Below are 57671 nucleotides of genomic sequence, written 5' to 3'. Positions count from 1 at the left end.
AAAGCCTGCGTCCCGATCAGCATGAAAAACAGCACTGCCAGTGTGTGGAAATTCAATCGAACCCCTACTAACGAGCGTTTGGATAACATATTATAGCTAATTAAATAGTTTATGCGGTTTATTATAACCCCTGCAAAGGTACTACCCGAAGCCAATTTTTCAAACTTGTCTTGATGGACGGCACTTGATAGACGTAGCCTCTGTTTGATTTTATACCAACCTGTATTACAGCTGATTAAGAAGGAATAAAGCTTCAAAAATCAATTTAGAATCTTTATAAATAGAATGTATTTTGCAACCTTTTAAAACCTACGTTGAATTCCCACGGCGCAAGGCACAGAATTCTTAAATTTAAATTAACGCAGCTGCCATTTTGCTGATAAAGATTTAAATTAATTAGGTGCTTTATTGCAGGGAAAAAGATAATAACTACATTTGCATTCCAATTCTGATTGGTCGAGTGGCCGAGTGGCTAGGCAGAGGTCTGCAAAACCTTCTACAGCGGTTCGAATCCGCTCTCGACCTCATTTAAATTAATAAAAGCATCCGCCTTGGTGGATGCTTTTTTAGTTTTTGAAATAAATTCCACTGCAAAACCTTTACAGGGTTAGAACCTACCTTTGTCGGTAGGCAGATCCGCTCTCGACCTCACCAATGCATCCGCCACGGCGAATGCTTTTTTTTGCCCACCCCATTCTTCTCTTCCTGTCCAAAACCTTCTGCAAAGGCTAAAACCTGCCTTTGACTAGACAACAAAGAAAATAGGAGATCGGCTCCATTTCGGAGAACCGGATAACTTTTTATCCGTTTGCTTTTTGCAAGCAAAACAACCTGGACCACTTAATTCTTCCTTTCCTTCATTGCAATTCAGGCAGACATTCCTTAGTTTAAAATCCAAACCACTGATTATCATGCCTCAAAGTATCACATTAAAAGTAAATGGAAAGTCCAAAACTATTTCCGCAGACCCAAATGAACCTCTCCTTTACGTTTTAAGGAATGATTTCGATTTGAAAGGAGCAAAATATGGCTGTGGCCTCCAGCAATGTGGCGCATGTATGGTATTAGCTGACTCCAAAGCAGAGCCTACATGCCTAAGACCGTGTGTGAGTTTTGAAAATATGGAAATCACCACCCTCGAAGGATTGCAACAGAACGGCAAGCTACATGCTGTACAACAGGCTTTCATAGATGTGCAGGCGGCTCAATGTGGCTATTGTGTCAATGGCATGATCATATCCGCAGTGGCCCTATTAGAAAACACCCCCAATCCTAGCGACCAAGAAATCCGTACAGCACTGAATCCTGTAATCTGTCGCTGTGGCACTCATTCCAGATTTATCCAAGCTGTAAAACTGGCTTCTGAAACCTCAAATGCCTAATCCATGGAAGATATGCAGAGTCTCAATTCCAGCCGCCGTTCATTTCTCAAAACTACCGGGCATCTTCTAGTCGGATTTAATCTCTTACCACTCACTTTTTGCCAAACTAAGGGAGCCCCGAATGAGATCCTACCCTATGAAGGAGTCCCTTTCCGCCCAATTACCGATAGTAAGTTAATTGATTCATGGATTAAACTTGATGCAGAAGGATACTTGACTGTACTCTCGGGAAAGCAGGAACTTGGACAGGGAATAAAAACCGCCTTGATACAAATCGCAGCGGAAGAGTTGGATATACATCCGGATCGCTGTCACATTATTAATTCAGATACGGGTCAAACAGCTAATGAGGGGTTTACCGCCGGGAGTAATTCAGTGGAAGGAAGCGGAAGCTCCATACGTCAGGCAGCTGCGGAAGCCAGACAATATTTATTGAAGCTGGCGGGACAAAAATGGAATGTAAGCCCTAGCTCACTTCAAGTGGAAAATGGAAACATCAAGTCCCCTTCCGGAGAAGAAATAAGCTACTGGAAACTATTGGAAGGAAAATTCATTGAGAAAAAAATCACAGGAGAAGTTAGTCCAAAAAACCCAAAAGATTACAAGTACGTGGGGCAACCCTTGAAGCGGGATGATATCCGGAAAATGGTAAATGGCGAGTCTTACTTTGTGCATGACCTACAAATGCCCGGAATGCTTCATGCCCGGGTGCTTCACCCTCCTTCTTACCTGAGTCAGTTACAGTCCGTGGATTTGACTGAAGTAGAATCTATGCCGGGTGTGCTGAAAGTGATTAGAAATGGGAGTTTTTTGGCAGTAGTAGCTACCAGGGAATATCAAGCTATAAAAGCATGGGAGAAATTAAAATCATTAGCTGATTGGGAGACGGTTCCCATTGAAATCCTGCCAGGTCAACTTCTAGCTTCATTGAAAAGTACATCTGGAAAGCCCGAGGAAGTAGAAGTGTCTCCCGGCATAGCGGACACCATCTCAAATGCCTCCATTAATCATCAGGCGGAGTACTTCCGTCCCTACCACATGCATGCATCGATGGGGCCTTCCTGTGCGCTGGCGATTTGGGAAGAGGAGAAGCTGACAGTTTGGACTGCAACTCAGGGTGTTTACCCTTTACGCAGCACCTTATCCGATCTTTTTGCTATAGATGAGGATAAAATCCGCTGCATCGGCGTGCCAGGCTCCGGTTGCTATGGACACAACGGTGCAGATGATGTATCCGGGGAGGCAGCTTTGATCGCAAAAGAAATACCCGGAAAGCATGTTCGCCTACAATGGATGCGGGAAGACGAACACAAATGGGAACCTTACGGAACCGCAATGGCATTTCAGCTTTCTGCAGGAATTGATTCCAAAGGCAAACTTCTTGCATGGGACAGTATTCTCTGGTCGGACTCACATAGCACACGCCCAAATGGACGGGCGGCGAGTTTCATCTCCGCTAGAAAGCTGGATCCTCCTTTCGAATTTAGAAAAGGAGGCTTTTCCGCCGGTTCCTACAGAAATGGAATCCCGGAATATAGCTTACAAGCCAAGCAGCTCCATCTCTACACTTTTGACGGTCCACTCAGAACATCCTCGCTTAGAGGATTGGGAGCATATGCAAATACTTTTGCAATGGAATCATTTCTGGATGAATTGATTCACAAATCAGGGAATGATCCAATTGATTTCCGCATTAAAAATCTAGAAGATCCACGAGCTAAGGCTGTTTTGGAAGAACTAGCCGAGAAGACCAATTGGAAATCAAAAAGCAAAGGTGCGAATACAGGATTGGGAGTTGCCTATGCTAGATACAAGAATTCCACATCCTATTTTGCAGTATTGGCAGAAGTGGAGATCGACAAAGAAAACAAGGATTACAAACTCAAAAAACTCACTGGTGTGATTGATTCCGGGCTAACCATCAATCCGGATGGGCTAAAAAATCAAACGGAAGGAGGCATGATCCAATCGGCCAGCTGGACCATGATGGAGGAAGTCAATTATGATAAAAATGGAATAACCGGTACGGATTGGGCATCCTATCCTATTATGAGGATGATGGATGTTCCGGAATTGGAAGTTCACATTATCAATAGACCGGAGACAAAACCTATGGGCGCTGGTGAAGCTGCCATGGGACCGGTTGCCGCAGCTATAGCCAATGCAGTATTTGATGCCACAGGTAGCCGGATCAGGAATTTGCCGATTAAACCGGAAAAGATAGATTGGGAAAAGGTCTAGTCTTCCAAGTTCTTCATATTATCGATTTCGGATCAAAAACTACTCAATTCTTTTAAAAATAAAAGCACACCCTTCTATGCACACGGAAGGCGTACGTGGAGAAAAAACCAAATCTCCGTTTTCTCTCTTCATAAAATATGTCCGCTCAGGCACCTCTTCTTCACAGTCAAAAAGCACTGCAATAACATGGTCTGTTATTTCGTACTCACCTTCATTACACTCGAAAAACTTAACTGAACGAAGATTTCCATTAGGGAGAAAAGTAATAGTCTTGCCTGTAGGCTCATAAGCTGTTCTGTAATCTTCAGCCCCCGTGCTCCCTTGATACTGATAGAGCTCCCACTTGCCTACCAATCCTTCGGAAGTTAGCTCAAAAGGCACATCCTCTTCTTTATCACAAGAAGTGAAAAAAAGTACTGCAATCATTCCAATCCAAAAATGTCTCATAGTTGATCAGTTTATACAACCACATGACGAAAACAGATTTAAGAATGATACAATCTTCAATTTCCCAATAAAGACGATACGTCAATCCTTATCAATCCGGTACTTCCCTGCGCGCCCTGGACATTCACATACAAGTTGTTGTCATCCCAACTTAATCCGGCAATTCCACTATTGATCCGCTCACTTTCTTTCAAATCGGTTACTTGGACCAACTGCCCAGAAGTAAGATTCTTGATCCAAACTTGGGCTACTCCTGAACGATCAGACACAAACGCTAAAAGATCCGAGTCTTCTCTGGAGAAAGATGGGTTGCTATCGTTCCACTCGGACACCTCTAAGTTTCTCAAAGCAGAGGGGCTTCCCGGGTCAATACCCACTAAATCGTAAGAAAACCCGGGTATTGTTTCCTTTGGAAAAGTCAGGCTATACGCTAAGGTGTTTTCCTCTGCCGAATAGTTCATTCCCAACAGTGGGATTTGGACATTTTCCATGATTTCTTCTTGCCTTATCAATCTCAAGGTATCTTTTCTCAATTCAAACTGAACAATCCCGGAATCGCCTTCCCCCAAACTATCCAAAAAATAAAGCATTGTAGTGTCTGCTGCTCCAAACACAGGGAAATAACTCTGAAATGAATTGCTTACATATTCTTTCACATTACCGGAAGCGACATTATATTCTTTAGTACTGGATGAATTTTCACTTCCGCTTACAAAAAGCAAAGCCTCCCCGCTTGCCGACCAAGATGGGTATTTGCCGTTTTCCGCAATCAAACTATGGGCCTTACTTTTTAGATCATATAGGAAAACTTGTTGGGGTTTCGCTGTTGATCCTGCTTCTGAGACTGAATAGGCTATGGTCTGCCCATTGGGTGAAACTTGCGGATTTGTAATGTATTCAAACTGTTGTTTCCCAAAAATCACCTCATGTGCAGGAAGTTCATTGGGGACGACCATCACCCGATTTGTTTTATTGCTGACATTGGCCCTTTTGGCAATCACATGGAACTCTTGCTTCACGCCGGGCTCCAGTCCTTCCACCAAGAATGACATCTCCCCAGCCTGAGTTTCGGCTAATTTATAGTTGGTAGTGGTTGTCAATGACTTCGTCCAGATTTCATAATAAGTCGCCGGAACAAAAGAAGGACAAGATCCCGTGCAAATCTGCTCTGAAGTCCAAGTTAGGAGCACCTTATCCGCTCCCATTAATTTAGATGTAAGTATAGGCGTCTCCAGCGTGCTTCCCCCGGGAATAGGATCATCGAAATTGTTGCAGGATGAAAAAATCAGAATTGACAACAAGAGTAAGGCAATATTCTTCATAAGATCGAAATTAATGATAAAAATAGTTTAGCCAAGACGAAAGCAACCGCTTATTTGCTACAAAGCAGCAAGACTTCACAAATCAACCTGTATTATCAGAAAATCCAGCTTCTGGAGAAGCAGGATAACAAATAGCGGCTGCGTCCTCTGCGAGACCCTGGTGATCTCTGCAATAAAAAATCTTCCAAACGTTCCTACGGAACGAAACCAACTATCGCTAATCTTTGACTACCAACCAGTCGTTCCACTGGAACGAAAATGTATCAAAAACCAGTCAATCAGGGATAAAGTACAAATCCAGCTTCTGGAGAAGCAGGATAACAAATAGCAGCTGCGTCCTCTGCGAGACCTTCGTGTCCTCAGTGGTTAAAAAATAAAAAACGCCGACTTCTCAGCCGGCGTTTTCAATATCAAATTTCAAATTTCTAATCTGAAATTATTTCTTTCCTTCCATTTGCTCTTTCAGTTGAGTCAAAGCGTCCAAGTCACCAAGGGTTGACTTCTCAGCTGGAGCAGAAGTAGTAGAAGCAGAACCCGATTCAGTTTTCTTCTTCACTTCTTTCTTCGCAGGCTTGGCTTCTTCTCTGAACATTGCAGTGTGAGAAAGAACAATTCTCTTATCATCTTTAGAGAATTCGGTTACTTTGAAGTCCAAAGACTCGCCAACCTCTACTTGAGATCCGTCTTCTTTCTCTAAGTTTTTCACAGTAGCAAACCCTTCAAGACCGTATGGCAATTCAAGAACTGCACCTTTGTCATTTTTAGAGTTTACAGTACACTTGTGAACTGATCCGATAGGGAATACAGATTCGAATGTATCCCAAGGATTCTCTTCCAATTGCTTGTGACCAAGAGCCAATCTTCTGTTGTCCACATCAAGTTCCAACACAGCTACTTCCAGCTCGTCACCAACTTTCACAAACTCAGATGGATGCTTGATTTTCTTAGTCCAAGAAAGGTCAGAAACGTGAACCAAACCGTCAATACCTTCTTCCAGTTCAAGGAATAGGCCAAAGTTAGTCAAGTTTCTTACCACACCTTTGTGCTTAGAACCTACAGCGTACTTCGTACCCATGTCGTTCTTAGTCCAAGGATCTTCAGTCAATTGCTTGATACCAAGAGACATTTTTCTGTCATCCTTGTCAAGAGTCAATACTACAGCTTCGATTTCGTCACCTACTTTCACGAAGTCAGCAGGGTTTCTCAAATGCTGAGACCAGCTCATTTCAGACACGTGGATCAAACCTTCTACACCCGGAGCAAGCTCAAGGAACGCACCGTAGTCTGCTACGTTTACGATCTTACCTTTCACTCTAGATCCGATTTCAAGGCTAGACGCCAAAGAATCCCAAGGATGGGCAGTAAGCTGCTTCATACCCAAAGAAATTCTCTTCTTATCATCATCAAAGTCAAGAACCACAATCTGAACTTTCTGATCAAGTTGCAATACTTCTTCCGGATGATTGATACGTCCCCAAGAGATATCTGTAATGTGAAGAAGACCATCTACACCACCTAGATCGATGAATACACCGAAGTTGGTCATGTTCTTGATCACACCTTCCAATACCTGGCCTTTCTCAAGGTTGTTTAGAATCTCAGCTTTTTGCTTCTCAAGATCTTTCTCGATCAACACTTTGTGAGATACTACTACGTTATCATTTGCGTGGTTGATTTTCACCACTTTTACTTCCATTTTCTTACCTACATAGATATCGAAATCTCTGATAGGCTTCACGTCGATCTGAGAACCCGGCAAGAATGCTTCTACACCGTAGATATCTACGATCAAACCACCTTTAGTTCTTCTTTTCACCAAACCTTCGATCACGTTGTCATGCTCAAGGGCATCTTCGATGTCCTGCCATGCACGTACGATCTTAGCTTTTTTACGGGAAAGGATCAACTGACCAAGTGCGTTCTCTTGCTCCTCGATGAATACTTCTACCGTATCGCCTGGCTTGATAGACTCAAGATCTCTGAATTCAGAAAGAGGAACCAATCCATCAGATTTGAAGCCGATGTTGATGATTACGTCCTTGTCATTCACACCTACTACAGTGCCTTTGATTACTTCTTTCTCAGTGATCTCGCCTAATGTACCTTCGTACATAGCAGCCATCTGCTCACGCTGTTCTTTGGAATAACCTTCTCCAAAACCTTTGGTCTCGAAGCTGTCCCAGTTAAAATCTTCTTTGTTAGACATAATAGTACAAACCCTGATTAGCAATAGTCTTCGGGTCAGCAGACTATCGTTTTTAGTTGTAAATCAGCGCATTAAGCAAGCAAAATACACCCCATTCACCCGAACGGACTGCAAAGGTAGGAAATTATTGACAAATGGGGAATTTTAGGAAAATATTTGGATGGGAACATGGAAGTATCGCGACATAGACTGGACTCCCGGAGAGAATAAAGTCCCTCCACAAGGCTCCTAACTTTTCATGCCGACTTCAAGCACATCACAAGATTCATCGACACTGCTCAGATCATCCGATAGCCAACTGTCAAAAATGAGCCACGCTTAATCCGACCTGAGGTTCTTCACAGGATTGGCCATGGCTGCCTTAATGGACTGATAACTCACCGTGACAAGAGTGATTATCAGCAAAGCAAGGGTAGTGACAGCAAATATTGTCCATGAAACTTCAATGCGGTAATCATACTGCTGCAACCATTGATTCGTATAATAGTAGGCAATAGGGCATGCTATGATCGAGGATAGTACCACTAAGGACACAAAATCATTCGACAGCATCTTCCATACACTGAACTCAGATGCGCCTAGCACTTTTCGGATTCCAATCTCTTTTGTACGCTGGCTCGCAGCAAAAGAAGCCAAACCAAATATGCCAATGCAACTGATAAAAATTGCCAATCCGGAAAATACACCCGCAAGCTTGCCAATGCGTTCTTCTGAATCAAACAACTTGGCATAATCTTCATCCTGAAACTTATAGTCAAAAGATGTGTCTGGATCATATTTTTCAAAAACCCGTTCAATGCTCGCCAGTGCATCCTTCACCCTTACGCCGGGTTTCATTCGGATTGTATAAAAACCATATCCTCCGTAATCAATAAAATAGAGGTGAGGGGATTGCTTTGCAAATGGAGCCCATCTGATCTGGTCTTTAATCACCCCGATAATTTCTCTATTGTACCGGTTTTCACCCTCGCCCCAAGTAAGCTTCATTCCAACAACATCCGCAATATCAGCGTTTGGGGAGAATAGTTTTGCGGCCATTTCATTGACAATCACAGAAGAAGAATCCGTGACGTGATCACGGGAAAAATCCCTACCCGCAACAAACTGAAACCCATTAGTACTTGAAAAATCATGGCTACCACGATTCAAGGCTACTATCTGTTGGGTGGTCGGGTCCTTTCCCGGCCATGTCAGCGAGGCATCAGCACTCATATTACCTGTAATCGGAAAGTCCGACTTGCCCATATTTACCACAACTCCCGTGGCCAATAAATCCTGACGGAGTGAATTGTAATCGGCCTTTGCCAACTCTTCTGTTTTAACGGGTAATTGTATAATCCCCTCCAAATCAAACCCTACAGGCCTTTCCTTAGCGTATTGAATTTGTTGAAAGACAACCCACGTGCCGATGATTAACGCCGTAGAAATGGTAAATTGGAATATGACCAACGCCCTGCGGGGAATGGCCGCATACCGACCCATTTTAAATGTCCCTTTTAAAACCTTCACCGGGTTGAACGAAGATAAATAAAGAGCAGGATAACTTCCTGCCATCAGACCCGTGAGCACAATAAATCCCAGTGAGATGCCAATGAAGTAAAAGTTAGACCAGGGGATTTGAAGCTTTGTATCACTTAATAAATTAAATCCGGGCAGAAATAAAACAACCAACCCTATAGCAAATACATAAGCGATAAATACAATCATCAAAGACTCGCTCATAAACTGACCGATCAATTGATTTCGGACCGAACCCATTACTTTACGGATCCCTACTTCCTTACTTCTCTTTTCACTTCGTGCTGTGCTTAGGTTCATGAAGTTGATACAGGCTAAAGCAAGTATGAAAGCCCCAACTATACCCAACATCCAGACGTATTTAATTTTGCCCCCAATATTTTTTCCATCCTTAAAATCACCATACAGATTCCATTTCTCCATCGGATGTAAAATGGCTTCCGGCTTAAGAGACTTAATTACCTCCGGAGCTTTTTCAAACACTATATTCTTCACTTTCTTTTCTGCCTCTGCCCAAGTCGTATTATTGTTCAGTAGCACAAAGCACCCGGACTCCAAGAACTCCCAACTGGTTCTTTGATCACGCGTTTCCCCATTCAATCCAAAATAGTAATCAATAGAAACCACCATTTCTATTTCCCCAAACTTTGAAAATTCAGGAAAATCTTCGAACACACCGGTCACCGTTAACATGTCCCTATTGTCAAACTTTACCGATTTACCCAGAGCATTGCCATCAAATAATGTAGACGCCAAAGATCTAGAAAGCATGATTGAAGTAGGATCTTTCAAACCATCCGTTGAACCCTGCACCATGGAAAGGGAAAACAAATCAGGAAATGATGCGTCAGCAAAATAAGAAGACCTTGAAAATGTATTTTCATCAACAGCCACTCTGTTTTCATTGGGGCCAATGACCATAACAATTTCATCAAATTCAGAAAAGTTGTTTTTCAATTCCTCGCCAAGAACATAAGGTGCACCCTCGTATGAAATAATTTCACCACCAAAATCAAGATTGTGATAGAGCATTGCAATCCTCGAATAATTTGCAAAAGTCTTGTTGTAGCTTAATTCATTGAATGCCCAAATCCCAATTAGCACCGCTGCTGCCATCCCCATTGCCAATCCACCTACATTGATTAGCGAAAAAGCTTTATCACGTAGCAGATTCCTCCACCCTATTTTGAAATAACTCTTGTACATACTGTAAGTGTTTAGATTTTGATAGGGCCTTCTTGGTCTGATAATCCCCGGGCGAAAAAGCAGCAGCACATCGAGGATAAATTTCCAATCTGCCTTTCGCTTGCCCGATTCCTTTACTCTTCTGCCATATACTTCCATCAGATCTCCTTCGATATAATCCAGCATTCTTGGATGGCAAAACCAGCGGAAGAAGTGAAGGAATAACTTGGGAGGTGAGGGCTTATTCATATGAATTACTCTGATTTCAAACTGTTCACAGGATTGGACATGGCTGTCCTTAATGAATGCGACACCACTATAACTAATGTCATCAGGAAGACAATCCCAAAAGGCAACGCAATCATCCACCAAGATAAAGTGATGTGAAAGGCAAAATTCTCTAACCAACTTGAGGCAAACCAATAGGCCAACGGTGCTCCCAAGCTTACTGCCAATATCATCAGCAATACATATTCGCGAGAAATCAAGGCAAGGATGTTAAATACTGAGGCTCCCAGTACTTTTCTAACCCCTATTTCCTTGCTTCGCTTGGATACGCTGAGCGAGACCAATCCAAACACGCCGGTAAGAACAAGTATCAGCATAAGTACGGTAGCCATTGAAGAACCTTTTTTCAGTTGAAGCTCTGTTGTGTATAACATTTGCAGACGCTCATCGGCAAATGCATATGAGAAAGGATCATTCGGAAACACCTGTTTCCACAACTTTTCAAGTTCCTGAACACTTTCCAGAAGATCCCCATTTTCCAATTTGAAAGAGAAGTATCGGAATGCCCCAAAATCACGGTTATGCATAAAAGCCACCGGTTTTACACTTGTGTGTAGCGATTCGAAATTAAAATCATCCACAATACCCGTAACAGTATATTCAACGTCCCCGAAATTTTGAATCCCCACTTTATCCCCCACATGCAAACTCATGGCTTTCTGCGCCGCTTTGTTGATGACAATAGTATTTGGGATCCTAGCCGCTTCATTAGCCGACAGGAACCTTCCATCTATCATTTCAATTTCAAATACATTCAGATAATCCCCGTCAACTGAGCTGATCGCTGTTCTTATGCCTTCATCAGGCGATTTACCAAGCGGGTAAATTTTAGCATCTACCGGGCTAAGTCCAAAGCCGGGAGCACCCCACGATAGCGATGCAGACTGAACTCTATATGATCGCAAGAATTCCTGCTTGGCGGATTCCATTTTTTGGAAGCCTTCTTCAGAAAAAATCCGGGGTACGGAATCCACAACAAGCACCCGGGATTTGTTATACCCCAAGTCCTTTTCAAGAAAAAAGGAAATCTGTTGTGACAAAACAACAGCTGATATGAAAATAAAAATGGTGACAGCAAACTGGATAACAATAAGACTTCTCGAAAATCGAATGGTCCCTTTTACGGATTCCAACTTCCCTTTCAACGACTCAATTGGCTTGGTCAGTGACAAGTAAAACGATGGATATAAACCGGCCAAAATACCAATGAGCAAAACTCCTGCTGATATCATCCCCCATAGAAAAAGAGGAAAGTTCGCCAAAGACAGCAATGGAGAACCCAGTACATCTCCAAAGTAGCCATGTGACAATTGATAAAAAAGTAATGCTCCAATGCCTGATATCACGCTTAATATAGTTGATTCACATAGAAACTGAATAACCACCTGCTGCTTCATACCGCCCAGGGCTTTGCGCACTCCCACTTCTCTCAAGCGAGAAATCGAACTGGCAATAGAGATGTTGACAAAATTCACGATAGCGAGCAACAAAATAAAAAATGCCACAATGGCCAGGGAAACAACCAACTTCTGCACCGACCCGCTATTTGCCTTCAGGTAAAAGTCCTGGAGAGGATTGAGTTCAATGCTCCTTCGCTCAGCCACCAGTGGTGCATGATCTTTCAAAAGTGTGTGGATAGCGGAATGCGCTTCTTGTCGAGAAGCTCCTTTTGTGAGTTTCAGATAAGATATAATATCAGTTGACCAATTATCGATATCCACCTGATTAAAGAAATCCCTGATATTTTCAAATGAAAGGAAAACTTGAGCATCCATCATCATAAAATCGGAAACCGAGTTCTTCTTTTGCAGATCAGCAATGACAGCTGTGATCTGAAACTCCTTTAATCCGTTCTGTTCGGTAGAAACAAGCAATGTCTCTCCCTCCACATCTGCTTTGCCAAAATAAAGGCTGGCAATTTTTTCCGTAATGACTATCGAGTTCGGGGCCGTCAAAGCAGTTTGGGCATCTCCATGGAGGACTGTGAAACCAAAGAGTGGTAAAAAAGAAGTATCGCCTATCATGCTTTGGACACGAAAGTGTTTGTCCTCTTTGGAAATCGTAATATTCCGATCGTAGAAGCGATAGTATTCATCAAATAATGTTGGATACTTCTCTACAGCCTGCTCTACCAAAGGAGCCGGCGAGTACCATTCAAAATTCTCATGACCGGCGCGATACCTGCTCTCCAATAGATACAGTTGGTCTACGTCTTTTAAATCCTGGTTGACTTGAACTTCTCCATATATAAAGACTGAGATCAACAGGGCAAAAGTCACCCCTATCGTCAATCCAAATACATGAATGGCTGAGTACATCTTATTTCGGATGATCACCCGGTATGCAATCTTAAAATAGCTTTTATACATACTGTAAGTGTTTAGATTTTGATAGGGTCTCCTTGGTCTGATAATCCCCGGGCGAAAAAGCAGCAGCACATCGAGGATAAATTTCCAGTCTGCCTTTCGCTTGCCCGATTCTTTTACTCTTCTACCATATACTTCCATCAGATCTCCCTCGACGTAGTCCAACATTCTTGGGTGGCAGTACCATCGGAAGAAATTCAGAAATAACTTAGGCGGGGAATTCTTAGCTTTAGCCATAGCTTAACTTCCTGCTAAACTTGACTGCCAAATTGCTTTCGGAATGGCATTCCATAAACCATCTCTTGTCTCCTTGGCGTGCAAAATGGCTTTTTTGCCCAGTGCTGTGATCTCAAAATATCTTCTCGGCCTACCTGCCCGCTCCTCGGTTGCCTCACCGGCATAGGATTTCAGATATCCTTTGTCCTCCATCCTATTCAAAGCCGTATGCAAGGCCCCCATGCTGACTGTTCGGGTAAGCCTTGACTCGATCTCATCTTTGATCGCGACACTGTAAGCCAAATTATTCAGAATGCCCACGGTGAGGATTACGATCTCTTCAAACTCTCCCAGTTGAAAATCTTTCATAGCAAACAATATATTATCTAAATGTAGGAATAATAGTCATGCCACTTCTGAAACGGCATTCAATTGCAATTAAGAGCTAATTTGTAAAAAACACGATGTTCGTGAATGGGCAAAAACGGGCGGTAGCGGACTATTTGAAAAATTACTAGAACAAATGATGCCATTTAATGAGAACTCACGTTTCATAATTGGCTTATCTTCTATCGATTGATGATGGAAGCTAATCACAAGACCTCAGGGATTAATTTCTCCATTTTGACCAACAGCTTCATCCGTCAATCTTGCCTAACCAAAAACCAAAACTTAGGACTTGGTTGTGAATTTTAATTTTTCGACTTAATTTAGACCGATTTTAAATAGCTCAAGTATTGTAAAGCGCTCCTCTTTTCTTTCCCCAAGCTATCAGCGATCAAGGAGAAGTAAAATACCAACTTAGCATAATCAATCTTGGGACAAAAAAATCTAACAAACTAATCATTAAACACTTAAGAATAAATAACAATCAAAAGAATAGCAAACCATGAAAAAGTTAATGATTGCAGCGGTTACCGGACTTGTTTTGTCAAGTTGCGGCGGTGAAAAAAAGACAGAAAGCACTGAACAAAGTACCCCAACACAGCAGGAAGCCACGCAGCCTGAAAACGCTGTTGAGGAACCGGTAGCTGCTCCTACTTCACAAGAAACTCTCAGTCTGGAGTCCAACGACCAGATGCGCTTCGACAAGGCAGAACTTAGAGTCAAAGCAGGCTCGGAAGTAACCTTGACTCTGACGCACGTCGGTGCGATGGGCAAGGAAGTAATGGGACATAATTTTGTCCTACTGAAAGAAGGCACATCTATTGAAACTTTTGCTGCCCAAGCTGCCCGCGCCAAAGACACTGACTATATTCCTTCCGGTGATGTGGTATTAGCGCACACCAAGCTCATCGGTGGCGGTGAAAGCGATACGATCACATTTATAGCTCCGGCCAAAGGAACCTATGAATTCATTTGTAGCTTCCCGGGACACTATGGCCTGATGAAAGGCGAATTTATCGTAGAGTAAGGGGAAAGGCAGTCAGAGAAATCGCCTTTAAAAATCCAATTGGTAAAAAGAGATTTCCCTGAATAGGAATTCCCAATTGTAATATTCCTCCTTTTAATTCAATAGGAAAGATATAGTAAAAATGCCAATGTGCAGGAGCTGTCCCCGGACAGCTCTTTTACTTTTAAATACTATCCCATAAAAAACTTTAACCACTGGATTCTTTTACTGTTATAACTAATCTGTGCTCCCCGTGGTAAAAAACTTTACAGAAAAAAAACCAGCGTTACCGCTGGCTTTGTCAATTCCCTCACAACAATTCAAATCCCTTTCGCATCGCAAAACTCTCTCTGATCCAGCTTGCCAATCGCGCACTTTGGGCAAAATCTAGGGTCTGTTGCCCATCGGAATAAGCTTTTTCCGGAACTTCATGTGATTCGTAAATAATCCCATCGGCTCCGGACATCACTCCGGCAAGTGCCATCTGCGGCACGTAAGCCCGAATACCGATTCCATGCGATGGATCCACTATCACCGGCAGGTGGGATTTAGCTTTCAGAATCGGAATAGCATTCAAATCCAAGGTATTTCTGGAAGCTCTTTCATACGTACGGATTCCTCTTTCGCAGAGAATCAACTTTTCATTACCTCCCGAGAACACATACTCTGCAGACTGTAAAAGCTCCTCAAGTGTACCTGAAATCCCCCGTTTGATCATCACTGCTTTGTCCACTTTCCCCAGCTCATCCAGCAGATTGAAGTTTTGGGAATTTCTGGCTCCCACCTGATAAATATCCACATAAGGATACATTTCTTCGATCTGCGAAGTCTGCATTACTTCGGTCACAATCTTGATTCCTGCCTCGCTGGCGATATCGTGCCACAGTTTCAATCCCTCCAGTCCCAATCCCCGGAAAGCATAAGGGCTGCTTCTTGGTTTGAACACCCCACCTCGCATCATCTTAATATCATTCTCCACACAGTGGGCCACTACTGCACGGATCTGCTCTTCGGATTCGATAGAACAAGGCCCGGTGATGACTGCCATCTCCCCTTCCTTGATAAATACCCCATCTCCCAAATCAACGGAAGTTGGCTTGGCTTTCCATTTTTTTGATACCAATTTATATTCATCGGATACGATGTGGATGTCGATTATCCCATCCATCTGTCCGATTTGGCGGATATCAAATTCTTTTTTGCCGATCCCGATCAGATAGTCACCGAGTTGGGTTTTCACCTCAGTGGTTTTATAGCCAATGCCATTGACTTTTTGGATCAAATTCTCTTTTTGACTGTCGGAAATATCGGGTTGAAGCTGAATGATCATATTTTTGTTGTGTTGGAAATTAAGCTTTTCCAAAGTTTTGAACTTTGGAAAAGTTTCACTTTTACTTAATCACTGATTGAAGGTATTCCTGAATATCTTCCTTCAGCTTATTTGAATTTTTCAAGGTCTTGATAAAGGCAGAACCTATAATGGCTCCATTGCTATAATCCGAAGCAGTGGTGAAAGTCTCCGCATCTGAAATCCCAAAACCAATCAATCTGGGATTTTTCAAATTCATCGCTTTTACACGCTCGAAATAAGAAATCTGCTCATCACTAATTCCGGATTTTGCTCCTGTGATGCTGTGTGAAGAAACCATGTAAATAAATCCGCTGGTATTTTCATCGATTTCCCGAATACGCTTTTCCGAAGTCTGCGGAGAAATCAAAAATGTGTTTACCAAACCATATTGCTCAAAAAGCACCTTATACTCATCCAAATACTGCTGCATAGGAAGGTCCGGCAGAATGAGTCCATCCACTCCTACCTCCTGGCATTTTTGGCAAAAAGCCTCCATGCCATACTGCATAATCGGATTGAGATAGCCCATCATCACCACCGGAATATGAATTTTTGCACGAAAGTCGTCAAGTTGCTCAAAGATTTTCTTTAGTGATATTCCATTTTCCAAAGCGACCATATTGCTATCCTGGATAGTCGGTCCATCGGCTACAGGGTCAGAATAGGGAATGCCGATTTCTATGATATCTGCCCCACTGGCTTGTATAGCCTCCATGATTTCCATGGTGCTTTCCAGTTCCGGGAAACCCGCTGTGAAATAGATGGAGAGCACACGGGAGCCCTTTTCTTTAAATAGTTTATGTATTCGGTTCATTGGAATTTACGATTTATGATATTGGAATTACGAGACCCTCTTTATGGTTGATCCTCATCCCAATCCCCATTTCAAATATACTTTAGTTCAACCCCTTCAGGGTTGATATGCTATTAGTTTATACTTTCCCCATGGGTTTCACCCATGGTTATTGAAAGGTTCAACCCCTTCAGGGTTGATGTGAATAAGATCATACTTAATATTTACAGGTTCCGATAGTTATCACGGACACCCATGTTAATTAGGATTCTATCTCCGCCATGGCGGGCAAGCACTTCAGTATTGGTCCCTATTACTAGGATGCCTCCACTTCATTATTCAAAATTCGACGTTCTTCATTCGAAATTAATCCTTCAGAGGGATTGATCTCTACAAATAAGACTGAGGTTCAGTTTGATCCCGTAAATCAAGAATCATCAGATGCCTCCACTTCATTATTCGACTTTCGATATTCTTCATTCGAAATTAATCCTCCATAAAGCTTGATCTCTACAAATAAGATTGAGGTTCAGTTTGATCTCGTAAATCAAAAATCATCAATCGTAAATCAATATTTCCCCCATTTAATATAAGTATCCAGATCCTTGTCTCCTCTTCCCGAAAGATTCACCACGATCACATCATCTTTGGAATACTCGATCATATTCAAAGCATACAGCGCATGGGCGGATTCTATTGCCGGAATTATCCCCTCCAATTTGCTCAACTCAATTCCCGCTGCCATAGCATCTTTATCTTCCACTGCCACAAACTCCCCTCTTCCCACATCAAACAAATGCGCATGAACAGGCCCGATTCCCGGATAATCCAATCCTGCGGAGATCGAGTGTGGCTCAACTACCTGCCCATCTTCAGTTTGCATCAAAATCGTCTTCGATCCATGCAAAATCCCGGGAGTCCCAAGCACTGTTGTCGCTGCTGATTTCCCTGAAGAAATCCCCAGCCCTGCTGCTTCTGCAGCTACCAAGCGAACTTCAGGTTTATTGTAGTAGTGATAAAAAGCACCTGCTGCATTTGACCCGCCGCCCACACAGGCTATGACGATATCAGGATTCTCCCTGCCTTCTTTTTCCTTTAGCTGCCATTTGATCTCCTCCGAAATCACGGACTGAAACCTCGCCACCATCTCAGGATATGGGTGTGGTCCTACCACCGAGCCGATGATGTAATGCGTATCTACCGGATTATTGATCCAAGCACGCATGGCTTCATTAGTCGCGTCTTTGAGCGTCTTGGAACCTGAAGTTGCCGGAACTACAGTAGCTCCCAAAATCTTCATGCGCTCCACGTTCGGGTGCTGGCGCGCAATGTCCACTTCTCCCATATAGACCGTACATTCCATGCCCATAAGTGCGCAGACTGTCGCCGTTGCCACTCCATGTTGTCCTGCTCCTGTCTCCGCAATAATCCGCTTTTTCCCGAGCTTCTTCGCCAAGATGATCTGACCTATGGTATTGTTCACCTTATGAGCCCCTGTATGGCAGAGATCCTCGCGCTTAAGGTAGATTTTGGTACCGTACTTTTCAGAAAGGCGGGAAGCAAAATAGAGAGGAGTTGGACGACCTACATAATCTTTCAGCAAATGCCTGAATTCATCCTGAAACTCCTTAGAAGCCATAATTGACTCGTAATTCTCTTTCAGCTCTTCGATATTCGGATGCAGCATTTCGGGAATGTAAGCTCCTCCGAACTTGCCATAAAAACCCTTTTCATCTACTTTGATCATATTTCTGTAGTTGATAGTGTTTAGTCTATGGACCATGGACTAAACACTATGGTCTAATTTTCTTTTTAAAACTCTTTAGTCTTTCAATATTCTTTAGTCCAGGTGTGTCTTCAAATTTTGAATTTAAATCCAAACCTATGAGTTGAGGCATTCGCTCAGCAAGTGACAAAACCTCATCAGTGCTTTCCACATCCAGCCCTCCGCTCAAAAGAAAACCTTTTTGGAATGGATATGTCTCCAGCGTCTCCCAATTGAATTTCTTCCCCGATCCTCCGTGCGAGGCCGTGGCAGTATCAAAGAGAAAGTACTCCACCAAATCCTCGTAATCCCTTAAGGCCTCCCACTCGATACGCTCTCCTACCAGGATGACTTTCCAAATCTTCTTGTCCGTTTCCAATTTCAGCTTCCGCACATATTCCGGGCTTTCGTTGCCATGAAGCTGAACTACTGACAACTTAAATTCATCGATTTTGGATAAAACAAACTCAATTGATTCATTCACAAAAACCCCAACTTTTGGCACTTCTGCCACCTGAATTTCCAAGGCAAAATCTTCAGAAACGTATCTTGAGGATTTGGAATAGAATATCAGCCCCATCCAATCAGGTTTAACCTCCCTGATCAGCTCATTGATATTTGCCGGTTCCCGCATCCCGCAGACTTTGATCTTCATTTAACGCCCACTTCAGTTTCCATGGATAGAAGTTTTTTAAACTCTTTCATGAAATTATATGCAGCCTGCTCGGGACGGCTGGATTTCATGAAATTCTCTCCGATCAAGAATCCGTCGAACCCGACTCTTCTCAGGGTAATCAATGTAGAAGGATCAGAAATCCCGCTCTCTGAAATCTTCAGAAAATTATTTGGAATCTTATCTACCAAGTCTAATGAGGTTTGCAAAGACACATCGAAAGTCTTCAAGTTCCTATTGTTCACTCCCACCAGATCCAAGTCATCGCAAAGACTCCTTTCCAATTCCTCTCCATCGTGTACTTCCATCAAAATTTCCAGGCCAAGGCTTTTGGCAAATGCCGCCAGTTCCTTCAGTCTAGCCGGTCCCAACGCTGCCGCAATCAGCAGAATACAGTCAGCTCCAATAGATTTGGCTTCGAGAATCTGGTATTCATCCACTACAAAATCCTTCCGAAGAATCGGACAGAAATTAAATTTTCTGGCTTCCTTGAGATCAGCATTGCTGCCGCCGAAGAAATCAGTGTCTGTCAAAATCGACAGTGCCGAAGCTCCCGCCTGCATATACCCTATGCTTACCCCCTCCACGGAAGCAGATCCATTGATCAGTCCTTTGGAAGGTGACTTTCTTTTGAATTCAGAGATAATCCCTGATTTCTGGGGATCAGTCACATACTTCTTCATCGACACTACTTTTCCATCGAAAAAGATGCTTTGCTCCAAAAGTTTCACCGGCACCATACTGCGTCTCTCGGCTACTTCTACGTGCTTTCTGGCAATTATTTTATCTAGAATATTCATGTGTTTTTAAGCTAAAGAGACTGTTGTTTTTGGATTGACCAGTCCGTTAAAAACCTGAAGCGCCTTTAGGCTCAAAAGTGCTTCTTCTGCTATGCCTACTGCATCGGTGAAGGAAAGTCCTTCGCGGGCGGTGACAAGCGCCGCCGCAGAATTGGCAATCACCACCGAATTTTGGCTTTTGGTCCCCTTCCCTTTCAGAACATTTTCAAATATTTCCGCAGACTCCCGGATAGTCTCACCTCCCTTGATAGACTCAGCCTTCAATTTCGGTAGGCCTATCGTTTCGGGGCTATAGACTTTTTCCCCAGCATTCGAAATCATCTTAAAATCACCTGTAAGTGAAATCTCATCATAACCGTCCAGCGCATGAAGAATAGAGAATCTCCCATCCATATCCTGGTAAAGATATCCATACAATCTAGCCAACTCCAGACTAAATACGCCGACCAATTGCTTCCTTGGAAAGCTTGGATTTACCATCGGGCCAAGCATATTGAAAAAGGTCTTAACTCCTAAATCCTTCCTGATCGGCCCCACATGCTTCATCGCCGGATGAAACAGCGGCGCATGCAAAAAACAAATTCCCACTTCATCCAAACTTCTCCTGATCTGATCTATATCACTGGTAAACTCATACCCAAAATATGCCAACAAATTAGAAGACCCACAGATGGAAGAGACTCCATTGTTCCCATGTTTTGCCACATTTTGTCCTGCAGCCGCTACCACAAAGGAAGATAAAGTGGAGATATTGAAGGTGTCTTTGCCATCTCCGCCCGTACCGCAAAGATCCATTGCATCGTATTCGGAGATTTCCACCGGAATACAACGCTCCAGCATAGCTTCACGGAATCCTGACAACTCTTCCACCGTAATACTACGCATCAAATACACCGTCATAAATGCAGCAATCTGACTCGTATTGTAATTTCCCGCTGTAATGTTTTTCAAAACCTCCTTTGCGTCCGATCGGGTAAGCGTGCGGTGCTCGATGAGGTGATTCAAAATATCTTTCATAATAATAGGTGTTGTTGGGTGGGGCTGCTACTTAATGCTCCAACCAGTTTTTGAGAATCTGTACTCCGTTTTCGGTAAGAATGCTTTCGGGATGAAATTGTACCCCCCTGATATCATACTTCTTATGCCTTATTGCCATAATTTGATTGTCCGGTGTACGCGCGATCACTTCCAAGTCCGATGAAAGTGTGTTTTCATCCACAACCCAAGAGTGGTATCTGCCAATACTGAACGTATTCGGAACGTTTTTGAACAACAAATCCTCCTCCACTGTCACAGTAGAAGCTACACCGTGAAGCACTTCAGACAAATTAATCAAATCTCCTCCGAAGGCTTCGCCGATTGCCTGATGCCCCAGACAAACTCCCAGAATTGATTTGGTGGCGGCATATTTCTTCAAAAGCTCAGGCATAATTCCTGCGTCTTCAGGAACTCCCGGACCCGGGGAAAGAAGTATTTTATCGTATTTGGAGACCTCTTCCAAACTGATTTTATCATTTCGAAAGACATCCATCTGCACTCCATAGCCCAGTTGCCTGACGATATAGACCAGATTGTAGGTAAAGGAATCGTAATTATCCAGGACGAGTATTTTCATTATTTATATATGATTGGAAAATTTAAAAATTGGAAGATTGAAAAATTTCGCAATGTTAAGATCCTTTCTTCTTTCTATTTTCAAATTCAATTAGCTTATAAATTCTCACTCCAATTTTAATAGCATGCTGCCAAACCGGTAAATCCTCAAATCGCTCATATTTTGCCATAATTTTTCAATTTTGAAATCTTGCAATTTTCCAATTAGATATTCTCTGCCGCTCTCAGCGCCACTCTCAGCGCTTCCAATTTATTGGCTACTTCCTGCAACTCGGAAGGAATGGTAGATTTGGCCACAACACCTGCACCGGCTTGGAATCGAAGCTGATTGTTTTCAGAGACAAAAGACCTGATCAAAATCGCATGGTTAAAGTCCCCATTGAATCCCAAATAGCCGATTGCTCCTCCGTAAAAGGTTCTCGAAACATTTTCCAACTCATCGATCAACTCCATCGCTCTGTATTTGGGGGCCCCGGAAAGTGTGCCTGCAGGAAATGTATCCGCCACCAGCTGAAGTGGGTTGGTGTTTTCAGGCAGTTCCCCCGTCACCTTGGACACCAAATGAATCACATGAGAATAGTATTGTATCTCTTTAAAAACCTCCACCGTCACTTTTTCAGAAGATCTGCTCAAATCATTTCTTGCCAGATCCACCAGCATCACGTGCTCTGAGTTTTCCTTGGGATCATCGTAGAGTTTGCGTGCCAAGGCCGCATCCTCTTGATCATTGCCCGTCCTTCGAAATGTCCCCGCTATTGGATAAATAGTCGCTTTTTTATCTTTTACTACGATTTGGGCTTCAGGAGAGCTTCCGAATACCTTGAAAGAACCATAATCAAAATAGAACAGATAAGGTGAAGGATTCACTGATCGAAGTGCCCTATAAACGTTGAATTCATCTCCCTTGAAATCCGTACTAAACCTGCGTGAAAGCACAATCTGAAACACATCACCTTTGAAGCAATGTTCTCTACCCTGATTCAAAATCTTCAAGAATTCCTCGTCGGTATAATTCGACTCTTCCTCACCTACCCGCTGAAAAGCATAGCTCGGAATATTCTTATTATTAAGGAGACGCACGATTTCCTCCATTTTAGCATCATTTTCAGCTCCGGCTATTCTGTGCTCCAGCAGGTGCAATTCATTCTTATAATGATCCACCACAATCACATTCTGATAAACCGAATATTGCATCATCGGTACTGCAGTCGAAATTGTATTTTGGAGTTTGATATCTTCAAAATAAGCTACAGTATCGTATTGTATGTATCCAAAAAGCCCATTTGAACTGAATTTGAAATTATCAGGTGCGATGTCAAACTTACTTCCGAAAGCCCGCAGACACTGCATCAACTTCTGGTCAGAATTCACTTCATAACTCTCTTTTTTGCCTGACGGAAGATTTTCCACCACTTTGCCGGCATTGAAGGTGAAGGTAGCCAGAGGGTTAAAACAGATATACGAATAGCTGTTTTCCTGACCATGGTAATCTGAACTCTCCAGTAGGATAGGATTGGCAAATCGATCCCTGATCTGCAAATAGATGCTTACCGGAGTGATTGTATCCGCCAATCGCTTCTGGTAAGTAGTCAGTATTGGAAATTTCACTTGAGTCATTCTTGGTTGGTTTTTCATGAAAAAAGGCTTACCGGAAATCCAGTAAGCCTTTTATACTATGTCGATACGCAAAATTATACGCAGGGGCTTTCTAAACTTCCTTTTGGAAAGAGTAAGAATGCCACCACCAGTATTTGTTTGCGATTGTTTTCATAAGAATGAGAGCAAATTTAGAAAGGGATTGCGAAGTACAAAGCATCAACCCGTTTTTTTTATCAAAAAAAATAAATCGGACCAAACCAAAATCAAAAATATCATGTACGCCCAGTCTTCATTACTGAAACGAAAACACATTTCACCAGTTGGTATCAAGGGGATAACCCAGGATAAAAATGACCCAAAGCCATCTTCAGATGTGATGGTTTTTTACTCAAGCTATCGTCCAATCGGTCCTAATGAGTAGTTTTGAAAAAAAAAATCTTACAATGGCAAAGGCATTCCCTCAGTATTTCACGGATATTTGATGACTACCAAGTTCTGGTTCAGGTAAACCCCGATACATTTACAGGGATTGAACTTATCGTACATCCTGACGGGAAAATCGAGAAAACCGAAATGGAATTTGATGAGGAGGTTTTTGACGATCTGGCAGAAGATGAATTTATCCATTGCAATGTGCTGGAATTCCAGATGCATCTCGCCAAAACACGCTAATTTCAATTTTGCAATTTCAGATTTCAAATTAATCCACCTCATAATCAGACCCAACCCCCGTTTTAAAGGGAAAACCGAATAGTCTTATTGAAAAGGAACATTTTCTGCTTACCTTTGCACCGGCGGCACGACCAGCTCCTGCTGAATCCCCCAGGTCCGGAAGGAAGCAAGGGTAGGTGGTTGAGCGGTGCGATGCCGCTTCTTTTTTTGCCCTATTTTTTCTATGGCATCCCCAATCAAGTTCCAAATCTTGATTTATCTTCTAACTTTGTTTTCCACAATCAAATCCATTTGGAATCATCCTTTTAAATGGCTTTTAGCCTGTTTAGTTAATTAGACAAGACCATCAAAGCCTGAGAAAAGCCGGTTCCATACCTATTAAACAATTTAAATATGAAATTCTTTATTGACACAGCCAATCTAAGTGACATCCGCGAAGCTTATGACCTTGGAGTTTTAGATGGCGTAACTACCAACCCTTCATTGATGGCCAAAGAAGGCATCAGCGGAGACGAAAAAGTAAGAGCTCACTACAAAACGATCTGTGACATCGTAGATGATAAAGTAAGTGCAGAAGTAATCGCCACAGATTATGAAGGCATGGTGAAAGAAGGGAAAGAGCTCGCAAAGATCGATGACAAAATCGTAGTGAAGATTCCGATGGTAAAAGACGGTCTGAAAGCACTTAAGTATTTCCAAAGCGAGGGCATCCGCACCAACTGTACGCTGATTTTCTCTGCAGGCCAAGCGCTGTTGGCAGCAAAAGCAGGAGCATCCTATGTTTCCCCTTTCATCGGAAGATTGGATGATATCGCATTTGACGGAATGGATCTTATCTCTCAGATCGTTCATATTTATGGCAATTACGGCTTCGAGACAGAAGTTCTTGCTGCATCTGTAAGACATACCATGCACCTGTTGAAATGCGCTGAAGTTGGCGCTGATGTGGTGACTTGTCCACTGAAAGTAATCACCGGCTTGTTAAACCATCCACTTACGGATTCCGGTTTGGCAACGTTTTTGGCAGACCATGCCAAGGCAGCTGGAAAATAAGTAATGAAAGACCGGCATATGTCGGTCTTTTTTTAATTTCCCTTATGTATATTATCAAAGTAAAAGGCAAAGCAAAAATCCCTGATTACATTCAGATCAGAGATGAAAACTTTGTACTAGTCGCCTATTTCAGGGCCGACAGGCCCCTAAAGAAAATCGAGAAATTTGGGTTGGAGGGAAAGGAAAAAGAACTTGAAGCGTTAATCCTGGATCTTCCTTTTGGAAAATTGCAAAAATTAGAATTATAAGAATGGATTTCAGTACTAAGCCTGTACTTCAGGTAAATCAGGCAACGATCTTTCAGGGAGTAGACCCTATCCTCACCAATGTGAACTTCTCCGTGGAGCAGCACGAATTCGTGTTTCTGATCGGCAGAACGGGCAGTGGAAAAAGCTCCTTATTGAAAACCCTCTATGCGGACCTTGAGCTGAGAAACGGGAGTGCTGAAGTAGCCGGGTTTACTTTGGAAAACATCAAAACAAAAGACATCCCCTTTCTGAGAAGAAAAATCGGCATCATTTTCCAGGATTTCCAACTCTTCAATGATCGCTCAGTAGCTGAAAATCTAGCATTTGTCATGAGAGCTACCGGATGGAAAGACAAAGCAAAAATAAATGCCCGCATGGCTGAAGTCCTGCTTTTGGTTGGGCTGAACAATGCCTCAAGCAAGATGCCTCACCAATTATCCGGAGGAGAGCAGCAGCGTGTGGTGATTGCCAGAGCATTGCTCAACGACCCCTCCATTCTATTAGCCGATGAACCCACGGGAAATCTGGATCCGGATGTGGCCGAAGGTATTTTTAAGCTTTTCCAGGAAATAAATAAAAAAGGAACTGCTATATTAATGGCAACCCATAATTATGATTTACTTCGTAAATACCCTTATCGGGTATTAAAGTGCGAAAAAGGAGAACTTCAGGACAGTCAAACACATGATGTATCCTATGGTTCAACTTATTAACTTGTGATCCAATGGCACTTAACCCAAAGTAGCAGTTAATCCAATAGTTGTAATTATTCTTAATTTCAGAATATGAAAGCTTCCCTACTTACAAGAACGCTGTTCTTTGTAATCCTAAGCGGATTACTATGGAGCTGTGACCAAGACGATGACAAAAATCCTGTGGTTGATCCCGACCCTGACATCTCCTCAGAGGAAAAAATCAACAACTGGATCTATGAGGTAATGGATGAGGTATACTATTGGAGACAGAATATGCGAACGCCTATAGCTGTAGATTCTGACCCTACTGATTATTTTGAGTCCTTGCTTTATCAGCCTGGAGAGGTGGATCGTTTTTCCATAATCTATCCGGACTATCAAGAACTGATCAATTCACTAAGTGGTATCTCACTAGATGCAGGATATGAATTCAAACTGTTTACGCCCGACAATAAACTTGTATATGCTGAGGTTATTTATGTAAAGAAAAACAGCCCTGCGTCGTCTACAGACTTGAAGCGTGGCGATGTGATCGAAGCCATCAACGGGACCATACTTACTATTGATAACTATAGAAATCTTCTGGGGCAAACCGCAACAACCCACACCATAACCCCATTACGATACAATGAAGAATCGCAGATATATGAACCGCTAAATGATATCTCCCTTACTCCTGTGCAACTTTCCGAAGACCCAAATTTCTTGGATACGGTGTACACAATTAACAATCAAAAGATCGGATATGTAGTTTATAACTTTTTCGCACCCGGCACTTCTTCTGACGAGACCAAATATGATAGAGAGATGGATGCCATTTTTGAAAAAATGAAGGCTGAAAACGTCAACAATCTGATTTTAGACCTCAGGTACAATGGTGGTGGATACGTAAGCTCTGCCGTCAACCTAGCCAGTTTGATTGGGCCAGTGACAAGCTCAGATATTTTCTCAAAGACTAAATATAATAGTTTAGTAATGTCTGCAATACCTTCTCTTAGTAATGTACAAACTGCATTTTTGACCAAATCCCAAAATCTTGGCAATACACTAACCGGCAATCGCCTGTATGTTCTAACCTCTGACGGAACAGCTTCCGCATCTGAATTGATCATTAATGGCCTCAAGCCGTATATGGATGTCTTTTTGATAGGTGATGTTACTTACGGAAAAAATGTAGGATCCATTGCTATTGAAGATGAAGAGAATCCTGAAAACAACTACGGATTACTGCCTATCGTAACCCAAAGCTTTAATAGCTTAGACCAATCCGATTACAGCACCGGTTTTGTGCCAAACATTACTGTGCTGGAAGGTACCGAGAGACTAAGAGCATTGGGAGATGTAAAAGAAATAATGCTCAGAACTGCCATAGAGGAGATCACAGGAATACCTTCTTCGGCCAGAGTAATCAAACTAGACAGAACAGAAATCGCCAACACCTTGGAAGGAAAAATACGGACCGGGACAATGATTGAATCTGCGATTATTAAATAAGCAGCCGGTAGCCTTCTCCTTACCCAAATGAAGCCACTGGAACTTTCACACATAATTGGCTCAAGCCCCTTTTCCGAATACAAAACAGGTTGTCCCTCTTCAGAGACAGCCTGTTTTTTTACTTTTACCCATTACCAAATTGTTAAGTTTCTCATTCCTAAAATCTTCCTTTAAAATAGCTGCTAAATTTGACGATCAACTTTGAATGTCATGGAAATCGTCGCAAGCTTCATCCTTATGTTATTGGTCTATTTTTTGGGTTGTCTGGCTCTGGTGCAAGAAATCATTAGACCTAACAGAAAACTGGTAATAGAAGGCGACAACAAGAAAGCACAATGGGTCACTAACTATCCAAAAATCATTTCACTGAGCTTTGGGATCTCCCTACTTACCACATTCATCGCGTACTATCTGTTTTTAAGCTGAAAAAAACCGCATTTAATACCAACAAAAAAAAAGCAGCCGAATCAAATTAGCTGCCTTTTCTAGTATCAAAGTGAATCTTCTATTCAAACAAATCGAATTTCAACCCAAAGTTCAATCTAGCATTGTAATATTCAGCCTGCATGGTTCTTGATCTAATTCCCTGATAGTATCTCAAAGGTTGATTGGTCAAGTTATTTCCTTCGAAAAATACGCGCCACTTAGGAGAGATTGCATAGGAAGCATTCACATCCAGGAATGTTTGTTTGTCGTAATAGCGATCATCGAAGCTTTCAGCTCCTAATTCATCCAGATAATCTGAAGCATAATTCAGTGACACTCTCATCACAAGCCTCTTCGTCTCATAGGAAAGGGATGCATTGAACATATTATCCGCCGTTCCGGGCAATTCTATGTCATCGTTATCCCTGCCTTCGATACCTGTAGTGGAAGAGTTGGTGTAGGTATAGTTCAAATATATCCCAAGGCCTTTCCATATCTGCCGCTGCACAGATGCCTCCAAACCATAGATTTTTGCAGCCCCTCCATTCTCCGGACGGGAATACTGTAAGCCCGATCCAAACTGGGGATCACTATACCCCTGAGAGGTAATGGTGTAGACGAAATCGTCAATATTCTTATAAAAACCGCCGAGTGAAAGAAGTCCTATATTATCAAAATACTGCTCTCCCATCAAGTCAAAATTCATTGCCGTAGCCGGCTTTAAATTAGGATTGCCCCGAGACAATTCGTCGTCATCCGGACTGAACTCAGCGTAAGGAACCAAGTCGAAATAATTCGGTCTTGCTATCGTATTGGTCCAGGCAAATCTCAAGATGCTATTTGGATTTATGTTATACTTCAGGTGTATACCAGGCATGAAGTTGGTGTAACGCTGTTCTCCTTCAGCAGAAGATATCGTCTCATTATCCACGTCAAATATATTGCCTATGTAATCTATGGAAGTATGCTCCACCCTTACGCCAAAGATCGCAGACAACTTATCCGAAAATTGATGATCTGCCATTACATAACCTCCGGTAATCGTTTCTTTTGCAGTATAATTGCCAGGTGCATATTCCTCCGGAATATCGCTTTCTTCAAACAATCCGGAGTTTTTCAAGTTGAGCCCTCCCAAATACTTAGGATCCATAAACCGACCGACTTGATACTGGGATCCTACCAGAAAGCCGGGATCTGAATAATTGACATTTGGCACACTTCCAAGAGTTTCTCCAAAAGCTTCCTCATCCAAGGGCTCATATTTGAAGAAGTTATTGTCCCGCTCTTTATCTTTTCCGCGATACCTAGCTCCAAATTGTAATACCCCTTTAGAGCTATATGGCAATTTGAAGTCCAGCTTTCCATTCAGGTCCCGGTCAAAGGTGTACCCGTACTGCTGTGACAATTCATTTAGACCAATACCCAGGTTATCCGTTGGACTGGTCAGATTAGCATAAGGTTTGTCAGGGTTGGAGACATCAACAGTGATGTCCTGCTTGGTGGATCTAAAGGAGACGTACCGTTCGAAAGGTCTTTCCTCTGATGCTTTTGCCGAGGTCACAGACCAATCCATCTTAAGTTGGTTGAATAGGTGACTTCCTCCCAATGTCGTATTGTAGACCCGCTGATCTTCCAGTCTCGTTGCCTTGTTTCTATCGCTGTCCAAGCCTCCTTTTGTTTGATATTCTACACGGCCTTTGGTAAGATACCTGCCCGGACCGATCTCCGTGAAGTCGCCGGCATCGAAGGAACGATCCAGCTGGCTTACCCGCATTCTAAATCTATTCTCCCAATCATCACGGTGATTATACATGCCTGACAAGAATAGTGTATGATTGTCATTGATATCATAATCAAATGCTATAGAAGCTGATCGACGAACTCGCTGCACACTGTATTTTCTGATATCAAATTCTTGTAGAGCAGCTCCGCTTTCATAGTTTTTCCACACTGCCTCAATATTATCTGAACCAAAGCGGTGGTTGTTGTATGATCCCGAAAAAATGACACCAAACTTATCATTGAAAAATCGGTTGCCTATGATTACCCCACCTGTCCAGATAGGTTTGTTGGATAGTAAGTTTACACCGGAAGCGGCCGTGCCGGAAACCCTAAGCGCGTTGGGAGCTTGGCGTGTCACTAGGTTTACAGAACCTCCTATTGCATCTGCGTCCATACTAGGGAGTACAGCCTTGTTCACTTCAATAGTCTGAATCATGTCGGACGGAATCAAATCCATCTGCACATTTCTGTTATCACCTTCGGCAGAAGGCAGTCTTTCACCATTTAGCGTCACAGAATTTAAGTGCGGTGCCATCCCCCGGATAATGATGTTTCGTGCCTCTCCCTGATCATTTTGCATCGTGATTCCCGGGACTCTCTTGAGTGCATCACCGATATTGGCATCAGGAAACCTACCTATTTGATCTGAAGATACCACGTTAGTAATATTTGCATTGTTTTTCTGCTGATTAAGCGCTTTTGCCTGCCCTTTCAAGCGATCCCCCATCACCACAAATTCCAGACTCTCAATGGTAGTTTCATCCAATTTGAAATTCAGGGTGGTAGTTTCTCCCTTTTCTATCTTGGTTTCATAAACAATAGAGCCGTAACCCAAGTATGAAACCTGAACTTCGTAGGAACCTTCGGGAAGATCAACGATAGCATAATCCCCGGATTGATTTGTAATCGTACCCAGTCTGGTGTTTTTCAGCACCACATTAGCCCCCGGCATAGATAGGTTTTGCTCATCTACCACCCTGCCTTTTAACACGCCTTGCGCCAATACCTGATGACTCAGGCAAAAAACGGCTATCAAGAAAATTACGATCAGTAATTGTTTTTTCATTAGAATGAGAATTAAAGCTTAGTTTTTAGATTTTAAGATGTCTCCTGCTATATCATCCCAGCGGTAGATTTGGAAGGTTCGGTCATCTGACATGGCTACAAAAAGCCCATGTGGAAAATCAGGCCCTAAAGGAGCGCTGATGGATTCGGACCCATCACTTGAGCTCGTGCCGGTGGCGATCTTGGTGATCAATGCATGCTCATGCGGGCTGGAGGCACTTCCTTCTCTCGGAAATACATGAAAAAGATTGGCTCCCTGATCCGAGACCAAGATATAGCCGGTGCTATCATCTAATTTGTAAATAGAAATCCCTTCGTGATCATCAGAGAATCCTTCCTGAGCAAAAAAGGCCAGTTCCTCATTTCCCCTTTCCGGATCGGCGTAATACTTCCTCACACCTGCTCCTTCATCAGAATAATAGATGTACCCTAGCTCATTATCCACAGCAATTGCCTCGATTTCTTTCTTTCCGGAATAGGCCCCAAACTTTCGTACAAGGTTTAGTTTGATCTCTCCGTTTTGACCCAATACTTCATATTGCCAGAGATAAGTCCCATCGGTAGGGCCATTTTTTCTCCCGGCAATGACAAATGTTTTTCCGGTAGTACTATCCTGAAAAAGCGCAACGCCCATCAAGTCTCTAAATTCCGGGCCTGTTTCGTCATGATATATCTCGATCCCTCCGGCGTTGATTTCTTTCATATCCGGCAGACTGAAAAACCTTAGCTTGGAAGTCATTCGTTCACCCGTGACGGCAAAATCAACCGTCCTATCTCCCAGATTCAATCCGTATCCTACATCTACGTTATTTGGGCGCTTTATATCCCGTACGATTAGCGAGTCGATTGCCTTGCCTTTCAGATCGAATACATACAGAGCTCCTTCCACATCCTTATCTGTACCGATAATTAGGCTTTTGGACGGATCTGTGGGATTTATCCAAACAGCAGGATCATCTGTATCATGAATAACCGGATCAGTTATATAGATCGGCTTGATCAGACTTTGCCCGTCGGGCAACTCATTTTGTTGGACTGGCTTACTGCAGGAACTCGCTAAAACTCCCAGTGCGGCTAAGCCATAAATCAGTTTATTTTTCGACATAAGATTTGAATGGTTTTGATGCTACAATGTTAGCTCGACTGACAGCTTCCGGCTAAGAAAGACTGTTATCAATTGAGCAACAATCGAAAAAACGACCGTTAACAAAACCTAAACAGAATCTCAAAAATTGATTACAATTGATTGATTTTAAATCAATTACCAAATATTAAAAAGAGATTAACAAATTGTAAATCATATACAAAGAATAAATTGCTGTAAGCTGTCACCCTTTTCCAGATTCAATTTCTTACGAAGTCTATACCTTGAAATACGTAAGCTGTCCATAGAAATACCCAGTGAAGAAGCGATTTCTTTTGAGTTAAGATTCAATCGCATCAAACTTGCCAATTTCAGCTCAGCGGGAGTCAAGCCATCCGTACGTTGCTGGATATTTCTAAAAAAATCCTGATGCACCTTTTCAAAACTATGCTTGAAATCTTCCCAATCTGTATCGTGCGAAAAATTGAAATCAATTTGCTTGATGAGATTTCTGATCTTCTTCTTTTGCTCTTTTGAGTCTTCTTCCAAAATATTCTTGAGCTTGGTCTGTATGTCTTCAAGCATTTGATTTTTGTCGATGACATGCAGTGTCTGCGCAGTAAGTGCTTTGGAATGGGACTTCTCTTCGGCTTCCATTTTCAATTCCAGCAGCTGCATATTTTGCTGCTCCGTAGCGATCAACTGCTCTTTCACCTGAAGTATTTCCTGATGCCGTTCCAGCAGCTCCTTATTACTTCTGATTTTGAGCTTTTGCCTCGTGAAAATCACCCAACCCAGCACACACATCAAGCCAACCAAAAACAAAAGAAGCCATTTTACGATTGCATCGAACTCATGCATTTGCTCGAGCTGAATGATCTGTTGGTTTTTAGCATATAGACGGTTTTGAGCCTCCTGAATTCCTAATTGCCTAGCCGACTCTTCAGAATACACCAAGTCACTTAATTTTCGACTTTGTTCCAAAAATTTATAAGCATTTTCATAATCCTGCATCTCAGCATAGGCTTTCGAGATATCCACTACAGCACTTCTCTGCTGATACAAATATCCAAGTCGCTCACTCATTTCAGCAGCTTTTACAGAATAGAGCAATCCTTCTTTCGGCTTCCCCGTTTTGCGAAGCACATCTCCAAGATTATTAAGATTCCCAATGATACGAAGACTATCCCCAAGTGATATATTCAAGATATATGCTTTATGGAAATTGGCATAGGCCGAATCATACTGCTCCAAATCCTCATAAATACTTCCGATATTTTCCCTGACAAATGCCAATTGTCCATACAGATTAAGTTTCTCGAAAATACTCAGTGCTTCCTGTTGATAGACTAAGGCTGCCGGGTAGGAGCCCAACTTTTCATACATCCCTCCGATAAAGCTTTTTGTCTCAGCTTCACCTTCCGCATCCTGAAGTTGAAGATAAATACCCAATGCCGCTTCATGACGAAGGAGTGCAGCTTCCGGTGTTTTGATTTTGTAATACACTTCTCCGACCGCATTATTCACCTGAGCCAAAAGAGATGACAACTTATGGTCCCGAAAAATATGTTCGGCCTCATAGAGTGCCTCTGCAGAAGGTTGGAACAAGCCAAACCTTAAAAGAATCTGCCCCCTAAGTAGCTGGGCTTTCCCTATCAGAGAATCCAGCTCTTCAAGTTTACTTTCTTCCAGAACTTCCGTAGCTAGCAAAAACGCTTTATCAGGCTCACTCTTGGCTAATCTCTGTGCTGAATCCAGTTTTAAGTCAATCAAAAAAGGGGTTTGAGCCTGAGAGAATGGCAGACAGCATGCAAAAAGAATGATCGTGGATCCTGTGAACAAAATCAATCGCTTCATAACAGGCGAAGTTCAGCGTATCCCAACTAACAACGATTAAGACAACGTTTCCATTTGATTAAACTTCTTCTCACTCCTGACTTTATCGATATAAAAAACATATACTAACCTTCATTTTTTCGCCAAGAACTTCAAGCAAGATTGATCATGGCATAAACCTGAGTTTTTATATGAATTTTAGATTTGATCAGAATCCTGATCGATGAAAAAGAAAAAATACTCCGCACCCGTTTTTGCCTTTCTGTATTTTCAAATTCTGATTATCCTGCTTGTTCTACTTCTACGGGCAGAAAAGGGCAGCTTGGAATTATGGATCAACAACTATCATACTACCCCGTTTGATTTTTTCTTCAAGAATATCACCTATCTCGGTGATGGAATTATTGTACTAGCCCCGACCGTGATTTTACTTTTTGTACGCTATAGCTACAGCATATTACTTGCTTGGGCCACGTTGATTCATATGGTAATAGTGGTTCTATGCAAAAGAATTTTATTCTCCGGGATGCCCCGACCGGCGGAATACTTGGCAGACATTCCTTTCTACACTGTACCCGGCGTATCTGTTCATCACTGGAACAGCTTTCCTTCAGGGCATACTGCTTCAGCATTTATGTTGGCCTGTGTACTTGCGATGATTTTTTCCAAAAAAATATGGCCGCAAATCATATTGCTACTTATCGCTGTTCTTATTGGATTCAGCAGGGTTTACCTGATGCAGCATTTTTTCATGGATGTACTGGCAGGATCGCTAGTTGGTGTCTGGTCCGCTTTTGCTGCAAGAGTGATTACGCTTAGCTTTTTTTCTTCGAAAAAGTACAAAAGAAGTCTCTATCCTAAGCGGAAAGTTATTCTTCAGGATTTGGGACAGACTCGAGCTTCTGAGTATAATTCTGATCCTGCTTTATCTGCAGTAAAACGGTAGTCGGACTTTCAAACAAATCCCTCCCCTCAAAAATCAGTTCGTAAGAAAAACCCAATTCTTTAAACTCTTCCAAATTCTTTTTTCTCAGGATGACGATTCCCTCATTCACTTTGCCGACATGCATACCTCCCAACTCTTTTATCTCTTTTTGGAGAGCAAAAGCGAAGGATGGATTGAATTCCCTGAAATGGTAAAAATCAACCTCCCTGAATTGCTCCACTCCGGAAGCAGTAACCGGATTTCTTCTATCCAAAACAGGAAACGCCAAGTATAAAAACACAAGGCTCACAGAAATAAAACCCAAACATAAAGTGGCCCAATGAAGCATCCATTTCTCTCTAAACCAGAAAAAAACACTCCCTATACCGATTAAGCTTCCGGTCAAAAAATATAATCCTACATAGGCATTTTCAGCATATTCTTTTTCAGCTTTAAGACCAAAATAGATTCCAAAAGGTAAAACAATGAGAAAAACCACCCCGGCTAACCCAGCCCATCTCACCCGCTTCCATTCTCCACTTTGCCTTAAAAGCCAGCCAATGATAATCGCTAAAAATGGATACACAGGAGCGGTATAATTGGGAAGTTTGGTGCCCGATATCATAAAAAAAGCAATGGTAAGACAGGAGAAAAGCAGGGAAATCTTAACCAAATCCGGTATCCCCGAATAGCTAATAAGGGACTTGAATGAAGACACGATGATCAAAGACCCGGGCATCATCCCCAGTAGTACGAAAACCAAGGTGAGATAAAATTCTCCTCCATGGCCTTCCATAGGGGCAGAAAATCGACTTAAATTGTGTTTGAAAAAGAATTCCTGAATCCAGACACCATCCGTTTTCCAGGCAATCAGAAAATACCAAGGGAGTGCTACAAGAAGAAAAATCGCTATAGCCAAAGGATCCAAAACTGATTGGAGATTCTTCCGGAACCCTTTCCTCTGAAAGAGAAAAAAAATCAAAATTGTCCCTCCTACCAATGCCAGTGCGACCGGACCTTTGCTTAATACTGCCAGCCCCAGTGTAAGTCCCATCCACCTCAAATTGGATTTCTTATGATTTCCCTCCCGGTACTTTACAAAAAACACTAAAGAAGCCGTAAGAAAAAAAATCAAAAATGGGTCAGGAACAGCCAAATGAAACTGAATAACCCAATGAACAGATGCCAATAAGACTATTCCGGAAGCCAACGCCGCGAGTCTTCCAAAAGATCTATTTACGGTAAAATAAACCAAACATACCGTCAACCAGCCCATCAAAGCAGGGAAAAATCTGGCAGCAAAAGGTGTGACCCCAAAAAACCGGTAGGCTAATCCAAAAAAATAATAGTGCAATGGGGGCTTATCATACCTGGGTTGCCCATTGAACGTAGGCAAAATCCAATCCGATGACTTCCACATTTCAAAGCCGGCAGCAGCATTTTTGGACTCATCCAATATATAAATACTTAAAGCCCCTATCTGGGAGAAATGTATAAACAGTGCCAAAAGCAAAAAGACGATTGTTACCCATTGATGTTCAATCCACTTCATTTAGGCAAAGGAACATCAAAAATTAAATTCCCTGATCAATTCCCTGTTAAAGATTTATTAGCTTTTAGACATAAAAAAACCGGCAATTTATGCCGGCCTTATGAGTAGTGATTGAGTCTATCAATTTGTCTTTGCCAGGTTTTCCTTCGCTAGACCGAATTCAGGATCCAGAGATATAGCTTCTTCAAAGGCTGCTTTGGCTTCAGCTTTAGAGCCTTGCTCCAAATAGATCATACCTTTTAAGTTCAAGGCAGCAGCTTTCATACTGATTTCCTGAGTTTCTGTTTGAGACTTTGGAAAGCCTACTTTATCGTCAGGTTTGGCATTCTTCACCAATATGTTCATAGAATTCAACGCCTCAGGGTACTTCTTCAAATTATATTGAATGAATCCTGACTTGTAAAGACTGAAATTATCCCCACTGAGCAAGTATAGACTTTCGAAATAAGGTAGGGATTTCTCCAGCGCTCCTACCTGCTCCAATGAGTAGGCCGCAATCTCCAAAGAGGTCACGCTTTTATCATTGACTTTCAATACGTCCATGGAAACAAGTGCTGCGGACATGGCTTGCCCCGCTTCAAAATAAAGTGAACCCAGCATCTCCACATAGCGGACATCATCCGGATTTCTGATGATCAAGTTATAAAGTGAATTTTTGGCAGATCCGACATCGTTATACCTCAAAGCCAATTGATAAGCAGCCTGATCGGCAGCATTCAAAGTTCTCTTCAATTTCGGATCGAGCCTGGATACAGAATCGGCTGCCGTCTGGGCAATAGTAGTGCTGGCACAAAAGGCCATAAGCAGCATGAATAGTACGCGCTTCATTTGAATTGATTTTTGATTTAGTTTATGAATTTGGGCCATCTAACACAGGAAACAAGCCTTTTGCTTTGGCAATCTCCAGCATCAACTCACGAGCCTCTTCAGGATTATTGTGAATTTTGCCCTCCAATATAGCTTCTTTAATTTCTTCTTTAATATCTCCTATGATTTTTGAAGGTTCCAAACCAAAAATTTCCATGATTTCTTCGCCGGAGACAGGAGGCTGGAAGTTCCTGACCTGATCTTTCTCCTCTACTTCGATAAGCTTTTGTGCTACCTTATCAAAATTCTCCAAATACCGCTTTACTTTTTTGTTGTTTTTGGATGTCACATCCGCACGGCAAAGCTTCATCAGATCATCGATATCATCTCCGGCTTCCATAAGCAATCTTCTCATAGCGGAGTCTGTCACCTCATCCTTCACCAATGCAATGGGACGAAGATGCAGCTTCACCAATTTCTGCACATATTTCATGCGCTCATCCATCGGTAGCTTCAGCCTACGGAAAATCCCCGGAGTCATTCGCGCTCCCTTATCCTCATGGCCGTGAAATGTCCAACCGACTTTCTTGTTGAAGCGCTTGGTAGCGGGCTTGGCGATATCGTGCAGGATAGCTGCCCAGCGAAGCCACAGGTCATCACTCATCTGGCATACATTATCCAGTACCTGAAGGGTATGGTAGAAATTATCCTTGTGCGACTTATCATCCACAGAATCCACTCCTTGCAAATCAACCATTTCAGGAAAAAACTCATGGAGCAATTTACCTGCAAACAGCAATTTGAATCCATAGGAAGGCTTCTTTACTTGAATAATTTTATTCAATTCCACAATCACCCGCTCGCCGGAGATGATATTCAGGCGATGTGCATTCTCACTTAGCGCATGAAAAGTGTCTCCATCAATATCAAAATCAAGTTGCGCTGCAAAACGGATCGCGCGGAGCATACGGAGCGGATCATCCGAAAATGTAATATTTGGCTCAAGAGGAGTTCTGATCAGTTTCTTTTTGATATCGGAAAGTCCATCAAAGGGATCTAACAAATCACCATAATCCGCAGCATTCAGCGAGATCGCCATGGCATTAATGGTGAAGTCCCTGCGCTCCAGATCCTCCTGAAGTGTCCCTGTCTCTACTATAGGATTGCGCGAATCTGATCGGTAGGATTCCTTACGGGCACCTACAAACTCCAACTCCCACTCATCCAATTTCAGCATGGCCGTGCCAAAATTCTTGAAAACTGAAAGAGGTACATGCTCATCGTATTGCTTGGCCACTTCTTTGGCAAGCTCTATCCCACTTCCCACACAAGTGAAGTCTATATCCTTTTGCCCGCTTTTCTCTCTTTTCAAAATCAAATCTCTCACATAGCCACCTACCACATAGGTTTCCAACCCTAAATTAGCTGCTGCTTTGGCAACTTTTCCGAAGACTTCGAATTCGTCAAGATGTGATTTAAAATTCATCCCTTAATGATTTTTACATCTCCTTCAGGCCCTAAAAACATCTCTTTGGTACTTGGACTCAAAAGTGGAAATAAGATTGGTGTATGAAATAAAGTAGTTTCTTGCGAATCTATTTTCACTATCACCGGCTGAGAAATCTGGAAGAGTAATTTATTCCAGTTGGGCTCCAGAATCAGGCTGAACTTCAGGATACCATCCACGATAGGCCCGTTTTTGATAATACGGTTTGCCGGACTATGGTAGACAGTCGGCTTGTTTGCGTATTCTACTATATCAAGCGAAACTTCTGAAAAAGGCTCGCATATCGTACGGATTTGGAATAGATCAAAAAGTAAAAACGTCCAATCCTCACCCATCTCAGGCTTCCAAAGCTCCGGCTTCATGAGGGTAATTACTTTTCCGTTTCCTTCCTTCAGGTTCAAAACTCCTTTTTCCCTAAAAGCTGATAATACTAGTGCGTGATCCAAAGCGTTTATTTTTTCACAAAAATAATCAGAATTTCGAGAGCAAGCTCTTTTACCCAAAAACCGAAAAGCCTTCTCCGCAAAGAGAAGGCTGATGACACATGCTAATAAGTGTCTTATCTGTCTTCTTTGTCAAGTTTTCTATTTAAGAAAAAACTAGACATCAAGCCAATCCCCCCGAAAATAAAGATGCACGAGCTAAAAGCAACTCCGTCATTCATGCCGTTTTGCACCAGCAAGGCTCCAAAAAGGATTCCTGCCCCAACCCCAATCGCCAGCAGCGCAATACTTAGAATAAATTGGCCAAAGCTGTATTTTTTGCCTGAGTTAAAGAGTTTTGCGTCAGCACCATTTTCTATAAGTGCGAGCCTTTCCTTGTTTCGCGTAGTCAAGAAAGTAAATATGACTCCGAAAATACTGGAGAAAATAATCAGTGTAACTAAGATGGTTTCTGCCATGGTTTGTATGTTTTTTCTTCTTGGATGCGCTGACTTGGTCACAAGGTTACAAACCTGAAGAAAAAACTGTAACTTTTTTTCGGGTTTATGCATCCAAGGTAAAAATGCGATTCCGGGAAGACCACCATTATATAGAGAAAACACTGCAGGGCAATATGAATGCTTATGGACAATTGATCCTAAAGCATGAAAAGTATGTATTTACGCTTGCCTTACGTATTCTGAAAAATAGAGAAGAAGCCGAAGAAGCGGCTCAAGATTCATTTATGAAAGCTTACCATGCATTAAGAACCTTTGAAGGAAATTCTAAGTTTACTACATGGCTATACAAAATAGTATACAATGAAGCGCTCGGAAGATTAAGAAAAACAAGAAACCATACCATTCAACTCGGTGAGATCGAAGACCTCCCATGCGATTCTGCCGACTACTTAGACGGTTTAAAATCCCTTCAGCTAGCTGAGAGAAAAGATCTTATCCGTCGCGGACTTGATGCTATCAAGCCAATGGAATCAGTAGCACTCACTTTGTTTTATCTTGAAGAACAAAATATAAAAGAAATTGAAGAAATTATGGGATTGACAGGTTCGCATGTCAAGATCCTTTTGCATAGGGGAAGAAAAAATCTTCTGGACTCATTGCGAAATATTACCAACAGTGAATTGATTCATCTGCTATGAAATCGAGCATGACGCAAGCGACACACTGGGATGATTATAATGCATGCGAGATTCCATGTGACCATTGGAAAATAATTATAAACACATGAAAAATTTAAGCAAGGAAGACAAATATATCCAACAGTTCATCTCAGAGCTGGGAACAGATAGGCCTTCTGCCGGCTTCCATAAATCTATATTAGAAAAACTCAATCCAAAACAAACGCTAACCGTTTACAGACCGGTGATCTCACCATTAGCTTGGAAATTAATAGGTAGTGGAATTGCCGCACTAGTTATATGTGTATTGTTATTCTTGCCGGGTGGAGAAAACTCCACACCACTGATGGATCAAGTACCGAAGATTTCTATACCTCAAGTAGCTATTTCATTTCCGAAAGTATCCCTGCCTGACATAGACCTATCTCCAATTGTCATCCAATCTTTGGTAGTCTTTATTCTATTGGCAATTCTATCTGCAATCACCACACTTAAAAACCTAAAAACATCCTAGACAGCCAAGGAATAAAAAAGGCAGCTGATTAGCTGCCTTTTTTCTGTCGGTGACATTATGTTAGCCTCTCAACCAGTTGATGAAAGTCTGATAACCTACACCTATTTCTCTAGCAAACGCTGCTTTGGTTTTCTTACCTGCAGCTTCTACTTTTTTCCACTCTTCTACAATTTTGCTTTTCTCAGCATCGCTGAATGATCTTCTTTTAGCAATTTTAGGAGCCGCACTGCTGCCGGTTACCAAAGAAATCAATTCATTCAATTCATTAAGAAATCTAGCATCATTCAATGGAAGACCAGTTTCTTCCAATTTCTTTATTACCTGTGCTTTTGGATTGACAGGAGTAACAGAAATTCCTTGCTTTGCCGCATCATGCAAATCGATCTGACTACCATCAGCAGTAACATAAATAAAACCATCTCCTTTTTTAAGGTCAGCAATAGCTTCTTTGATTAAATCTCTCATATTCTTCTTAACGTTGATAATTATTTATTATAAAACACGTGCAATATAAATAATTATTAAGCTTGAATTAATGAATAAGCATAAAAAAAACTTTTTTTAACAAATAAAAGCTCATTGACTATAGTTTTCTGACCTTGAAAGAAGCCTACCACCCCCACCTCTGGAAAACTAAACGAATGAAAATTCTGAAAACACGTATTATGCAATATTTTCATATCGTATTATTAAAATACATAATATTAATAATCGGTCTCACTAATACACACATCAATATTTGTAAAACGCAGCATTTCTTCTGAAAGATCAGTCGGAAGAAACCAAAATGAACTTCATTCTAAGATCTCGTAACACGAGTTTATTATAAAAATAGTGAGCCTTTTCATCCTGCGTGTATACTAAAAATAAACAGGCCATCGTTGCTGACTCTTAGGTTACACTTGCTCCAACATAACACTTCACCTATTGAATTAAGCGATAAATAAGATGAAACCGAGCATGTCGAAAACGACACACAGAGGGATGATTATTCGCCTGGCGAGATTCCATCTGACCTCTTAAAACAAAATATAAACAGATGGAAAATTACAGCAGACTTTCAAAACCTGTAAGTACTTTTTCATGATTTATATAAGGGAGATTTATTTCATGCATCACCAGACCAACTCTCCAACGCAACAATTATTGATATATAGTGTTAACTTTTATCTTGGGGAAAATTATCCCCAGATCATGACATACGGATTGCTTGCGAGCAAACCCCTACGTATCAAACAGGGATAAAAAACCTAAACTCAATATAGCCCAGGCATCTTCAACTCCTGCTCAATCTACTTTAACAAACTCCAAAGCAACCCGATCACAAAAAACTCTTTATCATACAGTTGCCTCTTAGTAGTTCATGGTTTTGCTAATATATTAGACTAACTCCTACGTACATTTAATGTGTTTATAATTGTTTTTTAGCGTCACTACCTGTCCCGAGACGAAAGAAACGGGATAGCCTGTCCCCAACTTGATTCGGGATGAAATCAGTGAAATGTTTGATATGTCGCACGACTCTAAATAAGGCAATAGACAGGAAGCCGGATCAAAACCATGACCACATGGTAACCCATACTTCGCAGAACCAAAAGCCTCAATCACAAATTGATGTTTTGTGGCAGATATTGTCGCACATCGAAAAATGGCTACAGTAGAAGAAATTTGAGAAAAGTGATCTATTTCATATTCAAAAAGCCATTAATCGGGAATTTTTCCATAATTTTGAGCCCCATAAGAATCCAAACAAATTTCCATCCTCCCCCATTCTTATGGCTTCAAGCACCAAATACATCTTTATTACCGGAGGAGTCACTTCCTCTCTCGGCAAAGGCATTATCGCAGCTTCATTAGGCAAGTTGCTCCAAGCCAGAGGCTTCAAAGTGACCATCCAAAAATTTGATCCTTATCTGAATATCGATCCGGGCACTCTTAATCCTTATGAACATGGCGAATGCTATGTAACTGACGACGGAGCAGAGACCGATTTGGATTTGGGACATTATGAGCGTTTTTTGAACATCCCTACTTCTCAGGATAACAACATCACCACCGGCAGGATCTATAATAATGTGATCACCAGAGAGCGCAAAGGCGAATTTCTAGGCAAAACTGTTCAGGTCATCCCTCACATTACAGACGAAATCAAAGCGAATTTTTACAAACTGGGTGAAGACGGAAAGTATGATGTCGTGATTACTGAAATCGGCGGATGTGTAGGCGATATAGAATCGCTACCGTTTATTGAGGCAGTTCGTCAAGCGAAATGGGACCTGGGAGCAAACAACTTTTTAGTGATCCACCTTACGTTGATTCCTTACCTACGTGCTGCCAAAGAACTGAAAACCAAACCTACCCAGCACTCTGTAAAGCAATTGCTAGAAGCGGGAATCCAGCCTGACATTCTTGTATGCCGTACAGAATATCATTTACCTCCTGACGTGAAAAAGAAGCTTGCGCTTTTCTGCAACGTACAACTGAACAGTGTGATTGAAGCTATGGATGCTGATTCTATCTATGACGTGCCTTTATTGATGAAAAAGGAGAAATTGGATGAGCGGGTCATGACTAAGCTGAAGCTAACCTCCAAAGAAAATACTGATTTAGAGAACTGGAAAGATTTTCTCGGAAAGCTGAAAAACCCAACCCAAGAGGTGACTATAGGGCTAATAGGTAAATACGTCTCCCTGCCTGACTCCTATAAATCTATCATAGAATCTTTCACTCATGCAGGCGCTTCTATTGAGTGTGATGTGAACCTTAGATTAATTTCATCAGAAGAAATCAATCCCGACAATATTGTTCAGAAATTGGCTGATTTGGACGGTATTGTAGTTGCTCCCGGATTTGGAGAGAGAGGCTTTGAAGGGAAAATAGACACGGTGAAATACGCACGGGAAAACAATATCCCCTTCTTGGGAATATGCCTGGGTATGCAGGTAGCAGTGATCGAATACGCCAGAAATGTACTCAATCTAAAAGATGCCAACAGCACGGAAATGGATCCCAATACAGCGAATCCGGTCATTGGATTGATGGAGGAACAAAAAAACATTGATCAAATGGGCGGAACAATGCGATTGGGGTCGTATGCTTGTGATCTTAAAAAGGGAAGTAAGGCATATCAGGCATATGGAAAATCCAAAATACAGGAGAGACATCGCCACCGATACGAATTCAACAACGAATACCTGAAAGTAATGGAAGATAATGGCATGATTGCTTCCGGTAAAAATCCTGAAACAGGCTTGGTAGAGATCATAGAAATCAAAAACCATCCTTGGTTCGTCGGTGTTCAGTTCCACCCCGAATACAAAAGTACAGTACTCACCCCACAACCTCTTTTTGTGAAATTCATACAAGCGGCAGTGGACACAAAAATTAAATAAAACTTCCCCGAAGATTCTTTATCGGGTTTACGATTATTCTTTATGGACAGAAATCAAGCAACTGGTTTGATTCTTTTTGCGGCGGTCATCCTAGTTTACTCACTTTTCTTTGCGAGTACACCGGAGATCCCTGAAGTGGAAACAGCAACTACCACTCAAACAGAATCGATTCAATCAAATGGAATAAGCCAACAGGCAATCACAGATACTATTTCTGAGAACGACAGCACCCTGGATATAGCCAGACTCGCAAAATATGGCGCATTGGCAAGCATCACAGTTGGAGAAGAAGAGACTCTTACCCTAGAAAACGACCTGATTCAGGTAGAAATTTCCTCCAAAGGAGCCGAAATCAGGAAGGTCATTCTCAAAGAATACAAGAGCTGGAAAAAAGAACCGTTGGAACTCTTCAATGAGAAGAGCTCCAAAATGGACTTCATCCTTGAAAGCAAAAATGGCCCTCTGGATCTAAAGGACATCTACTTTACTTCATCTATAGAAAGCGGGCAAAATGAAGCTGGTGAAAAAACGCAAACACTCATCCTAAAGGCAGGAACAGAAGGCGGTCAGATCATCCAGTCTTTCACATTAGCCGATGGAAGCTATCAAGTTCAGAGCTCATTTGAAATAGACCGATTCCAAAACGTGCTTACAGGAAAAACACTTGCATTCAACTGGGAAGATGATGTAATCGCTCAGGAGATGGATCTTTCCGAGTCCAGAAGACAAGCAAGGCTTAACTACTATACAGTTTCCGGGTCATTTGACAACCTGGGATCCGGTAATGATCTAGAACAAGAAACTATTGGAGAACCCGTAAAATGGGTAGGCTTCAGTCAGCGGTTTTTCACGGCGGCAATTATTGCGGACACCGACTTCCAAAATGTATCGATCACCCAAAGCACTCCGGCAGATAGCTCTGTAGTGCGCTCGATGGCTACCAGCCTATCCATTCCACTTCAGGATGGCAAAGCAGGGTTTAATTACTATTTCGGTCCTGACAAATACAAAACACTGAAGAAGGTCACAGACGGATTTGAGGATAACGTGGATATGGGTTATTTCTTTGTCAGCTGGGTCAACAAATACATCATTGTTAATCTCTTCGCCTTTCTTGAGAAGTTTTTTACCAACTACGGTGTCATCATTATCATCATCGTATTCCTGATCAAACTCGCTCTTTTTCCTTTGACTTACAAGTCATACATAGGAATGGCGAAAATGAGAGTAATCAAACCTGAAATAGATGAACTGAAAGAGAAATACGGAGACGATGCGACCAAGATGCAGCAGGAGCAGATGAAGCTTTTCTCAAAATTGGGCGTAAGCCCAATCTCGGGATGTCTTCCTATGGTACTTCAGATGCCGTTCTTATTTGCGATGTTCTTTTTCTTCCCGAATGCAATCGAACTCCGCCAAGAATCTTTCTTATGGGCAACTGACCTTTCCACCTACGACACCTTTTTCAATCTCCCGTTTACGATTCCTTTCTATGGATCACACGTCAGTATGTTTACTTTACTGATGACTGTGTCGCAAATTGTTTATACGCACTTCAATAACCAACTGACTACGGCTACAGGTCCAATGAAGAATTTGGGCTATATCATGCCTGTCATGTTCATGTTTATCCTGAACTCCTATCCGGCAGGCTTGAGCTTTTACTATTTCGTATCGAATATGGTGACATTTGGCCAGCAAGCGCTGATCAAACTATTTGTGGACGATGATAAAATCCGTGCAAAAGTGGAAGAAAGCAAAGCGAAGAACGTAAATAAAAAGAAGTCAAAATTCCAGCAGAAACTGGAAGATGCTATGAAAGCGGCTGACAATACCCGCAAAAAATAAGCTTATAAGAGTCCTGCATCTGCAGGGCTCTTTTTTTTACCCATGCACTATCCAAATGGCACTTCTACTCACGGGCAATACCCAACTGATCCGTTATAGGAATAGCCCGTGTAGTCGTCTTTAAAAAGCGACCAAATCTTGCCTTCTTCATCACTATAGGCAATTGCCTGGGTACGCTTGCTGAATTCAATATTCCCGCTGCTCACAATGATGATGTCATCAGTGAGCACTACAAAACAAGGCCCCTTGATATCTTTAATGTTCAAATATCAATACCATACTTAACCTTCACCTTGTCCATCACTACATGGGTATAAAAATGTTTTAAATTGGGATTGTCCATAAGCTGTGCTTTCGAAAACTCCTCGAAATGCTGCATATCCTTTAGATTCACGATTAGGACAAAGTCATATGTTCCCGTCACATAATAGCACTGCGCCACTTCAGCGCATTGTTGCATAGCAGTTTTGAATTTATCAATAGATTTTGAGGTTCCTTCGATAAGGACCACATCCACTACACAGGTGATTCCTACCCCTGCAGCTTTTGGAGAGATAATGGATATATCTGCCTCGATTATTTTTTCACTTCTCAACTTTGCGATCCTACGCTGAACTGCACTTTGGCTTAGGCTTAACTCTTCACCCATTTCCTCTGCAGTCAATTTATTGTTTCGCTGCAGCAGTCTCAATATTCTTTTATCATACTCATCAGGAAAATGCATAATATCTTCATTTTTGATCTAAAATAGTGTAAAAACACCGAAATCATGGGTTAAATCGAATTATTTAATCATTCAATCGCCTATAAATTTGCGTTATAACTAAACAAAAAATTATGGGGTCAAACCAAAATATCACACTGCCTTCCGGAAGCATATTTTCAGAAAGAGAGGTTCAAAAGTTCAGAAATGAAAACAAAGGATGCAGTAATGTAATACATCTCAACAATGCTGGGGCAGGGCTAATGCCAGATATCGTCACAGAGGCACAATTGGATCATATCCGACTAGAAGCACAAATAGGGGGATATGAAGCTTCAGCACTTCGTGCGGACTTGATTGATGAGTTTTATCAACAGGCAGCAGGTCTGCTAAACTGTCACTCCAATAACATTGCATTTACTTCCAGTGCCACTGATTCCTACACCAGAGCATTATCTTCCATCCCTTTTCAGCAGGGAGATATCATTCTTACCGACAAGGACGACTTTGTATCCAACCAGATACAATTTCTTTCCCTTCAAAAAAGATTGGGGGTTAAAATTATTCATATCAACAATGCTCCAATTGGAGGTGTAGATCTCCAAGACTTGGAAGAAAAGCTGAAAAAACATCAGCCAAAACTTTTAGCTATAACCCATATCCCAACAAATTCAGGGTTAATCCAGCCAGTGGGTGAAATTGCTTCGATTTTCAGCGGCTATTCCAAAACTGTTACTGATAAGACCTGGTACATATTGGATGCATGTCAATCAGCTGGCCAAATGAAGCTCGATGTAAAGTTTCTTAAGTGCGATTTTTTAAGCCTGACGTGCAGAAAGTTTCTGAGAGGACCTCGGGGCACTGGCATGCTCTATGTTTCTGACAAAGCTCTTGATGCCCGTTTAGAACCAATGTTTATTGATATGCGCGGTGCTACATGGATTGAGAAAGATCTATATGAGCAACAACCCCATGCCAGACGGTATGAAGACTGGGAGTTTGCCTACTCCACCGTGATAGGGACAAAATTTGCCATAGAATATTGCCGTAATATTGGGGAAGACCGAATAGAACGGCAAGTCAAACTTCTTTCCACTATTCTAAGGGGAAAATTGCAGGAACTTGATACGGACCGGATCCGGGTTTTGGATAGAGGTCCGGAACTGGGTGGACTTGTCACATTTACAGTCAGAGACTCCAATCCCCTAACTCTGGTAAATGAGCTTCTGAAAAGAAAAATCAACGTAGTGCCAAGTTACCGGCAATTCGGCGTTTTCGATTTTGATGAAAAAGGGGTTACATGGGCTATTAGAGCATCTCCTCATTATTATAATACCTTGGATGAACTTGATATTTTCACTGAGAGTCTCAAAGAAATATTGAGGTAGTAAGGATCGCTAAAAATGAAGAAAAAAAAGCCCAGCTGAAAAGCTGGGCTTTGTGACCTCGTCAGGATTCAAACCTGAAACCTCCTGAGCCGTAATCAGGTGCTCTATTCAGTTGAGCTACGAAGCCGAATTGGAATGCAAAGGTATCCAAAATTCGATTTTATCCAAACACTCCTCTATAAGAAATTTACAATTTTCTAAACTTGCCTACGTTTCTCCTTAAGAATAATTAAGATCAATAAAGGGGTAAATCCTGTAGGATTTCCTATTTTTGCCCGCATTGAATGCATATTAAGTAAACCAATTTGATGAAAAAAATATACACCTTCCTATTAGCATTTGCTTTGATTCAAGGAGCCTTTGCTCAGGACAGCCTGCAAATCGCAAAAAAGTCAAAAACTCCTGTCGGAGGAAGACCTAATATCCCAAGTGATTTGAAGTTTGAATTTGGTTTTAACCAACTTAACAACAAATCCGAAGACTTGAGTATGCGCTTTTTTGCCTCACGCACATTCAATGTCTACTACCAATATCCTGTTTCCATATTCGGGGATGCATCCGGATTCACGATGGATATAGGTATAGGTGTAGGGACGGATAAATACGCATTTAAGGACGACAAAACACTCTACAACAATCCCGCGGTCGGCCCAGAATCAAGTATGTTGAGAGACATTACAGATGTCTTGGGAGATAATATCTCTATTAAAAAGAATGTAGTTGCTGCCAATTACTTTGATATTCCATTGGATTTCACCTATCACTTCAATAAAAGAAACTATTCCAAAGGCTTCAATATTAGTGTGGGAGGTAAAGTTGGTTACTTATATGAATCACACACTAAGATAAAATACGAGGACGCCAATGACAGTAAACGAAAAATAAAAGATTCTCAGAATTATGGTTTTGAGAAATTCAGATATGGCTTGTCCCTGAAAGCCGGTTCTCCGGGATTTTATGCATGGAGTTACTTTGGCTTGAATCAGGTCTTCCAAAAAGGCATGGGGCCAAACAGCACCGAAGCTACACAAATCAATTTCGGTATAGCAGTTAACGTCTTCTAAGGAATATTCTTAACGGAATTTCAAAACCGGGCTGAGGCTCGGTTTTTTTTATGCCCAAATCCAGCTAAATCCCACAAAGCAAAGGGTAAAACCAAAAAGCAGACCTGCGTAAATCTCTATAGGTCTGTGGGATTCCAAATGCAATCTGACGCTGCCTACCAATCCTGTCAACATTATCACTGCCAGTAGAGGATAAAGTGGCTGAAATGTCGAGAATTTGAGACCAAGAACCACTACTGCCGCTATCAACCCACCCATTCCGGTCATATGTGCTGACATTTTCCAAAAAAAAGTAACCAATGTGAGTATTACAATCGACAGTGTAATTATCCCAAGTACCTGCCAAAGTATGGGATCAAACTGTCGCTGCTGATACAAAAGATACACAGTGAGAATATAGTAAATACTCGTCACTGTGAAAGGAATAGCGCGGTCCTTCAGTTCGGCCATATGAACGCTTTTAAGCGTCCCGCTTAACCTCAATCCGAAAATCGTGACCATCGGTATAACCAAGGTGGACAAAGCGATCAGGGAAAACAGCCGGTTTTTGAACGAGTCCGGAATACTGGTTGCCTCTGGCACTACAAATAAAGCCAAGCCAAAGACTAAACTGGGAATAACCAAAGGCTGTAAGACAACTGAAACTATCAAAGAAAAAACTCTCCGCACTACAGTTCTTTTCTAAGTCTGGCAACAGGAATTTGTAACTGCTCGCGATATTTTGCCACAGTCCTTCGAGCGATGTTATACCCTTTGGCATTAAGCATCTTGACAAGTTTATCGTCGGAGAGTGGCTTCTTTTTATCTTCAGCATCCACCATTCCCTGGAGGATATACTTCACTTCCCGATTACTCACATCCTCACCGCTATCAGTGGCAATGCCCTCAGAGAAGAAATATTTCAACGGATATACTCCAAACTCTGTCTGAATCGCCTTGCTATTGGCAACTCTGGATACAGTGGAAATATCCATATCGATCCGCTCTGCAATATCTTTCAAGATCATCGGACGGAGATTCGTCTCATCCCCATCTATAAAAAACTCCTTCTGGTACTGTAGAATGGCTTCCATCGTTCTCAGAAGTGTATTCTGCCTCTGCTTGATCGCATCAATAAACCATTTGGCAGCATCCAGCTTCTGCTTGACGAAAGAGACTGTTTCCTTTAGCTTTTTGTCTTTTTTATCACTCTTGTCATATGCATCAAACATCTCTGAGTAAGATCTGGAGATCCTCAGTTCCGGTGCATTTTTAGAATTCAGGCTGATCTCAAATTTCCCTGCAGTATTTGTGAGTGTAAAATCCGGAATGATATACTGAGTCCTAACCAGACCATCAGCCACCCCTCCCGGTTTCGGATTGAGTTTGGTAATCAAATTGACAGCGTCCTTGGTTTCTTCATCCGTAAGGTCACAGCGTTTTTGAATCTTGGAATAGTGCTTTTTGGTAAATTCGTCGAAGCAGTCCTGCATAATCTTCAGTGCGTTCTGCACTGTGGGATCATCCGGATGCTCTTTGCGCTCCAGTTGTATGGTAAGGCACTCCTGAAGATTTCTTGAAGCTATTCCCGCCGGATCAAAACTTTGGATCTTTCTCAGAATCTCTTCCAGTTCGTCTATATCTGTCTCTATGTTTTGGCTGAAAGCCAGATCATTGATGATCGCTTCCAGATCTCTGCGGATGTAACCATCGTTCTCAATACTTCCTATGAGTTGTTCCCCAATGATCTTTTTTCTATCATCAAGTCTAATGAAACTCAACTGGGAGACCAACTGGTCATGTAGTGACGTCTGACTGGAGATAGGTATTTCCCTGTCTTCCTCATCTGCATTGTAGTTGCCGTCCCCCTGCATTTTGTATCCTCCATACTCATCATCCAAGTAATCGTCGATGTTTACATCACGATCATCCTGCGTAGACTCCTCTTCGTAATTATCGTCAAAGTCGTCATCCGCACTTTCTTTTTCTTCCGTTTTGCCTTCTTCCAGCGCAGGATTAATCTCGAGTTCTTCTTCGATTCGAGTGTCTAATTCGGCCGTCGGTACCTGCAGCAATTTGATGAATTGTATTTGCTGAGGTGAAAGTTTCTGGGAAAGTGATTGGCTAAGATTTAACTTTTGCATTCGGGATTTGGTAAAACCTGCTGTTTGGGTTCAAAAAAGGCCTTTTCTTATGAAAAAGCCTTATGCCAAAGTTAGGAAAAAGGAGCAATTTTTTGATAAAAAGCTTATTTAATCGTTTTTTTGCATTCCTTTAAATTATAAGCGGCCTTTAAAATACCGCATTAACAAATCACCAAATGGCATTTAACAAACGAGTCAAAATCAAGACCATCCTGGATACTAATCCGATTGGGACAGAAGTGACGCTCATGGGCTGGGTACGTACAAAGAGAGGAAACAAAAACGTTTCATTCATTGCGCTGAATGACGGCTCCATTATTACCAATTACCAAGTGGTGGCGGACCCAAATCTGATTTCGGAAGAAATCCTAAAAAAATGCACCACGGGTGCATGCCTGAAAGTGACCGGTAATGTGGTAGAATCCCAAGGTGCAGGGCAGAGCTCTGAGTTAAATGCTACCGCTATAGAAGTATTGGGCGAAGCAGATCCTGAAAAATATCCATTGCAGCCGAAAAAACATTCCATGGAATTCCTTCGGGAAAACGCCCATCTTAGAATGCGGACCAATACATTCAGCGCAGTTTTCAGAGTAAGGCATGCCTTGGCTTTTGCTGTTCATAAATACTTCAACGAAAAAGGCTTTTTCTATATACACACGCCTATCATCACCGCCTCAGATGCAGAAGGAGCCGGAGAGACATTCAAAGTAACGACACTTGATTTGAATAATCCTCCGAAAACAAGCGAAGGAGCGATTGATTACAAGCAGGATTTCTTCGAGAGAGAAACTAATCTCACGGTATCCGGTCAATTGGAAGGAGAACTGGCGGCTATGGCACTTGCTGATATCTATACTTTTGGACCGACTTTCCGTGCGGAGAATTCAAATACGACCCGTCATTTGGCTGAGTTCTGGATGATCGAACCGGAGATGGCATTCTACGACGCGGAAGACAATGCTGACTTGGCAGAAGATTTCTTGAAATATGTGATCCGATATGCGCTTGACAATTGCTCGGAAGATTTGGTTTTCTTAGACTCAAGGCTTCAGGATGAAGAAAAATCAAAACCTGCAGATCAACGCAGTGAAATGACCTTGATGGACAAGTTGAGATTTGTGGTTGATAATGATTTTGTGAGAATCACTTATACTGAGGCAATTGAAATCCTGAGAAACTCCACTCCAAACAAGAAGAAGAAATTCTCTTATCTTATCGATGCATGGGGAGCTGATTTACAATCTGAGCACGAGCGCTTCTTGGTAGAAAAACACTTCAAAAAACCGGTTATCCTGACTGATTATCCAAAAGACATCAAATCTTTCTACATGCGTCAAAACGACGATGGGAAAACGGTAGCTGCGATGGATATTCTATTTCCGGGCATAGGTGAAATAGTCGGAGGTTCACAACGTGAAGAGCGTATGGATGTATTGACTAAAAGAATGGAAGAAATGAACATACCGCAGGATGAAATGTGGTGGTATTTAGACACCAGAAGATTTGGTGCCACCCCACATGCAGGCTTCGGACTTGGCTTTGAGCGAATGGTGCTCTTCGTCACCGGAATGGGAAATATCAGGGATGTAATTGCTTTCCCGAGAACCCCCGGAAACGCGGAGTTTTAATATCTAAAAGCCTGACAGAAATGTCGGGCTTTTTTTCAGCTTACCACTTTTATCCTTCTGGCCAGCGGAATGCATAGTATGCTACATGCTACTGCGATGTATCCTACCACATTGTAGTTGGTCAATTCCCCCGCAGCATTTTCTCCGATTATTATCCCCGCAAGTAAGGATGCCGCGCCGGTTGCCAATTGCTGCACCGCTGAGTTGAAGCTTAGAAAACTTCCTCTATTTTCCGGCTTTGCCGTACCGGTGACTATGGCTGCAGCAGGTACATATCTACCATTCGAAGTCATAAAAAACATGGTCGAAACCATTAATACAAACGGAATGGGAGTTACTCCAAGATGAGTGATAATTGCAATTGGAATCAGATTGAGAAGCATGAAAATCGTGAAAATCTTCTGCTTTCCATGCTTGTCAGAAAGCTTCCCAACCCAAGGTGAAGTAAAAATCGTAAAAGCTCCACCCGCCATATAGATATAAGTAAGTTGAAGCTCTGAAAAGCCCACATTCGCTACAGTGTAAGGGCTCAAAAAGGGAATTATCATAAACTGTCCAAACATCATCATCACGGACAGTGTAATGGCTCTCATTTGATTGGAATCTCCGGTCACCCTACGGATCACCAACAGAGGACTTGGCCTTTTTATGTCATTTTTGAGATGCGCTGTGATATTCGGAATGAACTTGATAATCATCCCCAGGCTCAAGACAGATAAACCCGTAAGGATGAAAAATGGCGTATGCCAATCCGACAAACTCGCCAGAAATAACCCCAGCGGAACACCCAGAACTGACGCAACAGAAAATGCTGCCATCACCAATCCCATTGCTCTTCCCCTTCGGGAATCCGGAATTACGTCTCCAATAATAGCCAAGATCAAGGCAGAAGTCAATCCACCGAAAACACCTGAAATCACTCTGGCAGACAAAAGAACTAGGTAACCGGGAGATAATGCACATCCGAAAGTAGAGACCGCAAAGCCTATATACACCCAGACCAATATTTTCTTACGATCAAACCTATCCAAAACGAAGGCACCAAAGAAACTGGAAATCCCCGCGCTGAAGGTATAGCAAGACACTAAAAGTCCAAATTCACGGGGCGATATATTAAAAATCCGCATAAGCTGAGGACCTAATGGCATCAAAATCATGAAGTCAACAATGTGGATGAAATTAATGGCCGCAAGGGTCCAAAGCAGCAACTTCTCTTTGTTCATAACAAAAATGGATATGCGAAGAACCTCAAGAGCTTTTAAAAAGTTTACCTAGGGGCAAATAATCAGGAAATATTTAATTGAATATATGTTTCGGAGATAGCCTCGATTATATCCCCAGCTATCATTGATCTTCTTTTTGACCCGGAGGCAATTTCCCCTGCCAATCCATGATGGTACACACCGCAAAGTGTCGCATTTTCAGAAGAATACCCCATTCCCAAATAAGCTGTGATCATACCCGTGAGCACATCTCCCGATCCTCCAGTTGCCATATATTTGTTTCCTGAAGAATTAACTACCTGTCTTCCATCCGGTAAACTAACAACCGTATTTGCTCCCTTTAGCACCAAAATCACCTCATGCTCAATCGCAAATCTCTTTGCCATTTCCAATCTTTCCAAATGGTTTTCAGCAGCACCGACTAACCTTGTGAATTCTCCTATATGAGGAGTAAGAATAGTTTTTTTTGGGAGCAAGGACACTAGATCCGGATTTCTTGCCAGCAGGTTTAGTCCATCAGCATCTACTACTATCGGCTTCTTGAAATCTTGTAAAAACTGTCTAAATAAACTGACGCGATTCTCTGTCCCCCAACCCGGTCCAATCCCTACAGCATCGTAAAACTCAGGATTTGGAATCAACCCCCATGAAGCCATCGCCTCAGGAACGGCAGTCTGAATAATAAACCGCTCCGAATCCTCCATATGGCAAGTCACTAATCCCGAACCGGTTCTTAAAGCACTTCTAGCACATAAAATAAGTGCCCCCATCTTTCCGGGACTGCCTCCTATAAGTAGCACCTTCCCCATATCTCCCTTATAGCTGAATCTGCTAAAAACCCTGTGTAAAGGAGCTATATCCTGAGCTTCGAGAAAGAAAAGAGATGTATCCAGCTTATCATAAGCCTGATCAAGCACTCCAATCTTCAATACCACCAATTCTCCAACAGATTCGGCATGCTCCGGAAGCAGGAGGGAAAGCTTAGGAAATTCAAAACTGATTGTAAAATCAGCTTTCACAGCCGGCTCTTTTGTGATGTCATCTGCAGGAAGGCCTGATGGCACATCCACACTTATTACTGTCCCTCGATACTCATTCAGTTTTTGGATGATTTTAACGGCATCCGGTCTAAGCGGTCCATGTAAACCAACCCCAAGAAATGCATCAATCAATACTCCTTTTTGGGAGAAATCCCAATCCTCAAATTCTATGATTCGAATTGATTCCGGCAGTCCTTTGAAATTCAAAGCTGCATCAGAACTCATTTCATCAACTGACTCAAAACACTTCAGTATAGAAACTGAAAAGGAATGCCCATACAATAGCCTGGCAATAGCCAGACCATCACCCCCATTATTTCCTTTGCCTACTGCGATTTGAATAACTGAATCAGTAGAAAATCCCTGATTCAGAAACCACTTGACAAAAGCTAGTGCTGCTGCTTCCATTAATTCGTGGCTACTTTGGCCTGCCAACTTCACATGTTGGGAATCCAGTTCTTTGATTTGAGCTCCAGATAGAATTTTTTGCATAATTACACGCTTTCAGTATCTAAGTCCTTTTTGGGGATTGTCACTAAAAGTAGGAAACCTAAGCCAACAAGAAAAAATATACCCAAGGAAAGCGCGGAGTTCCTCATACTTCCGGTAAGCTGCTCAATAAAACCATAAGAAAATGTCCCGAGAACAATTGCCAACTTTTCTGTCACATCATAGAAGCTAAAATAGGAAGCATGATCTGTCGTGTTTTTAGGAATCAATTTGGAGAACGTAGATCTGGACAACGACTGTATCCCTCCCATAACCAAGCCGACGACAAATGCAAGCACGAAAAACTCATAAACCGTGTACACATAATATGCTCCGCCGCATATTCCCACCCACACAAGAACCATTATCACCAAACTCAGCTTATTGCCATATTTCTTTGATATAAAAGCAAAGAAATAACTCCCAGCTATCGCTACAATCTGGATAATCAAAATAGTCATGATCAACTGATCTCCCGGCAACCCAAGCTCTTTGTCTCCAAAGGTGGCAGCCAAATACATAACCGTCTGAACTCCCATGGAATAAAAGAAAAAGGATGCCAAAAAGCGATTCATCACCTTAATCTGTTTCACTTCATTCCATACTTTCAGAATCTCACGATAGCCCTGTAGTAAAAATTCTTTTCTGATATTTTTCCCAAAAGGATTCTTGGGAAGAACCCTGAAAGGAATCTGGGAAAAACCAGCCCACCAAAGGCCAGTGACCAAAAAAGAAAATCGTGCAGCCATTCCATCATCGGAGAGCAGGAACCAAGACGGGTACTGAATCATCAGCAAGTTGACCACCAACAGAATCACACTTCCGATGTAACCGAGCGCATAGCCTTTTGCACTGAGCATATCATACTTGTCAGGAGTAGTGATCTCAGGCAGGTAGGCGTTATAGAAAACTATACTCCCGGCATATCCTACACTCGCCAGAATACTAAAACAAATGCCCCATTCCAGATTACTGCCGTCAAAGAAGAATAATGCAATACAGGAAAGAGATCCCATGTAGGCAAAGAACTTCATAAACTGAAGCTTCTTCCCACTGGCATCCGCAATCCCGGAGAGAATCGGTGATATCAACGCAATTATTAAGAAAGAAAAAGAAATCGAATAGGAATATAAAACGGTATTGACGATCTCAAAGCCGAAAAAATCAACCTTGTCATCGGGGCTAAGCCCCTTTGTGACACTGTTGAAATAAACAGGAAAAATAGTAGAGGTAATAACTAAGCTATAAACTGAATTTGCCCAATCATACATCGCCCAGGCATTCTGGACCTTTTTGGCATTTCTAAGGAATGGCAGCATACTATAAAAAAAGCTACCCCGAGTTACGGGGTAGCTTTACTATATCTGTTAGATAGATTTAATTCTGTACTTTTCCTACGGATGCATAAAGTACTCTTCTTGCATCAGCTTCTCTCAACTCCGTCTGAACATCAGAGATAGGACCCATTTTCACATCCTTATCAACCTTCATGGAAATAGTAATTCCACCCCGGTCTGCTTCAGGAAGCAAATCACGCTCTTGGTTTACCCACTGCACAATCTCAGAAGTATTCATCAGGGCATCATTTGCCTGAACTCTAGGTTCAGTACCATGAAGTGCCGTATTCTTAGGCTTTCCAATGAAAATATAAGAAATAAGTGACTTCTTCTGAAGCTTTTGAAGCTGAGTAGCCTGAGGGATCTTCTGCTCAACCAATATCTCCTGATCTCTCAACACAGTCGTAACCATGAAGAAGAAGAGTAGCATAAAGATAATATCCGGTAACGCCGAGGTTGGGATATTTTCCGAAACCTTGTTTTTCTTTCCAAACTTTCCCATATCAACTACCTATTTTATCTGGTTCTGCAATAGAGATAGCCATAGGCATTCCCTCTTTACCTTTGTCAATAAGACTTTGCTCGGCATCACTCTTTCCTGTAAGACTTCTATACTCATCGGTTGAAAGATTCACCCGAGCTGCATAGATATCGAAATAGGCCTTTTTCGCTAAATCAAATATCTCAAGATATTTCTCATAGCTGGTGCCACGGTTTGTCTTAATCGAAACCACAGCTTCACTAGGATCATCTGATGACTCCGGATCTCTTGCAGACAAAGCCTTCAGTGAGGCAGGAAGAGAATTGTAAAGAGCTGCCCCTTCTTCTTTGGGAGCACCAAAATTCAGAAGGAATGCTTTTATTTCTTCATCCAGCCCATCTGAATTATCTCTAAACTCTCCTTCAACCAGCAACTGATCATTTGCATTAAGGAGGATAGTAAAGATATTCCTTTGATTCTTATCAATCTCCGGAGGAGGATTGTTTGGATCTAGCTTCGGAGGGAGAACATTCAAAATCCCCTTATCCGATGCGATCGTGGTGGTGACGAGAAAGA

Annotated in this window: 51 protein-coding genes, 2 tRNA genes and 1 other RNA gene (2 of these 54 cut by a window edge); 20 read left to right on the top strand and 34 right to left on the bottom strand. The window is 42.0% G+C overall.

Features of this window, described 5'->3' with window-relative positions:
* Positions 1–89, bottom strand: the beginning of a protein-coding gene (locus tag J2X69_RS13195) for a c-type cytochrome (RefSeq protein WP_310103960.1). It extends 1168 nt beyond the left edge of the window; only the first 89 of its 1257 coding nucleotides appear in the window; it begins with the start codon at positions 87–89; the stop codon falls past the left edge of the window.
* A 365-nt stretch (positions 90–454) separates the two neighbouring features.
* Here J2X69_RS13195 and J2X69_RS13190 point away from each other — a divergent pair.
* The 3 genes from J2X69_RS13190 (at position 455) to J2X69_RS13180 (ending at position 3623) form a co-directional block, all read left to right on the top strand.
* Positions 455–525 (top strand) — tRNA-Cys (locus J2X69_RS13190).
* 386 nt (positions 526–911) lie between these two features.
* Entirely contained in the window at positions 912–1382 is a 471-nt protein-coding gene (locus tag J2X69_RS13185) for a 2Fe-2S iron-sulfur cluster-binding protein (RefSeq protein WP_310103957.1), read from the top strand.
* 3 nt (positions 1383–1385) lie between these two features.
* Positions 1386–3623, top strand: coding sequence for a molybdopterin cofactor-binding domain-containing protein (locus J2X69_RS13180; RefSeq protein ID WP_310103956.1), 2238 nt, complete (start codon positions 1386–1388; stop codon positions 3621–3623).
* A gap of 39 nt (positions 3624–3662) precedes the next feature.
* On the opposite strand, the gene J2X69_RS13175 is transcribed toward J2X69_RS13180, so the two are convergent.
* From J2X69_RS13175 to J2X69_RS13150, 6 genes are all read right to left on the bottom strand, one after another.
* Entirely contained in the window at positions 3663–4070 is a 408-nt protein-coding gene (locus J2X69_RS13175; RefSeq protein ID WP_310103954.1) for a hypothetical protein, read from the bottom strand.
* Positions 4071–4126: 56 nt separating this feature from the next.
* The gene (locus tag J2X69_RS13170) at positions 4127–5392 is read right to left on the bottom strand and encodes a hypothetical protein (protein ID WP_310103952.1); all 1266 of its coding nucleotides are present in this window, start codon (positions 5390–5392) and stop codon (positions 4127–4129) included.
* Positions 5393–5828: 436 nt separating this feature from the next.
* Positions 5829–7598: a 30S ribosomal protein S1 gene (rpsA, locus tag J2X69_RS13165; protein WP_310103948.1), complete on the bottom strand. Its 1770-nt coding sequence runs from the start codon at positions 7596–7598 to the stop codon at positions 5829–5831.
* 318 nt (positions 7599–7916) lie between these two features.
* Positions 7917–10550 carry an FtsX-like permease family protein gene (locus J2X69_RS13160; protein WP_310103946.1) on the bottom strand — a complete coding sequence of 878 codons (2634 nt, stop codon included), beginning with the start codon at positions 10548–10550 and terminating at the stop codon, positions 7917–7919.
* Between the two features lie 5 nt (positions 10551–10555).
* On the bottom strand, positions 10556–13192 hold the full coding sequence (locus J2X69_RS13155) for an ABC transporter permease (RefSeq protein ID WP_310103944.1): 2637 nt from the start codon (positions 13190–13192) through the stop codon (positions 10556–10558).
* A 3-nt stretch (positions 13193–13195) separates the two neighbouring features.
* On the bottom strand, positions 13196–13540 hold the full coding sequence (locus J2X69_RS13150) for a helix-turn-helix transcriptional regulator (RefSeq protein ID WP_310103941.1): 345 nt from the start codon (positions 13538–13540) through the stop codon (positions 13196–13198).
* A 520-nt stretch (positions 13541–14060) separates the two neighbouring features.
* Here J2X69_RS13150 and azu point away from each other — a divergent pair.
* On the top strand, positions 14061–14585 hold the full coding sequence (gene azu, locus J2X69_RS13145) for an azurin (protein WP_310103939.1): 525 nt from the start codon (positions 14061–14063) through the stop codon (positions 14583–14585).
* A gap of 289 nt (positions 14586–14874) precedes the next feature.
* Here the strand turns inward: azu and J2X69_RS13140 are convergent, their stop codons facing one another.
* The 8 genes from J2X69_RS13140 to J2X69_RS13105 all read right to left on the bottom strand — a co-directional run bounded on the left by J2X69_RS13140 (position 14875) and on the right by J2X69_RS13105 (position 23195).
* Complete coding sequence (locus tag J2X69_RS13140; protein WP_310104100.1) at positions 14875–15894, bottom strand: bifunctional 3-deoxy-7-phosphoheptulonate synthase/chorismate mutase; 1020 nt, start codon at positions 15892–15894, stop codon at positions 14875–14877.
* A 61-nt stretch (positions 15895–15955) separates the two neighbouring features.
* Entirely contained in the window at positions 15956–16729 is a 774-nt protein-coding gene (gene trpA / locus J2X69_RS13135; RefSeq protein ID WP_310103936.1) for a tryptophan synthase subunit alpha, read from the bottom strand.
* Positions 16730–17276: 547 nt separating this feature from the next.
* The gene (gene trpB, locus J2X69_RS13130) at positions 17277–18455 is read right to left on the bottom strand and encodes a tryptophan synthase subunit beta (RefSeq protein WP_310103934.1); all 1179 of its coding nucleotides are present in this window, start codon (positions 18453–18455) and stop codon (positions 17277–17279) included.
* 46 nt (positions 18456–18501) lie between these two features.
* Entirely contained in the window at positions 18502–19128 is a 627-nt protein-coding gene (locus J2X69_RS13125; RefSeq protein ID WP_310103933.1) for a phosphoribosylanthranilate isomerase, read from the bottom strand.
* Positions 19125–19946 (bottom strand): indole-3-glycerol phosphate synthase TrpC, encoded by an 822-nt coding sequence (gene trpC, locus J2X69_RS13120; RefSeq protein WP_310103931.1) that lies wholly within the window; start codon positions 19944–19946, stop codon positions 19125–19127. The genes J2X69_RS13125 and trpC overlap by 4 nt, the downstream gene beginning before the upstream one ends.
* 6 nt (positions 19947–19952) lie before the next feature.
* A complete protein-coding gene (gene trpD, locus J2X69_RS13115) occupies positions 19953–20963 on the bottom strand; it encodes an anthranilate phosphoribosyltransferase (protein ID WP_310103929.1) in 1011 nt (336 codons plus the stop codon).
* 31 nt (positions 20964–20994) lie between these two features.
* The gene (locus J2X69_RS13110) at positions 20995–21561 is read right to left on the bottom strand and encodes an aminodeoxychorismate/anthranilate synthase component II (protein ID WP_310103927.1); all 567 of its coding nucleotides are present in this window, start codon (positions 21559–21561) and stop codon (positions 20995–20997) included.
* A 203-nt stretch (positions 21562–21764) separates the two neighbouring features.
* The gene (locus J2X69_RS13105; protein WP_310103925.1) at positions 21765–23195 is read right to left on the bottom strand and encodes an anthranilate synthase component I family protein; all 1431 of its coding nucleotides are present in this window, start codon (positions 23193–23195) and stop codon (positions 21765–21767) included.
* A 387-nt stretch (positions 23196–23582) separates the two neighbouring features.
* Here J2X69_RS13105 and J2X69_RS13100 point away from each other — a divergent pair, with 387 nt between their 5' ends.
* From J2X69_RS13100 to J2X69_RS13070, 7 genes are all read left to right on the top strand, one after another.
* The gene (locus J2X69_RS13100) at positions 23583–23831 is read left to right on the top strand and encodes a hypothetical protein (RefSeq protein ID WP_310103923.1); all 249 of its coding nucleotides are present in this window, start codon (positions 23583–23585) and stop codon (positions 23829–23831) included.
* A 117-nt stretch (positions 23832–23948) separates the two neighbouring features.
* An RNA gene (ffs, locus tag J2X69_RS13095) (signal recognition particle sRNA small type) lies at positions 23949–24039 on the top strand.
* A gap of 185 nt (positions 24040–24224) precedes the next feature.
* A complete protein-coding gene (gene fsa, locus J2X69_RS13090; RefSeq protein ID WP_310103921.1) occupies positions 24225–24884 on the top strand; it encodes a fructose-6-phosphate aldolase in 660 nt (219 codons plus the stop codon).
* Between the two features lie 44 nt (positions 24885–24928).
* The gene (locus J2X69_RS13085; RefSeq protein WP_057939972.1) at positions 24929–25132 is read left to right on the top strand and encodes a hypothetical protein; all 204 of its coding nucleotides are present in this window, start codon (positions 24929–24931) and stop codon (positions 25130–25132) included.
* A gap of 2 nt (positions 25133–25134) precedes the next feature.
* Positions 25135–25845 (top strand): ATP-binding cassette domain-containing protein, encoded by a 711-nt coding sequence (locus J2X69_RS13080; RefSeq protein WP_310103918.1) that lies wholly within the window; start codon positions 25135–25137, stop codon positions 25843–25845.
* Between the two features lie 72 nt (positions 25846–25917).
* Positions 25918–27321, top strand: coding sequence for a S41 family peptidase (locus J2X69_RS13075; RefSeq protein WP_310103916.1), 1404 nt, complete (start codon positions 25918–25920; stop codon positions 27319–27321).
* A 210-nt stretch (positions 27322–27531) separates the two neighbouring features.
* Positions 27532–27747 (top strand): hypothetical protein, encoded by a 216-nt coding sequence (locus J2X69_RS13070; protein ID WP_310103914.1) that lies wholly within the window; start codon positions 27532–27534, stop codon positions 27745–27747.
* A gap of 79 nt (positions 27748–27826) precedes the next feature.
* Here J2X69_RS13070 and J2X69_RS13065 read toward each other — a convergent pair whose 3' ends face one another.
* The 3 genes from J2X69_RS13065 to J2X69_RS13055 all read right to left on the bottom strand — a co-directional run bounded on the left by J2X69_RS13065 (position 27827) and on the right by J2X69_RS13055 (position 33535).
* Positions 27827–30595 carry a TonB-dependent receptor gene (locus tag J2X69_RS13065; protein WP_310103912.1) on the bottom strand — a complete coding sequence of 923 codons (2769 nt, stop codon included), beginning with the start codon at positions 30593–30595 and terminating at the stop codon, positions 27827–27829.
* An 18-nt stretch (positions 30596–30613) separates the two neighbouring features.
* Positions 30614–31699, bottom strand: a complete 1086-nt coding sequence (locus J2X69_RS13060; RefSeq protein WP_310103911.1) for a phytase — start codon at positions 31697–31699, stop codon at positions 30614–30616.
* 192 nt (positions 31700–31891) lie between these two features.
* Complete coding sequence (locus J2X69_RS13055; protein WP_310103909.1) at positions 31892–33535, bottom strand: tetratricopeptide repeat protein; 1644 nt, start codon at positions 33533–33535, stop codon at positions 31892–31894.
* Positions 33536–33737: 202 nt separating this feature from the next.
* Between J2X69_RS13055 and J2X69_RS13050 the strand changes: the two genes are divergently transcribed.
* The gene (locus J2X69_RS13050; protein ID WP_310103906.1) at positions 33738–34460 is read left to right on the top strand and encodes a phosphatase PAP2 family protein; all 723 of its coding nucleotides are present in this window, start codon (positions 33738–33740) and stop codon (positions 34458–34460) included.
* On the opposite strand, the gene J2X69_RS13045 is transcribed toward J2X69_RS13050, so the two are convergent.
* From J2X69_RS13045 to J2X69_RS13025, 5 genes are all read right to left on the bottom strand, one after another.
* On the bottom strand, positions 34384–35991 hold the full coding sequence (locus J2X69_RS13045) for a glycosyltransferase family 39 protein (RefSeq protein ID WP_310103904.1): 1608 nt from the start codon (positions 35989–35991) through the stop codon (positions 34384–34386). The genes J2X69_RS13050 and J2X69_RS13045 overlap by 77 nt on opposite strands.
* A 120-nt stretch (positions 35992–36111) precedes the next feature.
* Entirely contained in the window at positions 36112–36819 is a 708-nt protein-coding gene (locus J2X69_RS13040; protein ID WP_310103902.1) for a tetratricopeptide repeat protein, read from the bottom strand.
* Positions 36820–36841: 22 nt separating this feature from the next.
* Positions 36842–38284: an HD domain-containing protein gene (locus J2X69_RS13035; protein WP_310103900.1), complete on the bottom strand. Its 1443-nt coding sequence runs from the start codon at positions 38282–38284 to the stop codon at positions 36842–36844.
* Entirely contained in the window at positions 38281–38751 is a 471-nt protein-coding gene (locus J2X69_RS13030; protein ID WP_310103898.1) for a hypothetical protein, read from the bottom strand. Before J2X69_RS13030 ends, J2X69_RS13035 begins: the two co-directional genes overlap by 4 nt.
* A gap of 113 nt (positions 38752–38864) precedes the next feature.
* Positions 38865–39206 (bottom strand): DUF6249 domain-containing protein, encoded by a 342-nt coding sequence (locus J2X69_RS13025; RefSeq protein ID WP_310103896.1) that lies wholly within the window; start codon positions 39204–39206, stop codon positions 38865–38867.
* 104 nt (positions 39207–39310) lie between these two features.
* On the opposite strand from J2X69_RS13025, the gene J2X69_RS13020 reads away from it, so the two are divergent.
* The gene (locus J2X69_RS13020) at positions 39311–39886 is read left to right on the top strand and encodes an RNA polymerase sigma factor (protein ID WP_310103894.1); all 576 of its coding nucleotides are present in this window, start codon (positions 39311–39313) and stop codon (positions 39884–39886) included.
* 85 nt (positions 39887–39971) lie between these two features.
* A complete protein-coding gene (locus J2X69_RS13015) occupies positions 39972–40379 on the top strand; it encodes a hypothetical protein (protein WP_310103892.1) in 408 nt (135 codons plus the stop codon).
* A 60-nt stretch (positions 40380–40439) separates the two neighbouring features.
* Here the strand turns inward: J2X69_RS13015 and J2X69_RS13010 are convergent, their stop codons facing one another.
* Positions 40440–40844, bottom strand: a complete 405-nt coding sequence (locus J2X69_RS13010; RefSeq protein ID WP_310103890.1) for a hypothetical protein — start codon at positions 40842–40844, stop codon at positions 40440–40442.
* A 1310-nt stretch (positions 40845–42154) separates the two neighbouring features.
* Here J2X69_RS13010 and J2X69_RS13005 point away from each other — a divergent pair.
* Together J2X69_RS13005 and yidC are read left to right on the top strand one after the other, a co-directional pair.
* Positions 42155–43771: a CTP synthase gene (locus J2X69_RS13005; RefSeq protein WP_310103888.1), complete on the top strand. Its 1617-nt coding sequence runs from the start codon at positions 42155–42157 to the stop codon at positions 43769–43771.
* Between the two features lie 42 nt (positions 43772–43813).
* Positions 43814–45619, top strand: a complete 1806-nt coding sequence (yidC, locus tag J2X69_RS13000) for a membrane protein insertase YidC (RefSeq protein WP_310103886.1) — start codon at positions 43814–43816, stop codon at positions 45617–45619.
* A 68-nt stretch (positions 45620–45687) separates the two neighbouring features.
* Here the strand turns inward: yidC and J2X69_RS12995 are convergent, their stop codons facing one another.
* Positions 45688–45885, bottom strand: a complete 198-nt coding sequence (locus J2X69_RS12995) for a hypothetical protein (protein WP_310103884.1) — start codon at positions 45883–45885, stop codon at positions 45688–45690.
* Complete coding sequence (locus tag J2X69_RS12990; protein ID WP_310103882.1) at positions 45882–46343, bottom strand: Lrp/AsnC family transcriptional regulator; 462 nt, start codon at positions 46341–46343, stop codon at positions 45882–45884. Before J2X69_RS12990 ends, J2X69_RS12995 begins: the two co-directional genes overlap by 4 nt.
* A 113-nt stretch (positions 46344–46456) precedes the next feature.
* Here J2X69_RS12990 and J2X69_RS12985 point away from each other — a divergent pair, with 113 nt between their 5' ends.
* A complete protein-coding gene (locus J2X69_RS12985; protein ID WP_310103880.1) occupies positions 46457–47710 on the top strand; it encodes an aminotransferase class V-fold PLP-dependent enzyme in 1254 nt (417 codons plus the stop codon).
* Positions 47711–47763: 53 nt separating this feature from the next.
* On the opposite strand, the gene J2X69_RS12980 is transcribed toward J2X69_RS12985, so the two are convergent.
* Positions 47764–47837, bottom strand: a tRNA-Arg gene (locus tag J2X69_RS12980).
* A gap of 181 nt (positions 47838–48018) precedes the next feature.
* Between J2X69_RS12980 and J2X69_RS12975 the strand changes: the two genes are divergently transcribed.
* A complete protein-coding gene (locus J2X69_RS12975; RefSeq protein WP_310103877.1) occupies positions 48019–48774 on the top strand; it encodes a porin family protein in 756 nt (251 codons plus the stop codon).
* Between the two features lie 48 nt (positions 48775–48822).
* Here the strand turns inward: J2X69_RS12975 and J2X69_RS12970 are convergent, their stop codons facing one another.
* Positions 48823–49224, bottom strand: coding sequence for a PA-phosphatase (locus J2X69_RS12970; RefSeq protein WP_310103875.1), 402 nt, complete (start codon positions 49222–49224; stop codon positions 48823–48825).
* Between the two features lie 43 nt (positions 49225–49267).
* Here J2X69_RS12970 and J2X69_RS12965 point away from each other — a divergent pair, with 43 nt between their 5' ends.
* Positions 49268–49459 (top strand): hypothetical protein, encoded by a 192-nt coding sequence (locus J2X69_RS12965; protein ID WP_310103873.1) that lies wholly within the window; start codon positions 49268–49270, stop codon positions 49457–49459.
* Here the strand turns inward: J2X69_RS12965 and rpoN are convergent.
* Entirely contained in the window at positions 49443–50897 is a 1455-nt protein-coding gene (gene rpoN / locus J2X69_RS12960) for an RNA polymerase factor sigma-54 (RefSeq protein WP_310103871.1), read from the bottom strand. The genes J2X69_RS12965 and rpoN overlap by 17 nt on opposite strands.
* 176 nt (positions 50898–51073) lie before the next feature.
* Here rpoN and asnS point away from each other — a divergent pair, with 176 nt between their 5' ends.
* Positions 51074–52525, top strand: a complete 1452-nt coding sequence (gene asnS, locus J2X69_RS12955; RefSeq protein WP_310103869.1) for an asparagine--tRNA ligase — start codon at positions 51074–51076, stop codon at positions 52523–52525.
* A gap of 35 nt (positions 52526–52560) precedes the next feature.
* Here the strand turns inward: asnS and J2X69_RS12950 are convergent, their stop codons facing one another.
* The 5 genes from J2X69_RS12950 to J2X69_RS12930 all read right to left on the bottom strand — a co-directional run.
* Complete coding sequence (locus J2X69_RS12950; RefSeq protein WP_310103867.1) at positions 52561–53748, bottom strand: MFS transporter; 1188 nt, start codon at positions 53746–53748, stop codon at positions 52561–52563.
* A 62-nt stretch (positions 53749–53810) separates the two neighbouring features.
* Positions 53811–55280 (bottom strand): NAD(P)H-hydrate dehydratase, encoded by a 1470-nt coding sequence (locus J2X69_RS12945; RefSeq protein ID WP_310103865.1) that lies wholly within the window; start codon positions 55278–55280, stop codon positions 53811–53813.
* Positions 55281–55282: 2 nt separating this feature from the next.
* The gene (locus J2X69_RS12940) at positions 55283–56596 is read right to left on the bottom strand and encodes an MFS transporter (RefSeq protein WP_310103863.1); all 1314 of its coding nucleotides are present in this window, start codon (positions 56594–56596) and stop codon (positions 55283–55285) included.
* Positions 56597–56654: 58 nt separating this feature from the next.
* On the bottom strand, positions 56655–57116 hold the full coding sequence (locus tag J2X69_RS12935) for a biopolymer transporter ExbD (RefSeq protein ID WP_310103861.1): 462 nt from the start codon (positions 57114–57116) through the stop codon (positions 56655–56657).
* Position 57117: 1 nt separating this feature from the next.
* On the bottom strand, positions 57118–57671 hold the 3' portion of the coding sequence (locus J2X69_RS12930) for a biopolymer transporter ExbD (RefSeq protein WP_310103859.1). Its footprint extends 79 nt past the window's final position; the window shows 554 of its 633 coding nt (coding positions 80–633); the start codon falls outside the window, past its right edge; its stop codon occupies positions 57118–57120.

It is taken from the genome of Algoriphagus sp. 4150, assembly GCF_031457395.1.
GTDB lineage: Bacteria > Bacteroidota > Bacteroidia > Cytophagales > Cyclobacteriaceae > Algoriphagus.
This window is presented reverse-complemented; position numbering and strand designations above follow the sequence as displayed.

What these genes read in the sequence shown, in the direction of transcription:
- J2X69_RS13185 (WP_310103957.1), top strand. Translation starts at nt 912, where the DNA reads ATGCCTCAAAGTATCACATTAAAAGTAAATGGAAAGTCCAAAACTATT.
- J2X69_RS13180 (WP_310103956.1), top strand. Translation starts at nt 1,386, where the DNA reads ATGGAAGATATGCAGAGTCTCAATTCCAGCCGCCGTTCATTTCTCAAA.
- J2X69_RS13175 (WP_310103954.1), bottom strand. Translation starts at nt 4,070, where the DNA reads ATGAGACATTTTTGGATTGGAATGATTGCAGTACTTTTTTTCACTTCT.
- J2X69_RS13170 (WP_310103952.1), bottom strand. Translation starts at nt 5,392, where the DNA reads ATGAAGAATATTGCCTTACTCTTGTTGTCAATTCTGATTTTTTCATCC.
- rpsA (WP_310103948.1), bottom strand. Translation starts at nt 7,598, where the DNA reads ATGTCTAACAAAGAAGATTTTAACTGGGACAGCTTCGAGACCAAAGGT.
- J2X69_RS13160 (WP_310103946.1), bottom strand. Translation starts at nt 10,550, where the DNA reads ATGAATAAGCCCTCACCTCCCAAGTTATTCCTTCACTTCTTCCGCTGG.
- J2X69_RS13155 (WP_310103944.1), bottom strand. Translation starts at nt 13,192, where the DNA reads ATGGCTAAAGCTAAGAATTCCCCGCCTAAGTTATTTCTGAATTTCTTC.
- J2X69_RS13150 (WP_310103941.1), bottom strand. Translation starts at nt 13,540, where the DNA reads ATGAAAGATTTTCAACTGGGAGAGTTTGAAGAGATCGTAATCCTCACC.
- azu (WP_310103939.1), top strand. Translation starts at nt 14,061, where the DNA reads ATGAAAAAGTTAATGATTGCAGCGGTTACCGGACTTGTTTTGTCAAGT.
- J2X69_RS13140 (WP_310104100.1), bottom strand. Translation starts at nt 15,894, where the DNA reads ATGATCATTCAGCTTCAACCCGATATTTCCGACAGTCAAAAAGAGAAT.
- trpA (WP_310103936.1), bottom strand. Translation starts at nt 16,729, where the DNA reads ATGAACCGAATACATAAACTATTTAAAGAAAAGGGCTCCCGTGTGCTC.
- trpB (WP_310103934.1), bottom strand. Translation starts at nt 18,455, where the DNA reads ATGATCAAAGTAGATGAAAAGGGTTTTTATGGCAAGTTCGGAGGAGCT.
- J2X69_RS13125 (WP_310103933.1), bottom strand. Translation starts at nt 19,128, where the DNA reads ATGAAGATCAAAGTCTGCGGGATGCGGGAACCGGCAAATATCAATGAG.
- trpC (WP_310103931.1), bottom strand. Translation starts at nt 19,946, where the DNA reads ATGAATATTCTAGATAAAATAATTGCCAGAAAGCACGTAGAAGTAGCC.
- trpD (WP_310103929.1), bottom strand. Translation starts at nt 20,963, where the DNA reads ATGAAAGATATTTTGAATCACCTCATCGAGCACCGCACGCTTACCCGA.
- J2X69_RS13110 (WP_310103927.1), bottom strand. Translation starts at nt 21,561, where the DNA reads ATGAAAATACTCGTCCTGGATAATTACGATTCCTTTACCTACAATCTG.
- J2X69_RS13105 (WP_310103925.1), bottom strand. Translation starts at nt 23,195, where the DNA reads ATGAAAAACCAACCAAGAATGACTCAAGTGAAATTTCCAATACTGACT.
- fsa (WP_310103921.1), top strand. Translation starts at nt 24,225, where the DNA reads ATGAAATTCTTTATTGACACAGCCAATCTAAGTGACATCCGCGAAGCT.
- J2X69_RS13085 (WP_057939972.1), top strand. Translation starts at nt 24,929, where the DNA reads ATGTATATTATCAAAGTAAAAGGCAAAGCAAAAATCCCTGATTACATT.
- J2X69_RS13080 (WP_310103918.1), top strand. Translation starts at nt 25,135, where the DNA reads ATGGATTTCAGTACTAAGCCTGTACTTCAGGTAAATCAGGCAACGATC.
- J2X69_RS13075 (WP_310103916.1), top strand. Translation starts at nt 25,918, where the DNA reads ATGAAAGCTTCCCTACTTACAAGAACGCTGTTCTTTGTAATCCTAAGC.
- J2X69_RS13070 (WP_310103914.1), top strand. Translation starts at nt 27,532, where the DNA reads ATGGAAATCGTCGCAAGCTTCATCCTTATGTTATTGGTCTATTTTTTG.
- J2X69_RS13065 (WP_310103912.1), bottom strand. Translation starts at nt 30,595, where the DNA reads ATGAAAAAACAATTACTGATCGTAATTTTCTTGATAGCCGTTTTTTGC.
- J2X69_RS13060 (WP_310103911.1), bottom strand. Translation starts at nt 31,699, where the DNA reads ATGTCGAAAAATAAACTGATTTATGGCTTAGCCGCACTGGGAGTTTTA.
- J2X69_RS13055 (WP_310103909.1), bottom strand. Translation starts at nt 33,535, where the DNA reads ATGAAGCGATTGATTTTGTTCACAGGATCCACGATCATTCTTTTTGCA.
- J2X69_RS13050 (WP_310103906.1), top strand. Translation starts at nt 33,738, where the DNA reads ATGAAAAAGAAAAAATACTCCGCACCCGTTTTTGCCTTTCTGTATTTT.
- J2X69_RS13045 (WP_310103904.1), bottom strand. Translation starts at nt 35,991, where the DNA reads ATGAAGTGGATTGAACATCAATGGGTAACAATCGTCTTTTTGCTTTTG.
- J2X69_RS13040 (WP_310103902.1), bottom strand. Translation starts at nt 36,819, where the DNA reads ATGAAGCGCGTACTATTCATGCTGCTTATGGCCTTTTGTGCCAGCACT.
- J2X69_RS13035 (WP_310103900.1), bottom strand. Translation starts at nt 38,284, where the DNA reads ATGAATTTTAAATCACATCTTGACGAATTCGAAGTCTTCGGAAAAGTT.
- J2X69_RS13025 (WP_310103896.1), bottom strand. Translation starts at nt 39,206, where the DNA reads ATGGCAGAAACCATCTTAGTTACACTGATTATTTTCTCCAGTATTTTC.
- J2X69_RS13020 (WP_310103894.1), top strand. Translation starts at nt 39,311, where the DNA reads ATGCGATTCCGGGAAGACCACCATTATATAGAGAAAACACTGCAGGGC.
- J2X69_RS13015 (WP_310103892.1), top strand. Translation starts at nt 39,972, where the DNA reads ATGAAAAATTTAAGCAAGGAAGACAAATATATCCAACAGTTCATCTCA.
- J2X69_RS13010 (WP_310103890.1), bottom strand. Translation starts at nt 40,844, where the DNA reads ATGAGAGATTTAATCAAAGAAGCTATTGCTGACCTTAAAAAAGGAGAT.
- J2X69_RS13005 (WP_310103888.1), top strand. Translation starts at nt 42,155, where the DNA reads ATGGCTTCAAGCACCAAATACATCTTTATTACCGGAGGAGTCACTTCC.
- yidC (WP_310103886.1), top strand. Translation starts at nt 43,814, where the DNA reads ATGGACAGAAATCAAGCAACTGGTTTGATTCTTTTTGCGGCGGTCATC.
- J2X69_RS12990 (WP_310103882.1), bottom strand. Translation starts at nt 46,343, where the DNA reads ATGCATTTTCCTGATGAGTATGATAAAAGAATATTGAGACTGCTGCAG.
- J2X69_RS12985 (WP_310103880.1), top strand. Translation starts at nt 46,457, where the DNA reads ATGGGGTCAAACCAAAATATCACACTGCCTTCCGGAAGCATATTTTCA.
- J2X69_RS12975 (WP_310103877.1), top strand. Translation starts at nt 48,019, where the DNA reads ATGAAAAAAATATACACCTTCCTATTAGCATTTGCTTTGATTCAAGGA.
- J2X69_RS12970 (WP_310103875.1), bottom strand. Translation starts at nt 49,224, where the DNA reads ATGGCCGAACTGAAGGACCGCGCTATTCCTTTCACAGTGACGAGTATT.
- rpoN (WP_310103871.1), bottom strand. Translation starts at nt 50,897, where the DNA reads ATGCAAAAGTTAAATCTTAGCCAATCACTTTCCCAGAAACTTTCACCT.
- asnS (WP_310103869.1), top strand. Translation starts at nt 51,074, where the DNA reads ATGGCATTTAACAAACGAGTCAAAATCAAGACCATCCTGGATACTAAT.
- J2X69_RS12950 (WP_310103867.1), bottom strand. Translation starts at nt 53,748, where the DNA reads ATGAACAAAGAGAAGTTGCTGCTTTGGACCCTTGCGGCCATTAATTTC.
- J2X69_RS12945 (WP_310103865.1), bottom strand. Translation starts at nt 55,280, where the DNA reads ATGCAAAAAATTCTATCTGGAGCTCAAATCAAAGAACTGGATTCCCAA.
- J2X69_RS12940 (WP_310103863.1), bottom strand. Translation starts at nt 56,596, where the DNA reads ATGCTGCCATTCCTTAGAAATGCCAAAAAGGTCCAGAATGCCTGGGCG.
- J2X69_RS12935 (WP_310103861.1), bottom strand. Translation starts at nt 57,116, where the DNA reads ATGGGAAAGTTTGGAAAGAAAAACAAGGTTTCGGAAAATATCCCAACC.